This is a genomic window from Cardinium endosymbiont cBtQ1 of Bemisia tabaci (assembly GCF_000689375.1).
Lineage (GTDB): Bacteria > Bacteroidota > Bacteroidia > Cytophagales > Amoebophilaceae > Cardinium.
The window spans coordinates 1-57,671 of the sequence record NZ_CBQZ010000001.1 but is presented as its reverse complement, the minus strand read 5'-3'; the positions used below and the strand labels follow the sequence as shown (position 1 = coordinate 57,671).

The following is a 57,671-nucleotide window of genomic DNA, read 5'->3' as shown; positions in this document are numbered from 1 at the left end:
CTTGACAAAGCTAAGAGAGGAGTATGCTAAGGATACTCCTTCTAACGAATCAACTATTCATGTTAAAGGTACTATTAAAGTTGATATTTACGACGCAGAACAAGAATTTGAGTTATTAATGAAACATTTCCATATTGATTACAAATCCGTTTACGAATTTCATAAGGAAGTATTACATCTTATGCTTTATAATACAGAATTCCAATGATCTCGCTTGATTTTTCCTTACCTGTACTAGTAATTTTTTTACTATGTACTTTAATAGTTTCTTTTTGTTCTTTAACCAAAAGGGCTATCAGCTTTGGGGAGCATGCCGTTGGCTATAAACAATTTGATACAGCTACTATAGTCGCTACTATAGTAGCCTGTTATTTGTTCATCGACGTTACTAACACAAATTATCACATATGCTTCTAAAGGGGTCTGGTATATAGTTTATAGAATGGTAATTGCACTTTGTCCTTTATTGCTCTTAAGTTGGTTAGCAGGGCGTATGTCCAAGTTCATCTATCACCTATCAATGCCAGAGACCATGGATAGTGCCTATGGTCGTTATGCACGACTGATTACTGCTTTATTTGAAGTTTGTAATGCAAGTATTACTATCTCTTTACAAGTTCGGATTATGTCTGATACAGTTAGCCTTTTTCTACCTTCAGGTCGGCCATTAACCATTACTATACTGATTACGCTCGTTATGGTGATTTATGCTATATTTGGAGGTGCACGTGCTATTGCCTTTACAGATGTATGGCAATCTATCGTTTTTTCTATCTTTATAGTTGTAGTAGCTTGGTTAGTGTTCAAAAAGATAAGGACCCCAATCATTGAAATTATTGATTTTCTCAAATCGCAAAAACAATTTGGACTTTATAATATTATACCCTCTGGTAGAAAAGTAGTACCAACTATACTTAGTTACCTTACCAATTTGGTTGCTGGTGTGGGGCCCTATCTTGTGCAACATGTATACATGTGTAAGAGTCCCGCTCAAGCAAGAAAAGCATGCTTATGTGCTGCTATTTTTTCTAGTGTTATTGCAGCATGTATTATAGTAGTTGGTCTATTGGTTTTTGTCTGCTTCCCCCATGTACCCTCTAAAGCTATTTGGAATCATTTTCTTGCTAATGCTTCCTATCCTTTAAAAACAATAGTTTCTATTGTTATGTTATCTTTCGCTATGTCTACCGTTGATTCTAGGTTACATGTTGCTAGTATTATGTTGGCTTATGATATACCCAAAAGTATAGGTTGTTTCAGAAGGTTTCTCTACTTCCACCAACTTCAAGCCTTTCGTGTAGCGCTGTTTGTTGTGTCCCTATTCACTATCGTTTTAGCTTTTAATCTTCCTACATCTACCTTATACAACATCCTTATGTGGTATTTGCGTTTCTATGTTCCAGTAATAATAGCCCCATTTATTTTAGCTGTTTTAGGGCTCCGTACTTCGTCTTCTGTTGGTTTAATAGGGATGGCTACTGGCCTACTATCTATGTTGGCTTGGCAAAAATGGATGGTCTCTATAGTGGGTACGGCTACTGGACACGTACCTTGTATGTTGATAAATGGGCTGGTGATGATTGTTGTACACTATTTGTTACGCAGGACAACTAACAAACTAAACAAGCCTCTTGATATGGTTAAATCTATTCAACAAGAAAACGGGCTGTAAAAAACAAGCATAAAAATAATATCGGTTGGCCATTTTTTATTTTATAGAATAAAGCTTAACTTTGTTGAGGTCTATTATTTCTAATAATAGAAAAAATAGTATTCTTTTAGCTTATAGAAATATATGTATGCAATTGTAGAAATAGCAGGAGCCCAGTTTAAAGTTTCCAAAGAGCAGTGGCTTTATACGCCTAAATTGCAAAGTGAAGTAGGTAATTTGCTTACTTTTGATAAAGTACTACTTTTAGATGACGAGGAAGGCACAGTAGCAGTTGGTGCCCCTATACTAAATAGGGTAACCGTTAAGGCAAAAGTATTGGAACATACGAAAGGAGATAAAATTATCGTTTTTAAGAAAAAAAGACGAAATGGATATAAAGTTAAGCGCGGCCATCGTCAAGAGCATACCAAAATTGTTATTGAAGACATTATAAAGTAATACGATCCCATGGCACATAAGAAGGGGGCAGGTAGCTCCCGTAACGGAAGAGATTCAGAAAGTAAGCGGCTCGGCATAAAAAAGTATGGTGGAGAAAACGTAATCGCTGGCCACATCCTTGTTCGTCAAAGAGGTACCCGTTATTATCCTGGTAAAAATGTTGGGTTAGGCAGAGATCATACCCTATTTGCCTTAACCAATGGTGTAGTGGTCTTTAAAAAAAACAAGGGCTTGCGTTCTATTGTTTCGGTGGATAATATGTAATCCGTCGTTATATACAAGTTTTCTTAACAAGAAGAAAGTAATTTATTAACCATTTGCGAACGAAATTCGCTAGAAAGGCAATAGTATGGCTGTAAAAATAAGGTTGGCTAGATGTGGTAGAAGACATTTAGCAGAATATGATATCGTTGTAGCAGATGCAAGGTCGCCACGGGATGGTCGTTTTATAGAAAAAATTGGGAACTATAATCCCAATACAGCTCCTGCAACTATTAAACTTAATGAAGCTAGTGCATTAAAGTGGCTTTTTCAAGGTGCGCAGCCTACCGATACGGTAAAAACACTTTTGTCGAAGCAGGGTGTTATGCTTAAAAAGCATCTTCAGGTAGGTGTTATGAAAGGCGCCATCACCCAAGAACAAGCCAATGAAAAATTTACTAGTTGGCAAACAGACCGGATAGAAAAATTGCCTACTCACTTATAATGGTTGTTTAATCTTTTTATCTATTACCTTAGGTAAGTACTAGTGGTATAGTAATTTTACTAATCAAATTCATTTTCGCCAAATTACAAAATATTTAATTAAATGAATAAAAAAGATATTACGGATAAAGTAGTAGCCATTCTTGTGGATAAACTAAATATTTCAGCGCAAGAAGCGTTGCCTACTGCTCATTTTGTAAATGACCTCGGTGCCGATTCCTTAGATCAAGTAGACTTGATTATGGAACTTGAAAAAGTGTTTGATGTACAGATTAAAGATGATGAAGCAACTCACCTGCAAACAGTTGGTAGTGTTGTAGATTATTTAGAAAAAATCTTATCCAAACGTAAGGCTTAGTTTATTTTCGTATGTGCTCCACAAGAGTAGTGGTTACAGGATTGGGTGCCCTTACCCCAATTGGCAATAATATTAAGGCATATTGGGATGGCCTGGTTTCTGGTCAAAGTGGCGCAGCGCTCATCACCAGCTTTGATACAACCAAACATAAAACCAAATTTGCCTGTACTTTAAAAGAATATGATCCATATAATCATCTTGATGCAAAAGATGTAAAACGAATGGATCCATTTGCCCAGTATGCTATGGTAGCTGGAGATGAAGCCATACAAGATGCTGGATTAATTACTCCTTTGGTAGATAAAGAGCGTGTAGGGGTTGTGTGGGGTTCTGGTATAGGTGGTTTAGGTACTACAGAAGGAACCGTTTTAGGCTTTGCCGCTGGTGGTATGGACCCTAGAATCAATCCTTTTTTTATTCCTAAAATTATACCAGATATTCCCTCTGGTCATTTATCTATTAAATATGGTTTTAAGGGGCCTAACTTTGCTACAGTTGCAGCATGTGCTTCTGCAGTAAATGCTATAATAGCTGCTTTTCAGTTGATTAAACTAAAAGATGCAGATGTAGTGGTAGCAGGTGGTTCAGAAGCGCCTATTATTCAAATAGGCATCGCTGGGTTTAATGCATTACAAGCACTCTCTCAACGCAACGAAGACTACTTAACTGCTTCGCGTCCTTTTGATCAAACCAGAGATGGTTTTGTGATGGGAGAAGGAGCAGGTGCTTTAATTCTTGAATCTTATACCCATGCCAAAAAAAGAAATGCTAAAATTTACGCCGAATTAGTAGGTGTAGGGATGTCTGCAGATGCCCATCACATTACCGCACCAGATACAGGAGGCGTCATTTTGGCATTGCAGCGTGCTTTGACCAGTGCCCAAATTACACCAGATGGCATAGATTACATTAATGCCCATGGTACCAGCACCCCACTGGGCGATGTGAATGAGGTAAAGGCTATTCAACATGTATTTGGTGCGCATGCTTATAAGCTTAACATTAGTTCGACTAAGTCCATGACCGGCCACTTATTGGGTGCAGCGGGAGCGATAGAGTCTATTGCTACTGTTTTAGCCTTGTTACATCAAGTCGTTCCCCCAACGATTAATCATAAAATATTAGATGAAGCCATTGATCCACGCATCAATCTAACCTTACATAACGCAGTAAAAAGGACCATTTTATTTGCACAAAACAATGCCTTTGGTTTTGGTGGACATAACGTTTCTATAATCTTCAAAAAATGGGAAGATTCCTAAATTTATTCCAGCATATTTTTATAAAGCAAAATCCTGCTACCCAGCAGTTGGTTTCCTTTATAAGAGCAGTTACCGGAATGGTTCCTATAAATCTAGCTTTATACAAGGTAGCCCTTCAGCATAGTTCTATAGAAGAAGGACATACCTCAAATGAACGACTTGAATTTCTTGGTGATGCTGTATTATCTGCTATTGTTGCAGACTATCTTTTCAAAAAATATCCATTAAAAGAAGAAGGTTTTTTAACAGACATACGGTCAAGGTTGGTCAATAGAGATACTTTAAATGGGTTGGCACGTAAAATGCATTTAGATAAGCTATTGCATTATGATACCAATCTGATAAAACCAAGTGGCCATAAATTTATGTATGGCAATGCCTTAGAGGCTTTTATTGGTGCTGTTTATTTGGATCATGGCTATGAACGCTGCAAAAAATTTGTTATTGATTATTTGATAGTCAATTATATAAGTCTAAAAGATCTGATAGAACATGATACCAATTTTAAAAGTAAGATCATTCAATGGGCACACAAATATCACCTTCAAGTAGTTTTCAAAATTCTTGAAGAGAAACAATGTGAACACTATAAAGAATTTACCGCGCAGGTGCTTATAGGTGAAAAAGTTATGGGAGAGGGGACAGGTAGAACTAAAAAATGTGCGGAACAAATGGCTGCTCAACAGGCTCTAAAACATACGGAGCAAATAGAAACAAATTAAAAGTGCTCAGTAACCTTTTCAGTTTGCGGCTTTTTACAAGAACTATTTTTTCCTACTTGTAGGCAGCAGAGCTAGAAAGCTAAACAGATGCATAGCATCTATCTAGAACAATTATGGCAAAAGAAGATATACAAGATCTTATTCATGCATCTGAGTATCCATATGGATTTGAAAGCAATATTCCTGTAGATACAATTCCTAAAGGCTTAACGGAAGCTACTATTCGACTTATCGCTGAGAAAAAAAAAGAGCCATCTTGGTTGCTCAAACGCCGGTTAGAAGCTTTTTATCATTGGTCTAAATTAAAAGAGCCTACCTGGGCAAAAATTGTCTATCCACCTATAGATTACCAAAATATTATTTACTACGCAGCACCTAAACAAAAAGTACAGTTAAACAGTTTAGAAGAGGCTGATCCAGAACTTTTGGCTACTTTTAAGCGGTTGGGGATTTCGTTAGAGGAGCAAAAAAGACTAACGGGTGTAGCGATGGATGTGGTGTTAGATAGTGTTTCTGTGGCCACAACTTTTAAAGATACATTAAACAAGCTAGGCATTATTTTTTGTTCTTTTAGTGAAGCTGTTCAGCAATACCCTGATTTGGTTGAAAAATATTTGGGTAAAGTGGTCCCTATGACCGATAATTATTTTGCTGCTCTTAATACCGCTGTCTTTAGTGATGGTTCCTTTTGCTACATTCCAAAGGGGGTCCATTGCCCTATGGAACTTTCTACCTATTTTCGCATCAATGCTACCAATACCGGTCAATTTGAACGCACCTTGATTATCGTAGAAGAAGATGCCTATGTTAGCTATTTAGAGGGGTGTACAGCACCTATGCGGGATGAACATCAATTACATGCCGCTGTAGTAGAGATTTATGCTGCAAGGGCTGCGCATGTAAAATATTCTACCGTACAAAATTGGTATCCAGGCAATAAAGATGGGGTAGGCGGTGTCTATAATTTTGTAACCAAGCGAGGCCTTTGTGCTGGCGCCTATGCTAAAATTTCATGGACACAAGTAGAAACTGGTTCAGCCATTACTTGGAAGTATCCGAGTTGCATTTTAATGGGAGACCATTCGATAGGTGAATTTTATTCTATAGCAGTAACCAAAAACAGACAGCAAGCAGATACAGGTACGAAAATGATCCACTTGGGTAAACATACTAAGAGTCGGATTGTAGCCAAAGGTATTGCCGCTGGTCAATCCAATAATAGCTATAGAGGTTTGGTCAAGATCACCCCTGGAGCAGCCCAGGCTACTAATTTTTCTCAGTGCGATTCTTTGTTAATTGGTAATAGCTGCGGTGCCCATACTTTCCCTTATATAGTAGTAAGCCATCCAACCGGCCAAGTGGCACATGAAGCCACTACATCTAAAATTAGTGAGGATCAACTTTTTTATTGCAATCAACGTGGTATCGATCATGAAACTGCTATTGCACTTATTGTCAATGGTTATTGCAAAGAAGTACTCAATCAGTTGCCTATGGAGTTTGCGGTAGAAGCACGAAAACTATTGGCACTTACACTGGAGGGTAGTGTGGGATAATCTCTAGTGGTTTAAATTTAATCGGACAGCATAGGTGTAACAATCTCTATGAATCACACACCTAAATTTTAAAAATCTATTGCAGCAGTCTTGTGGCTTTAATACCAAACCATCTCTTGCTCAGGAGGCTAAAGGTTTATCATTCGTCTTTATAGCTATATCTGAATGAATATGTACAAAAACTCAACAACCGGTCCATAGCCTAATTTTTAGTATTGTGACTTGGTTTGTCATAAAAAGTTTCGACAGATGGTTAATTTTTTTTAGATTTGAAAGTAAAGACTGAAGCATTGCCCAAAGAAAATAGCAAAAGTCTAACGGGTATTATATAGAAAAAATGGAACAAAGTCAATTTAAAGTTGAGTTTATAGCCTCGACAATGCTTACACCTAGTGTAGCAGAGTTATCTTTTAGACGTTTGGATAAACTACCTTTCCCATTTATACCAGGCCAATTTATTACTTTTTTATTGCCACACCTGTCTGGGAAAATAGTACCACGTAGTTATAGCTTAGCCAATAGCCCTTCGCAAACCAACCGATTGGACATCGCAATAGCCCCTGTTCAGAACGGCTTTGCGACCAACATCCTCTTTAATCTAAAAAGCGGAGATCTATTAGACTGTGTTGGACCTAAAGGTAGGCTTATCCTTCAACCAGCAGAAAAACCAACCCACTACCTATTGGTAGCTACTGGAACTGGTGTAGCACCTTATCGTTCTATGCTCCCTATACTTGCTGAACGGCTAGAAGAAGATAAAAAGCTGAAGGTAACCTTGCTACTAGGTGTACGTTATGCGCATGACCTACTTTATGTAGAAGATTTTATTGCTTTTGCCCAAAAATACTCAAACTTTCACTTTCGTGGCTATTTGAGTAGAGCAGATAGAGAAACAGCTCCTTATCAATATGTAGGCTATGTACAATCCGCCTTTGAAAGCCTTGATTTAAATCCAATGACCGATTTGGTATACCTATGCGGTAATCCATATATGATTGATGAAAGTATTGAACAGTTGCAAAATATAGGTTTTAGCTTACAATCTATAAGAAGAGAAAAGTATATCTCTCGTAAAGTGTAAAATAGAATTTATTAAAAAAACAACGAATGAACACCTTAAGAAAGCAAAAAGCCTAATGCTAAGGGCGGCCTATCGTTTGGAAATGGGTTGCCTAAAGTAAATCGGATTCTATCATACTATTTTCTATTTAATTTATAGGTGAATCACCTAAAATATAGTACAGCTTTGCGTTTTAAATTTTTAAAAATTTCAGTAGCTATTGACCTAAGTTATTGGATATTCTTATTGTTGGTAATCAGTAGTATAGGTAGCGAATATATAGAAATTCTGCTATGGTCTAGTGTTTTTACCTTAAGCATATTGGTACATGAATATGGCCATGCGTTAATGGCTCGTTTTTTTCATGCAGCACCCAACATTGTATTACAAGCCTTTGGTGGCACCACTCACTTCAATGCTGCAGATTTAACAAGTAAACAAAAATTTTTAATTACCCTTTCAGGTCCCTTTTTTCAAGGATTATTGACACTGACGGCCTATCTTTTGCTTAAATTTAATATTTTTAATAGCTATCTGTTGAAATATTTGCTCTTTATAACTACGTATATAAATAGTAGATGGTTGCTGCTGAATTTAATACCCATCGCGCCACTGGATGGTGGCTGGTTGTTGCGCTATATATTAGAAAAATTTTTTGGCCATAAGGGCTATCTAGCCAGTATTATCATCGGCTTGGTCACTGCTGCCATTGCCATTCCTATTTTGTATCTTCAAGGCTATCACTGGTTCTTAATCATGCAACTCTTTATAGCTGGATGGCATTATTGTAAACTCTGGCAACAGGCAAGAAAATGGTAATAAAAAAACATATCGTGCGCTTTAACCTCTACAAGTAAACCCTATTGTATGGAATGGAAATTTGTTTTGTTGCGCCAAATACAGCTAAGGCTTAGTGTATTACCAATAGCAATCAGTATAGGTTGTAAAAGAGATGCACCTAGATATGAACCTGGACCTATTGCTCCTATAGAAAAGAGAAAACTATTCAACAGAGCGCAAAATAATATAAAAGGACCTGGGCAACTTATACCTAATGGCTATAGATTATTCCGAGATCTTTCGGATGAAATAAATGATAATGTAAAAGTTATTTTAAAGGATATCAGTTGGTCTGATCTTTTATCAGTCCAATTTCAAAATTCAAAAAAACCAACCATTTTATCTATGTCCTCACCTACTGGTTCATATGCACAAAATGATTTCAGTAGCTTTATAGAAGCCCATCTACTAGATAGGGGAAAAACAGCTAGTAGCGCCCCATTGCATGAATCAACCAGTAGATTAGTGATTGTATTTAACAACAATCAGCAGCATAATGGCTGTGATAAGCATAGATTGGCTGGAACAGAATCTATAACGCTTAGATCCAACGCCGGTAACTCGGAAAAGCATACCTATGCTTTAATAGGATTTTTGGTACCTATACCAAAGCATAGTAATGTTCCAAAAGAACATTTTATTCCATTTGTACAATCAGGAAAAAAGTGGTATTACGATAACAATGGTAGTAGGGACCTTATTGATACCCAAAAAACCATTCGGCTAGCTTCAGAAAGAGCCACTATCTTTTTTTACCAAAAAAGCACATAGACCTATTCAAATCGATTTAGACGTTTCTTTTTACCTGATAAAAACTGTGTTATAAAGGTCTTTTGATGCTTAAGTTTATTTATTGTTTTAATAGGCCATGGTTTGGCTCTTTTATACGCTTTTGACCTGGCCATAAATAGTGTACACCCAGTATTACTAAACCATTGACGACCATGCAAGGGACAACACTATCAGTGGTTCCCAATATAGGATAAATCCATTTCCGCCAAGCAAAAACAGATAATGCGCCTGCAACCATACCGATTAAAACAGTGCGCTGGGTAGTACAAAAGCCTAAAACAGCTAAAATAAATGGAGCAACGACTATAGGCACATACAAACGGCCATAGAAACGAGCAAACTGATCTGCAATAAAATAACTACTACTAAGAGCCAATGGTACGGCTAACGTAGCCAAAACCAATATAGCCATATGGGCTATTTTATAATGATAGGCAAAGGAAAGTTTCTTTCTAAGACACACGGGCAATATGTTGGGTACTATATCGTAGCTGATCATCACTGCACAAATATGTAGCCTAGAATCAGCTGTAGACATAGTCATGGCTAATACACAAGTACAAATAATTCCTTTTAATAAAGGTGAGGTATGTGCCACTATATAATCCCAAATTTCTATTCCTGATAGATTGGATGGTACCCATACAAAAATAAATAAGCCAATCAGTGAGCAACATACCATAATAATAGCACCTAAAATACCAGCATATAAGAACGTCTTTTTCGCTTGCTGGGGACTAGAAGCCATATAAATATTATGTACAAAAGCTGGTTCTATACAATAGAAAAAAGTAGATAGATAGCGCAGTGTAGCTACTAGTTTTCTATCATGAAGCAATAAATAGCTTAACCCAAATTTTTTTTGAGCAGCTGTAAAGGCAATGATTTGACCAAATGATTGGTCTGTTTGTTTAAAGATAAACCATGCTAAGAGGCAAATAAGAATAAAAAAAGTAATACATTGCCATACATCGGTCAGAACAATTGCACGAATACCACCAAATATAGCATATATAACAAGCATCAAGGTAGTCAGAATGGTAATAGATAGTGGGCTAACTGATGTGATACAGATACTTATAGCCTGGGCCATAACATGAATTTGGATAGCAACCACAACAGTAGAATAACAAATGTTCAATAGAGCGGTAATGATTCTTGGATACCTTCCATAGGCGCGACCCATTGTCTCTGGCATGGAAATATGGTAGATAAACTTAGCCATACCCATACCCAGCCAACTGAGCGTAAAACAAGCAGCCATCACACCAAAAATCCTCCAACTTACCCAGAAAATCCCATCAGAAAATTGTGTAATATAACTCATCATCGTCCCCCCTCCATAATAAGTAGCCAATACAGTAGCAGTCAAGCTAGCTGTAGAAAATGCCCTATTCCCTACAGCATAGGGTCGAAAAGAACTAATCCTTTTTCTAATAGCGTAAAAAGAGACCAAGGCAACAGATAATAAAAAAAATATTATCATACACAATGCAATATCGAATACCATGACCAAGTAGAATTAGGTAAATGTATTGATTCAAGAATTGAATTTCATAAACGCTTCTATAAAAGTGTAAAATTAGATCCCCTGTGTTTTACCACTTGAAGAACCATCCTTACATTTACGCTTTTTAGTAGAGACTAAGCTTGTATTAGGACTATATTTCCTTTTTTTACAGGTAGATGGAGGAACAGTCAGTTTTAGCCCAAACTCCCGATCAAGTTGGACATTTATATTATTTATGAATAGATCCTTATGCCTTGGTCCGTCCTTGTAAACCGTATTTATCGTCTTATAAAGACTAATGGACTGTTCCCATTTTTTATATTCAGATTGAGCGTGAACCGATTTTTTAGATATTATATCTTTACCCAAAACCTCTGCAAGCAAACGCATTGACTCCTCTTGTTTAGAATGTAAAGGTGTTACGCCATAACGTAATGTAGAGCAGCTCATAGGAATATTATAGGCTAAAAGGTCCAAAGCAGTCTTCCCTTCCTTATTGGGTGTTAAGGCATCGGCTCCATTTTCAAGAAGCACCATTAGTATATCATTCGTGTTACTTTTAATTGCTTGATGGGTAGGTGTATCACCCACATTATTTTTTATTGAATGGTCAGCACCCTGATCTAATAAATGTTTAACTATACTAGTCTGATTTGTTCTAGTCTCAGGTGACGGTGATATGGTATGTGGTAATTGGAACCTCTTATAGCCACTTGCGTAATGCAGGGGCGTGGCTCCATATTTATTTTTTTTATTGATATTAGATTTTAATGGTAGTAATTTCAATGTATCCAAATCATTATGCTTAATAGCTGCAACTATAGGGGATACACCCGATTTATTAAAACTCGTGCAATCAGCACCCAAGTTTATTAGATAACTTATTTCTTTTTTAGAGGTTCCCTCTTTACAAGACTTTTCTACTAAAAGGGATAGTAAAGTATCATGATGCTCATCTGATGAATTAACAATTTTTTTTATCGTTTCTTCATTAGATAAACAATTAGGAGGGAGGCTTTGGATTATACTTTTGAACATATCAAAACTATAATCGCATATATTCTTAAAAGCAGACATGACCTGTTTCTTTTCAAAATCATTATTCTCAAACCACAGACCAACACAGCTTAACAAATACTGGCAGATCTCTAAAGCATATTGGTTCTCGATAACAACACATTCTGCCAATGCCATAGCCACTGGGCTCTGCCCTGCCCCATTTTTTATATTTAAAATGTTTTTTAGATCCAAATAAGCTTTGTCTTGTGATGAACCTGATGCTTTTTTAATTGCAATATATTTAGTTATTAAGTATTCGAGCATTTCAAAGTTGCCGTTCGCTACTGCTTGGTGGATAATTGTGTACGCTGCAGGACCGAATTTTTGAGCAAAAATTGCATCATATTTGTCTGGGATAGCATCCCAGAAGAATTTAAATAGTATATCTACCATTTTTACATCCCCAATATTGACTGCATGTATCAAAAGAGGTTGAGTTTTACCTGAATCTTTTATACTTGGTTTATGATATCCTGATATTATTGGATAATATGTTTTTTTTGCTAATTCTTCTAATATTTTACATTTTTTTTCTTTAAAAATATTTTGTATGCATCTTACTAAACTATTTAGTTCCTCTACTAAGAGTGGTTGCGAGTTTGGATCCGAACCCATTTCAAAGTATTTTTCTGTTATTGCATCAAGTTCATCATATAAGTATGCTACTATATGATGCTCCCCTGCAATCAGACCATGGTCTTTGAGAATATCTGCTATAAATTGGTAATTGCACTTTGAATTTTCGGCAATAGAACGACCATCAGAACCAAACATAGGAGACTCACTGTTATACTTGCTACAAGCAGTAGTCGATAAATAGCCTACACAAATAAATGCTATTAGACGATATTTTTTATGGCAGCACATAACTATATTTTTTAAGGATCAAATCATCATGGACTAAACACCAAAAAACTAGGTTTCTTGGTATAAAATAGCCTAGCTTGAAGTATTTTTTATATAAACTTATTGAATCGATATCTCTTTTCAATATTTAGATTTTAGGGTGCGCTCTATTTTTCCTATACTATATATGACAAATCAGGTTTCTACTTGTCGCTGTTTTTACTTCTATCGTAATCAAAAAATAATCTAAAGGTAAAATGGATTGAATTTTTGAAGGCCATTCTATAAAACAATAGCAACCAGAAGCAAAATAACTTTCAAAATCTAGTGCAATTGCATCATTAACATTATCCAACCTGTAGCAATCAAAATGGTAAATAGGCATATAATCTACCGTTTCATATTCATTAATAATTGAAAAAGTTGGGCTGTTGACCGTATGAACCGTTTTCAGCGCCTTACAAAGTTCTTTAATTAAAGTGGTTTTACCAGAACCTATAGGCCCTTCTAGTAACCATATTCTGTGGTCAGCTCCATAAGATAACAACTGACAAGCTATGTGCGATAGCTCTTTCCAAACACTTTTTAAGATCATCTGTGGTTGCTACATCTTATCCCTTTTTATCCTTTCCTTGAAAGTATTTTAACAAAGGCCACTTTTGAGTATTTTGAACAATATCTTCTGCTTGTTTCAATAGTGCTGGATCGTATCCTTCCTGTTCAAGTATTTTCAAAGCAATGGATTGGTCTGCCTCACCTGGTACAACTTTATAAGTATAGTGTAATTTTTGATCTGGCTTTTTATCTATAAAAACCTTAAAATTTCTAATACCCCTGTCTTTAAATTTATCGGCTAGATGCATTAAAATTGGATAATGTGTAGAAACAATATGAAGCGCATTAGTATATTTGGCCATACCAGCCAATATACTATAAGCTGCAGCACTGGCTTCAACTGGGTTGGTACGGGCAAAAGGTTCATCAGAAATAGTAAAAATAAATTCATTGGGTTTGGCGTTTTCCAGCATATTCATATACCGATGCATGCGTTCTACTTCTACCATAAAGAGAGAAGCACCACAGGCTATATCGTCCTTGAGTTCTATAAAAGTGTTGATCTTATCAAAAGGAGTAATAACCGCACTTTTAGCCGCTGCAATCCCAAAAGTTTGACTGAGTAGTAAATTACTTGCTACACCAGAAATAAAAGAAGATTTTCCACCTGCATTCGGTCCACAAAGGATTATATTACGCGTCTTATAACCATCCATTTCTATAGTATTATCCACAACCGTTTCAGGATTCAACATTGGATACCACATTCCATCTAACATTATACATGGCGTAGTTTGCTCTGAACGATTTAAGAACTTAGTGAAAGTGTAAGAGTGTTTTGGAAAGGTTGTCTTGGCTTCTTTTACTAAAGTAGCCATCCCCATAAAGCCATCTAACTGACCTAATGCATACATAGCGGGTTTTAAGCAATCTTTATGTTCTATAAACAAATTGTATGTAGCGAGTAACTTACCACTGTTTCCACGAATATAGGACCAATTATTAAGTTTCATATCTAACAAGTTGCTTATTAAAATGCCTATTTCAGTCGCCTCTTTACGTTTTTCCAATAGGGCCCTTATTGCAGTTAAGGACGGACCATAATTGGTCTCTAATGCTTGATTGGCTGCTACAATATTACTGATCTGTTGGATGGTTTGCATAAAAATTTGTACATCGCGCATACGGTTGGCTAGGCTGCGAAAAACAGCACTATACTCTTTATAACTTTTTATGCCACAATAACCGCGCCATACAGCTGCTGTGTGCGTAACGGCTACACCTAAAAAAGGTAAAAGCGATGGCTGGCCATTGGTATGCTTATAATGGTTTATAACAGATCCAATGGAATAAATAGGCACAAATAAGGGGAGGGGGACATAGCTACTGCTTCTACTGCTTCTACTGCCTGGTATATAACCTCCTTTTGAAATAGAAGTCATCCAGTGGGTAGCTTCACACCAAAATAGGCCTACTATCGGAAGGGAAACAAATTCTCCATATATATCTAAAAGGTTTCTAAAAAAAATCCGGGTATTAAGCTTACGTGCTATTTTATTGGCAGCAGGATTAGATGATAGGAAGCGCTGATGCATATAATTCCTATATGCATGGGTATAAAGTGGATCTGTATGGGTCCATAAAGAAATTAAACGTTGTTCTACCCTTTGGTAGGATGCCAAAGTTTGTTTTAAATTTGCCAAAGAAATCGGATCTTCTAATAATAGGTGCAAGGTTTGTTGACGGTTGGTTAGTGTTGGAATATCACTGGTTGGCGTTACTAAAAGTGTAGCCAATACACACTCACCTAGTACAGTAGTGGTACGATTAATACGCGAAAGGAAGTGATAAGATAGATTATTAGGCTTCCCACAAAAAAGCGTTAAATCTGTCCATGCATTATTGTTCAGTATACTACCACTTTCTGTCGGAATATTGACATCAATATTAGCAAATATCGTACGTAATACAACTTTGCGTTGGGTGCTTTCAGCCAATGTTATACTATCCGTTTGTAAAGTGTTTTTTTTCTTTGTTTTTGAAAGAAATAAAGTAGAAGAGGCAGGAAGAATAGTAAAAGACCTTAGGTAATGATGTGCAATTTTTGCAGTAGTTGATCCATATGTTACCTTTGGATCAGCCCACACGCAGTCACTACGCATACAATGCAATAATAAGGTAAAAAAAAATATAAAGATGGTATTACGGTTGTTATTGTGGCTCATAATGGCTAAAAAAAATAAAAATTACTTTTGAATTTATTACAGATAAATTGCTTTTTCTTTTTTACTATACTATACGTAATTTACGTATAAAGTTTTATGAATTAAAAAATTCGGTCACTGTTTTATTCAATAAACAAGTAATAGAAATTTTTTATTTATTTTTTTGATTTTAGATTCCTTTCCATAATATTCAAACATTCTTTTAAACTAAGCGACTTAGGATCTGTAATATCTTTAGGAATACGGGTATGTTTTTTATCATTTTTAATATAAGCGCCCCATCTTCCATTTAAAATTTGTATAGTTGGATCTTCAGGAAAAGTTTTGATTAATTTTTCAGCATCTGCTTTCCGTTTGGCTTCAATAATCGCTATTGCATTTTGTTCATCCATAGTAAATGGATCATCTGTTTTTGGTATAGAATAAAAAAGCGAACCATGTTTAATGTATGGGCCAAATCGGCCTATATTTATCATCAGTGGAAGTGTTTCAAAGGTCCCTACTAGACGTGGTAGTTTAAAAAGTTTTAAGGCTTCTTCTAGGGTAATTGTTTCCATACGCTGATTGGCTTGTAGTCCTGCAAAACGAGGTGGTTCCTCACGACCATCTTCTTCAATGCCTAACTGAACCAATGGACCATATTTACCCAATCGGACTATTAACGAAGCATTGGTTGCTGGATCTTTTCCTAAAAGCCTCGTATAGTTTACCATAGTTCGGTCTATGCCCGCAGTAGCTTGCACCTTAGGATAAAAACCATTGTAAAATTCTCTTAGCATTTGATTCCAGATCTTCGTACCTTGTGCGATCTTATCCAACTCTTTTTCTACATATGCGGTAAAATTATAGTCTGTTACATCAGAAAAGTGTTTAACTAGAAAGTCATTGACCACAGCAGCCATATCCGTTGGAAAGAGCTTTTGCTTCTCAGCACGAACAACTTCAGTTAGTGTTTCTGTATGAATCAGCTTATTTTGTAGCGTCAATAACCTATAAGCACGTGGAAAACCTTCACGAGATTCCAACTTGATATACCCTCTTTTTTGAATAGTCGCAATAATAGGTGCATAAGTAGATGGACGTCCGATTTCTTTTTCTTCTAGATCTCTGACCAAAGTAGCCTCCGTATAGCGAGCGGGCGGATTACTGAACCGTTCTCTAGCCAATATTTTTTCTAGAACAAGTTCTTGATCTATATGGAGAGGTGGCAACATTGTTTTACAATCCTCTGCTTCATCAACCTCATCGCGTATATATGCCTTTAAAAAACCTTCAAATTTTAATACTTCTCCGGTTGCGATTAATGGCTGCTCTGTTGTAGAAATTTGAACCATTGCTATTGTTTTTTCTATTTGTGCATCGGCCATTTGAGAAGCGATGGCTCTACGCCAAATTAGTTCGTAGAGCCGCTGTTCGTCTTTATGGCTACTGGCTACTTTTAATGAAAAATCAGTAGGCCGTATCGCTTCATGCGCCTCTTGTGCAGTAGATGATTTAGTAGTATAGGCTCTAGCCTGAAAGTAAGTAGCCCCATAGATAGTTGAAACCGTTTCCGATATACTTTGTATAGCCTCTTTGGACAGATTAACTGAATCCGTTCGCATATAGGAAATTTTACCGGTTTCATAGAGCTGCTGAGCAAGCACCATAGTACGGTTCACAGAATAGCCAAGCTTTCTACTAGCCTCTTGTTGTAATGTAGAAGTAATAAAAGGAGGAGAAGGGGACCGTGTTAATGCTTTTGTATCCAATGCTTTAATAGAAAAAATGGCTTCTTGGCATTGTTCTAAAAATCCAAAGGCTTCTTCGGCTGTTTTAAATTTCTCTGTACCATTTGCCTTCAACAACTGTCCTGTTGGTAAAATAAAAAAAGCTGATATGGCAAAATGGGCAGTTGAAACGAAACGATCAATAGCTCTTTCTCGCTCTACGACCATCCTTACCGCAACAGATTGTACACGGCCCGCAGAAAGCCCTGGTTTGATTTTTTTCCATAATAAAGGCGATAGGTCATAGCCTACAAGTCTATCTAAAACACGTCTAGCCTGTTGCGAATCTACTAAAGCTGAGTCAATAGCACGTGGCTGTTTCAATGCATTTAAAACAGCCATTTTAGTAACTTCTCTAAAGACAATGCGTTGCACCTGATTATCTTTTAACCCAAGCGTCTCTTTTAAATGCCATGAAATAGACTCTCCTTCCCGATCATCGTCGCTAGCTAGATAGATACAATCAGAACCAGTGGCCAATTTTTTAAGATGTTGTACCACCCGTTCCTTGCCAGGACTGATTTCATAACTAGGCAAAAACCCTTGCTCAATGTTAATGGCATTATTGCCCTTAATAAGATCTCTAATATGACCATTAGAGGAGGCTACTTGATAGTTACTGCCTAAATAACGTTCTAGTGTTTTGGCTTTTGCAGGTGACTCAACAATAACTAGATTTTTTATCATAGCAATGTTTGTTGTAATAAAATCGTATGTTACAATGACATAATATAATATTATATTATAGACCTATAATATAAAACTTTACAAAAATACCAATTTGTCCAGAGCATGGTCTTTTTATGCTAACTAACGGATACTAGGTGCAAGGGTGAAATGATATTCGAAAGAACTTTTAGCATTACGTATATCTTTTACAGGATCTAACCTATAGCCAAAATCCAAGCCAAGCATTGGTATAAGAGGTATAGGCAAGATAAGGCGTATGCCACCACCTATAGATTTTCTCATATTATATAGGTTGAACTCTTTATAGTTTAACCAACTATCTCCTATTTCCACAAACCCCAATAGATAGCAACAAATAGGTGCCAACGCAACTGGGTAACGCAACTCTGAAACAAGTTTATTAAATAAAACACCCCCTTTTATCTTTCTTGTATAGTCTTCTGGTGTAAGACTCTCATCTGGATAACCACGTAACGTAACAAAATTAGTACCCAATAATTTTATCGGCGTACTTGATGTACCGCCCAAATAAAATCGCTCAAAAGGTCCTATCTCTTTCCTAGACAAGCTGTGTAAAAAGCCAACATGGCCACGAAAATGCAAGACACAATTACCAAACAAACGTTTAAAGTAATAGCCATCCATTATAAACTTTCCAAATTCTTTAAGCTGTGGTATAGCTGTTGCTGCAGAGGACGTACAACCCAACAAAGTATAGGGAGGTGTTAAGGTCAGAAAGTTAGACCAGGAAGCTCCACTAGTAGGATAGTTTGGATTATTGATACTACAATACTGCAAGGCAAAATCTAATGTAAAATCATATACGGGTCCTGATCTTTTTGTCCGATCTTGTAATAATGGATAGGATGCATACCTATGGTAGTGGTAGTCCACTCCCCAATGAATTTCCCAATATTTAGCAAACTTTTTACCTAGACCTACTCGGCTACCGATTGAGTAAATTGTAGATTTTTTATCTTGTTTTCCAACTGGGAATATATTTAATCCTACCCAATCGTCCAATGCATTATTTCCAATATACAAAGCGTTTTGAAAGGCACTATTGAAGCTTATAGAAAATATATAAGGGTGGGCTTTTAACCAAAGCCAAGGTTCTTGAAAAGAAAAGGTGAAATTTTTGTAATCTTTACCATTCATCTGAGCGGTTAAATGCAACTCCTGCGCACCACCTATGGGTATTTTACCTCTAAAGAGGTTTGTTAAAGAAACATTATTAGAACCAAGCTCAAGCCCGGCCATAATACCTTGACCACTACTGCAATTGAGTTTAATATCAAACTGGGGCTGTTCTTCTACTGAATAGATAAGATCCACTCTACTTTCTGTTTGATTTGGCTGTATATCTGGATTTAATTTTTCATGCTTAAATAATCTTAACATGGCCAAGTTACGTATGGAAGCTCGAACAAGTCCTTCATTGTATTTCTCTCCAGGTAAGGTGAGTAATTCACGGCGAATAACGTAATCATGGGTTAATGTATTACCTATAATATCTACTTGACGGATGGTAAACTGTTTACCTTCTTGAATTCTAATTTCCAGATCTACCTGATTGTCTTCTAGACTAGTTTCAACAACTTCTGCAGAGAAATTAAAATATCCATTATTGGCATATAAATCACGAATGGTTGGGGCTGTAATACCAGGGGTAAATCGGCTGGTAATATAGACCGGATCATAGATTCTTCCTTCCTGCAGATTTAACCACTTATCTAGTACTTGATCACTATAAACATAATTACCTACCCATTTGATATGACGGATGGTATATTGCTTTCCTTCATTAATTTTTAAATAAATATTTAACTTTCCACCTCTAGAAGGTTTCAAACATTCTGCTGCAATATGTACGTCTCGAAATCCTTTTGACTGATAGAAAAGGATCAAATTCTCTTTAGATTTTAAATATTTTTCTTCTGTGAAAACAGAAGGGAAAAAAGAAACATGACTAAACAAATAACGCTTCACTTCATCTATGGTCTTAGGCAACTGCAACAGTAACCCGCCTTTACGAATCGGTGCAAGGGTGATGCTTTTTTTTAAAATATCCTGGACCAGTGTAAAATGGGGTGCTTCTTTTAACGCTTTAATATTATAAAGTAAGAGATCGGTATCTAAATGGTTGTTTCCTTCAAGCGTGATTTTATGAACTGTACTTTTTTTACCTTTATGTATCTTAATTTTTAAGGTAATTTTTTGATCCATTGTTTGGGAAGGAATCAATTCTGTAGAGAGCTGCACATCCCTGAAGCCTTTTTCCAAAAAAAAATTTTTAATCTTAGCAATTGTTTTTTGAAGAAAAAGTGGAGACAATGCAACATGACGATCTATGGCAACGCTTTCAAGCAGGACTTTCCGGTCCTTTTGGGTTAACCCTTCTAACAGATAGTTGACCAATTGAGGATGCTCTTCTACACGAATAACAAAAGTTGCTAAATGATTAATCTGGTCCACTTCAGATAAATAGATCGCAACAGATTTGATACCATCATGTTTGGCGATTTTTCGAATAGAACGACGAATTTGTTGAGAAGATGAATCAATTATTGCGCCCTCTTGTAAACCAGAAAGTGCAATCAATAAGTCAGTATCTACAAAAAGATTGCCTTCTACCTGAATTTTGCGTACGGCGTAAACATTTGCATCAAGGATGGGCTGTGCCCATCCTATATGTACGTAGCACAGGATAAATAAGCCGCACAACCGCTTAATTTTTTTCATATTTGTAGCAAGCATAATAAATAAAATAAATGTTCTGTCTTCCGTTGAAGATTCAAAAAAATAGAGCTTACCAAGAAATAACTTTTTCCGAATATAGGAAATTATTAATGGTATGGCATAGAAAAATGTACTATAGTTATATAATCAACATAGAATCGCCATATAGAAAAAATCGATAAGCTTCTTTGATTGCTTCGGCATACGCATCTAAAATTAATTCTTCTCCTCCAAAAGCAGCTACACTGACCAAAGAAATAGAAGAAGAAAGATGAAAGGTAGTCAATAATGCATTGCAAACTTTAAAAGAATAAGAAGGTAAAATAAACTTATTGGTCCAGTCACTGGCCGGTTTTATTTGACAAGCAACTGAAACAGAAGACTCCATAGCTCTTAACACCGAAGTCCCCACGGCACAAACTTTTTTTTGATGCTGCAAGCTGTGGTTTACCACCGTTGCCGTTTCTGGGGTGATCGTAAAACGCTCAGAAGAGGCCCTTACCTTGGTTAAATCTTCCATATCAATAGTACTGAGTTCACCTAAACCAATGTGCAATGTAACCGGCACAACAGAAATATTCTGTAAAGCTAAATATTTCAATAGATAAGGAGTAAAATGCAATCCAGCAGCTGGCAATACGATACTACCTATATTTTGGGAAAATATAGTCTGATAATATTCCCTATCTTCTGGCTTCGAAGAACGCCCTATTTGAGGAGGTAAAGGCATATGGCCAATTTGATTGATCAGTGCATAAAATTCTTCTTCTGTACGCTCAAACAACAATTTAAGGGTGCGACCTCTTGAAGTCGTATTATCTATAATTTCAGCCACTAACTCACCATTTCCAAAATAAATTTTATTCCCTATGCGAATTTTACGTGCTGGTTCTACAATCGTATCCCACAAACCATGTTCATCATTCAATTTTCGTAATAAAAGTACTTCTACTTGTGCATTTGTTTTTTCTTTATAACCATAAAGCTTACAAGGTAACACTTTAGAATCATTGACCACCAAAGTATCCCCTTCACTAAAATAAGCAGGCAGATCTTTAAAGGTTTTATGCTCTATTTTGCCACTACTCTTGTGAACAACCATTAAACGGGCATCTTCCTTTGCCTCGATTGGATACTGTGCAATGCTATGCGCTGGCAGGTCAAATTTAAAATTTGATAGTTTCATAGTATGTATATAATTTAAAAAAGTTATATTCCTTTTGTAGGCTGCTTTGGGCAAATGCGCCTAGTTGTCCATTTACAATCATTACCTATGCTAGCTATTTAACTATACTTAGCACGTATCGTTAAAATAAAAAACAAAGATCAAGGAAAACAAAGTTATTATGAAGATAGATTGGATCATTTGAATCTTTTTTATACATCACACCAGGTACATCCCAACAATAACTTAATCCTACAACAAGGCTATTGGTCAAACTAAAATCATACTTTACGCCACCACCTAAAAGAATAAAACAGCCTAAGGGCCGTTGGATCAAAAAAGCAACTTTACCTGAATCGGATGGTACAGTGGATCTTCTAGGTAGATTTATAGAGGGTATGAGCCCTAGCTTGCAATAGATGCTGGTATCAATCATTACCTCACTGGTATAAAATCTACATAGAAAAGGTACCCACACATAACGTAAGGCATAAGCGCCATCGTCTATAGAGGATACCGATGCACTAGGCGCACGAGTCCATTCCACATGGCTTAAAACATAGGAAATACCTACACTAAGGCTAACGTACTCCTGTAGCACAAAGTGATAGGCACCACCAAATTGTAGCCCTAGATGCCCTTTAGTACAAGGGGACGGTTTCACATACATTCTATTGGTAACGTAAGAAGGAGAGCATTCAGCACTAAAACGGCCAGGTAATGCCATGGCACTACTAAGACCCATTGAAAAATACAAAGCTAAAATTACCATCCTCCTCATAGGGAACTAAATTACAGCTATTTTATGGTAAAAATAAATTTATAATTATTTAATTATATTGAGTTTTTATTTTTCACTTTTTAGTATAATCTCTCCTCCCTAGAATGGACTATTAGGAAAAAACTCCAAATGATACATAAAACACGACCAGATCATGGAATAATAAAGTCATCACTTAAAAAAGTCTTTAAGCAAACTATTTTCTATATTTATTTAGCATCCATAATGCCTGTATAAGATTAGGACCAACCAATGATTTATAGCCTATGCCGACAAAAAACATGGCACAAGCGTTTGGTCAATACGCAGAAATAGTTGCTGCAGATTACTTAGTAAAAAAAGGCTTTAAGATACTGGCGCAAAATTTTCGTTACAAACGCTTTGAAATAGATCTTATTGTTAAAAAAGACGAATTGATTGTTTTTGTCGAGGTAAAAGCACGTAAGAATAACTTATTTGGCCATCCAGAAGATTTTGTTAACCGAAAAAAAATGCGTGCCCTACGCTTAGCTGCTACACACTACTTACGTACCCAAAATAGCCAACAGGCCATACGTTTCGATATTATAGCGATACTAGGTAGTCAAGAACAAGTTAGCGAGATTGTACATTTGGAAGATGGTTTCTATTGAAACTATATTAAAACAATTATTGAAGCCAAAAACATTTTTATGCTACGTTTTATTTGTTTGTAAAATGTAACTGCCAGATAGCTGACTAGGCACTTTACAGCTTATTATTATTTTGATGACTTCATTTGTATCTTTAACGACTCAAACAGATCAAACGCCATCATCAGCTGTTGCATGGCGATCTGCTGCCCAATATGCTGCAGCCTTATTACATAGAGGAGGCGTCATTGCGTTACCCACTGATACGGTTTACGGATTGGCTTGCTTGGCCCAAAATAAGCAAGCGTTAAAAAAATTATTTCAAATCAAAGAACGTAGAAAAGATAAGCCGATTGCGCTTTGTGTAGGAGCTGTTCAAGAAATCGCTAAATATGGTAAAGTAGACCTAAAGATTATACCTATACTAAATAGTTTACTTCCTGGACCGGTTACGCTGCTTTTTGAAGCAGGACCATCTATGGATAAAGATGGAATCGCTAACAACCATTTAGTAGCCATTCGCATACCAGATCACCCGTTTACCATGCAAGTTGCCCAACTTTGTAATGGAGCAATTGCATTAACCAGTGCCAATAAAAGTAGAGAACCGAGCTGTCTAAAAGTAGAAGAATTTAAGCCACTTTGGTCCGATTTAGATGCAGTTTTTGATGGAGGTAGATTGGGTACGATAGATCCGATGAGGTTAGGTTCTACCATTGTAGACCTCTCTATTGAAGCATCCTTTAAAATTATAAGAAATGGATGTGCATTGAATAAGGTAAAAAAGATCCTAGCCATCCTTCAGCCATTTAACGATAATGGCTATCCAGTAGCCCAACGTATTCAGGCAATATTTGGCAAATAGCTTATTATATACTAAATTAGTTTGGTCTATCTGGTTACCAGATCTAGTGTACAAAACAGCTATTTTTTGCGCATGTGGTGAAATAGGTATACACGCCATCTTGAGGGGGTGGTGCTTTCGGGCATGGGGGTTCGAATCCCCCTTTGCGCACAAAAAAATTAAAATTAACCAGGTAAAGTCAGGTAAAGTCTAACCTTTCATGGGCTCGAATATGGTTTTACAGACATCATTAGGGGTGGTTAGCTCAGATGGTTTAGAGCATTCCGTTGACATCGGAAAGGTCGTTGGTTCAAATCCAATGCCACCTACAACAAGTAAAATATGCCAAGTAACTGCTATTTCGAAGACCCTTTCTAAGTGCTAAGTATTTAAATAAAGTGACCATTGCGTACCCAGAAAAGATTTCTAGATCATTTCGAAAATAGATATCAACTGATTATTCGAAATGTTGAAAATTTTGCGGAGTATATAACGCCTTCTTTCAGCTACGTAACCTTGATGACAATATTTTTATCATGGTTATGTATAAGTTTTGGTCTGAGCCTATGGCTGGCTAAAACTGTTTTAGCTAGGTGGATGAACCCCATCTATATAGAAACAGAAAATCAAAAAAAAATACTTTATTTAGCAAATACGGTAGAGGCCCTAGAGCAACAAATTAGTGCTCAAACTAAATTTATTGCAACGCTTCAAAAGATCATTCAAGGGAAATCTAAATCTTCACTCCCTTTTTCATCTCCTACTACTATTCGAAAATCAATAGAAGAAGACACTAAAGTGGCCTCTTCTGTAGCCATATCTACCAACCAAGAAAATACTATTCAGAATAGATCTCTTTTATTATTTCCCCCCATCAATGGAATGATTACAAAACCATTTCATAGCGCAGGTAACCATTACGGAGTCGATATTGTGGCAAAAGAAAAAGATCCTATTAAAGCCATATCAACTGGTATTGTAATTTTTTCCGATTGGTCCGTGGATACAGGATGGGTTATTGTCATTCAGCATTACAATAATGTTGTTTCAATCTGTAAGCATTGTGCTATTTTATTTAAAAAAGTTGGTAACTTGGTCAGAGCAGGTGATGTAGTGGCGCTTATGGGTAATTCTGGAGAAATCTCCACGGGGGCCCATCTACATTTTGAGCTTTGGAGCGAAGGTGTTGCATTAAATCCAGAAGACTATATTAATACCTAAAGGAATGTTCAATAACAAAATAAAACAGACAAACCCTGTAGCAATTAGTAACATTATAGGACAAGGTTCCCATTTAGAAGGCAATATACAGACTACAGGTAACTTGCGCATAGAGGGTAAGGTAACAGGTGGTATCAAGGCAAAAGCAAAAGTCGTTTTGAGCCATACTGCCCAGATAGAAGGCAATATTGTGGCACAAAATGCTGAAATCGGTGGGGAGGTAAAAGGAAGCATAGAAGTTATAGAATTACTTGTACTCAAGTCAACTGCAATGGTATGGGGTGATATCGTTACTAGCAAACTAGTCTTTGAAGAAGGGGCTTGTTTTGATGGAAAATGTAAAATGGGCAAGGAGCATAAGCCCCCCCCTCTAGCCGCTTCTACTAAAGCGCCTCTATCTTCTAAAACAGGTGAATCTATTAAGAACCACCCAGAAAAGTTAAAATCATCTAACCCTTCTAATCCATTTATAAAATAAATATGCATATAGAGCCAAAAATACGAGGATACATATGCACTACGGCTCATCCGGAAGGCTGTATCCAAAATGTACAGCAACAAATCCAATATGTATCCAATCAGCCTTCGATTGCATCAGGCCCTAAAAAAGTATTAATTATAGGTGCTTCTACGGGTTATGGGTTAGCCAGTAGAATAGTAGCAGCTTTTGGTGCCAAAGCGCAAACTATAGGTGTTTTTCTTGAGCGAACAGCTGATGACAAGCGTACTGCGTCTGCTGGTTGGTACCATACAGCGGCTTTTGAGCAAGCTGCAAACCAAGCAGGAATTTATGCTAAAAGTATTAATGGTGATGCTTTTTCAGATGCCATAAAACAAGAAACCATTGCTTTAATCAAAGAAGATTGGGGTGGTGAAGTAGATTTAGTAATCTACAGCCTTGCATCTCCCCGCCGTACCCATCCCCAAACGGGTATATCTTTTAAATCCTGTTTAAAACCTATTGGGGAGCCTTATCGCAACCAAACGATCGATATAATAAGCGGCCATCTCTCAGATGCTTGCATTGAGCCTGCAACCCCCAAAGAAGTGGCTGATACGGTTGCAGTAATGGGAGGTGAAGACTGGATGATGTGGATAGAAGCTTTACTGGCAGAAAAACTATTAGCTAAAAGGGTACAAACAATCGCTTACTCTTACATAGGACCTAAGCTAACCCATAGAATCTATGCAAAAGGAACAATTGGAATGGCAAAAAAAGATTTAGTAGCAACAAGCAAAATGCTACAATATCAGCTTCGTTCTATAGATGGGCAGGCATTCATTGCTGTGAGTAAAGCAGTAGTCACACAAGGTAGTATAGCTATACCAGTAGTACCGCTTTATATTGCATTGCTCTACAAGGTTATGAAAGAAAAACAATTACATGAGGGGTGTATAGAACAAATGTACAGGTTATATGCAGATCGCTTGTATAGAACAGACCAGAAAGTATTGGTAGATGCGCAAGGGCTGATTCGTATAGATGATTGGGAGATGCGGGAAGATGTGCAAGAAGCAGTTGCTGCACTTTGGTCAAAGATAGACGAAGGAAATCTAACTACTGTTACAGACTGGGTAGGATGCCGTCATGAATTTTATAAGTTATTTGGTTTTGAAGTAGAAGGGGTTGATTACAGCCTACCTCAGATGGCAGCACTTCCCATACCTTCTTTAGATTTACCTATATAAATCTTTAGGATAGTAAAGCATAGTCAGATGGGTCTACGGACGCTATCCACCTTTACTGGTACTTAAGACCAAGAAAAGCCCATTCCTTACTACATCGACAAACCCCACAACATTCTTTCTTGGCACTTAAATATTTTTAAAGTGCTTTTTAATTTTATACTACATGCAATGAATGCAACTAATGAAAAAGGCGAATTTTGGCTTACTACACCATTAGAGCAAATGACTCCAACGCAATGGGAGTCTTTATGTGATGGATGTGGTAAATGTTGCTTGCTTAAAATAAAAGAAGCAGAAACAGAAGAGGTGCGTACTACAAAGATTTGTTGTCGGCTACTTAATACCCGAACTTGTCAATGTTCCAACTACCGAGAACGATTTCGCTATGTAGATGATTGTATCAAATTAAATCCTACCAATATAAAGACCATTACTTGGCTACCCAAAAGTTGTGCCTATCGCCTTGTTAAAGAAAAAAAAGCATTACCTGATTGGCATCCTTTAATGACCAAAGATCCACAATCTACAATTAAAAGTGGTCATTCCGTTAAAAGCTTTGTGGTACATCCCGCATTGGTCAATAAGCCAATTACAAACTATTTATTAGAAGAACCCATCCACTAATATCGGTCGTTTACAAGTAGTGTGCAGTTCGTAGAGGTTGTTACACTAAAAATGAAGGTACCCTGGATACAAACAATTTATTTTATTAATTAATAAATTGGCAGGGCTATATATAAAAAAAGTGCGCTTCAGCGAATAACAACTGTAGCGCACAAAAAAAATAAAAGATGGCAACTACCTACTCTCCCGCGTATTATCGAAGTACCATCGGCGCTGCTGGGCTTAACTGCTCTGTTCGGAATGGGAAGAGGTGCACACCAGCGCTTTCGTCACCTTTATTTTTAATTTTTAGCAAAGCATTATATTCATTACTTATTTATATACCTTGACAAGGTAATTGACTACTGTAAAAGCAAAATCAAGAAGAAAAACAAGAAACATTCGGGTAATTAGTATTGCTCAGCTTTGTCATTTCTGACTTTACACCTGCAACCTATCAAGGTCATCATCTTTAACCACCCTTATTGAAGTCTCATCTTGAGGCGAGTTTCGTGCTTAGATGCTTTCAGCACTTATCTCTTATAAACGTAGCTACTCAGCAGTGCAACTGACGTCACAACTGATACACCAGAGGTTTACCCAACCCGGTCCTCTCGTACTAAGGTCAGCCCCTCTCAAACTTCTAACGCCCGCAATAGATAGAAACCGAACTGTCTCACGACGTTCTGAACCCAGCTCGCGTGCCACTTTAATGGGCGAACAGCCCAACCCTTGGAACATGCTTCAGCTCCAGGTTGTGACGAGCCGACATCGAGGTGCCAAACCTCCCCGTCGATAAGAGCTCTTGGGGGAGATCAGCCTGTTATCCCCAGAGTACCTTTTATCCTTTTAGCGATGGCCCTTCCATTCGGAACCACCGGATCACTATATCCGTCTTTCGACTCTGCTCGACTTGTTTGTCTCACAGTCAAGCACCCTTATGCTATTGCACTCTACGTACGATTACCATCCGTACTGAGGGTACCTTTGAAAGCCTCCGTTACTTTTTAGGAGGCGACCGTCCCAGTCAAACTACCCACCAAACACTGTTTTCTTTTTCAGAAGAATTAGATAACACATAAATAAAGGGTGGTATTTCAACGGCGGATACTTGCGTATCCTCCCACCTATTCTACACATTATTTACATATTATCAATGTTAAGCTATAGTAAAGGTTCATGGGGTCTTTTCGTCCCATTGCGGGTAGACGGTATCTTCACCGCCACTCCAATTTCACCGAGCTCGTGGCTGAGACAGTGCCCAGATCGTTACACCATTCGTGCAGGTCGGAACTTACCCGACAAGGAATTTCGCTACCTTAGGACCGTCAAGGTTACGGCCGCCGTTTACTGGGGCTTCTATTTAGAGCTTCAATTTTGCAACTTGACTCCTCCTATTAACCTTCCAGCACCGGGCAGGTATCAGACCTTATACTTCATCTTTCGATTTTGCAAAGTCCTGTGTTTTTGGTAAACAGTCGCCTGGGCCTTTTCACTGCGGCCTATTGTCCCCTAAAAAAAGAGAACAATGAGGCACCCTTTCTCCCGAAGTTACAGGGATATTTTGCCGAGTTCCTTGGCCACGAATCACTCGAACACCTTAGGATATTCTCCTCAACTACCTGTGTTGGTTTGCGGTACGGTTAGCTAACACTTAAAACGATTAGAGGCTTTTCTTGGAAACATGATTAGGGTCATTATCTACGCTCCCGGAGGATTGCAGTACTATCACTTTCGACAAGTATGGTGGATTTGCCTGCCACACCTATATCTACGGGCTTTAACCTTCTAAATTCGTCAGAAGGCAGACCTTTCACTTTTTCGTCCCCCCTTCTCTTGTTGCTAGCTAGTATCGGAATATTAACCGATTTTCCATTACTTACGCCTTTTGGCTTCAGCTTAGGGACCGACTAACCCATGGATGACAACCATCGCCATGGAAACCTTAGTCTTACGGTGTAATGGTTTCTCACCATTATTTTGGTTACTCATGCCTACATTTTCTTTTCTAATCAATCCACTAAGCATTACTACTTAGCTTCAGCTTTATTAGAATGCTCTCCTACCCCTTACTGCCCAAAGCAGCAAGGCCATAGCTTCGGTAATATACTTAATGCCCGTTTATCATCGACGCTTTGTCGCTCGATCAGTGAGCTGTTACGCACTCTTCAAATGAATGGCTGCTTCCAAGCCAACATCCTGACTGTCTAAGCAACTAAACCTTCTTAGTTCAACTTAGTATATATTTGGGGACCTTAGCTGATGGTCTGGGTTCTTTCCCTCTCGGACTAGGACCTTAACGCCCTAGCCCTCACTCCTAAGCAAAACTGATAGTATTCGGAGTTCGTCTGGACACGGTAGGTTACCCCCCTAGTCCTATCGGTAGCTCTACCCCTATCAGTATAAGCTTAAGGCTGTTCCTAAAAACATTTCGGAGAGTACGAGCTATCTGCCAGTTTGATTAGCCTTTCACTCCTACCCACAGCTCATCCAAGGACGTTACAATATCCACTGGTTCGGTCCTCCACGTTGCTTTACCAACGCTTCAACCTGGCCATGGGTAGATCACTGGCTTTCGCGTCTAACTCCTCTGACTTAACGCCCTATTCAGACTCGCTTTCGCTTCGGCTTTTCCTTTCAAAAGAATTTACCTTGCCAGAAAAGATTAACTCATAGGCTCATTATACAAAAGGCACGCCGTCATTAAAAAAAACTCCGACTGCTTGTAAGCGTATGGTTTCAGGAACTATTTCACTCCCTTATTCAGGGTACTTTTCACCTTTCCCTCACGGTACTTGTTCACTATCGGTCTCTTAGGAGTATTTAGCCTTACCGGATGGTGCCGGCAGATTTAGTCAGCCTTTCACCAGGACTGACCTACTCAGGATACTAACCAAACCAATATCGATTACCTTGACAGGGCTTTCACCTTCTATGGCTTACTTTTCCAAGTAATTTAAGTTGTTGATATTGAATTGCATTGCTAGTCCTACAACCCCATAACAGCAAAGACTGCTATGGTTTGGGCTAATCCACGTTCGCTCACCACTACTTATGGAATCACTATTTGTTTTCTTTTCCTCTGGATACTTAGATGTTTCAGTTCTCCAGGTTTGCTTCTTTTAATAATAAAAGATACCCTATCTAAATTATAGGGTGGGTTGCCCCATTCAGAAATTTGCGGATCAAATCGTACAACCAATCCCCGCAACTTATCGCAGTTTATCACGTCTTTCATCGCCTCTAAGAGCCAAGGCATCCTCCATACGCCCTTATTTATTTCTTACTCGCTCTTGAAATGGAGATACGCTAAATTTCTTTTTTAGAAATTTAGTCTACCTTATTTTGCTTTTACAATAAGTCAAAGAACATTTTTCAAGGAAGACGCATTTTTATTTTGTATTTCTGCACTTTTAATGCTTTTAACACTTTTAATATTTGACTGCGTCAACCCGTAATACAAAGGTATAACTTTTATTTAAATCCGCAAATATTTTTTTCAAATAAAACATATTTTTAGATAGTGTCGTCATGAAATATTTTGTATATTAGGTTTGTAGTTCGTATTAACGTCAGTTTTGGATTAGAAATTAAGAAAAGAGTATAAAAAGCTCCTTTGTGTTTTAAATTTGTGGGATTGAAAAATAATCATAAAAACCAAAGGAGCCGGATATGAATGTATCAAAATTAGTTGAAATATATGGACCACTAAGCTATTACAATAGTAAAAATTGGTCCGGCCATAAAAGCAAATGCTTTTTTTAGACAGACGCAAGAGAGCCCAATTTTATTTACAAACTTTTTCAAAGTTGAAAACTAGCTGTGGCTAAGCCATTCATGCCGTAATCTTAAGCCCTGTATTTGCAATGCAGGGTATGTTAACTTCCATTAATTCTACTTAATATTTTGAATATCGGACTTGGATAAACCAGTAACACGTATAATCTTTTCTAATGAATCTCCTTCCTGTAGCATAGATTTAGCGATTTCCATCTTCCCTTCTTGTCTCCCTTCTTGTCTAGCTTCTTGTCTAGCTTTTTTTTCATATAGTCCTCTACAGCCTGATTATCCATAATACGCTTAATCTCTTTCTCATAGGTCCTTAATTCTTCTTCTGACCAGTTAAAACGATTTAACGCTTCATACGCACGTTGGATCACTAAATCTGAATCTATTATTTTACGTACGTCTTCTTCGCTAGTAGAGGAGGCATATTTAAAAAAGTAACACCACTTCTCTACCATTGTCGATAGTTCTTCTATAGATTTAATCTTAAATTTGGGTAATTCTATAAAGGTGAAAGAAAAATCTTTTAGATAGTGTCGTCATGAAATATTTTGTATATTAGGTTTGTAGTTCGTATTAACGTCAGTTTTGGATTAGAAATTAAGAAAAGAGTATAAAAAGCTCCTTTGTGTTTTAAATTTGTGGGATTGAAAAATAATCATAAAAACCAAAGGAGCCGGATATGAATGTATCAAAATTAGTTGAAATATATTACGCTGTTGATGAATTTCTTATAAAATTTATGCCTTATATGGAATCACATTTGTTACCTACTTCAGATAGAAAACCTACTAGAACATGTTCACTGACTTTGAGCGAAATAATGACAATATTAATTGCTTTTCATGTAATTGGCTTTAGAAATTTTAAGTTGTATTATATTCATTTACAACAATTTCATTCTAATGACTTTTGCAAGTTAGTAAGCTATAGTAGATTTATATCCCTAGTTCAAAGAACAGTAGTTCCATTTTACTTTTTTTCTCAAAGTCTTTCTAAAACGAGAACAGGCTGTTATTTTATGGATTCAACCGCTATAAAGGTTTGTAATATAAAAAGAGCTTATGCTCATAAAGTATTTAAGACAATTGCTAGTAAAGGTAAAACTACTACTGGATGGTTTTACGGAATCAAATTAAACTTGATTGTCAATGATTTAGGAGAAATTATGAATTTTTCTCTTACTACAGGTAAGTCCAATGATAGATGGCCAGTAGAAAACTTATGTAAAAATTTGATCGGAAAAGTATTTGCTGATAAAGGCTACTTGAGTAAAGAATTATTTGAAAAACTTATGGGAAAAGGCATAGAACTGATTACTCAAATCAGAAAAAATATGAAAAATGCTTTCATGCCTATCTGGGATAGGCTAATGCTTCGAAAGAGATCTATCATTGAAACCATTATCGATCAGCTTAAAAATATTAGTCAGATAGAACACTCCAGGCATAGAAGTATACCTAATTTTATTGTCAATTTAATAGCTGGTATTACAGCTTATTCACTAAAAGAGAAAAAACCGGCTATAGATAATATATATACAACTGGTTTACAATAAGTCTAATCCGAAACTCACGTTATTATATTTTTAGATTAATAAGATCAATTATATTCCTAAGATGTCTAAATGGATTCACCGTCATGATATTTCAGACAAAGTATGGTCTATTTTATCACCTCTACTTCCAGGTCAACAAGGAGGTTGGGGAGCTGTTGCCAAAGATAATAGGCTGTTTATTAATGCAGTATTTTGGATTTTACGTACAGGATCTCCTTGGCGTGATCTTCCATCTAGCTATGGGGATTGGAAAAACACCCATCGTAGATTTTCTCGCTGGAGAGATAATGGTATATGGGAAAGGATCTTAGAGAGACTAATTAATAATCCTGATTTTAAATGGCTTATGATTGATTCTACTTATATAAAAGTACATATGCATGGAACGGGTGCGAAAGGAGGAAACCAATTTATGAGTCGAACAAAAGGGGGCTTAATACGAAGCTACATTTGGCCGTGGATGCGTCTGGTATGCCGGTCAGAGCTATTATCACAGAAGGTACCAGAGCTGATTGTAGCCAATCTACATATCTTATTGAAGGGATAACTCCAAAGCATTTGTTAGCAGACCGCGCCTATGATACCGATAAAATCATTAAATATGCTAGAGAAAAAGGTATTGTTCCTGTTATCCCTCCCAAAAAAAACAGAAAAATAAAGCGTGATTTTGACAAAAATCTATATAAATTCCGACATCTTGTTGAAAATATGTTTCTCAAAATTAAGCAATGGAGAGGAATCTCCACTAGGTAGTCGGCCCTGAAATACCATATAATTATTTGTTAATCAGCAAATAAATGGTTAAAATTTATATATGGTTAATAACCAGTTTTTAGGTTGTTTTGTATAAAAAGCTTGCAAAATAAGGATGAAATCTAAGAAAATAAATAATAGCCTTGAGCGTTTGTTTGAGCAACGCTTATCTAGTTTTCTCAACCCGAAACATCCATTATTCCAGTTATCTGATTCGATTCCTTTTCACTCCTTAGCATCAGATTTAGACCGCGGTTTTAGCTATGGACCTGGTCAACCTCCTTTGCCTATTCGTTTAATTATAGGTCTTCTCATTATCAGTCATATGTATAATATTTCTGATGAACAAGTAGTGGTTAGATGGGTAGAAAACCCTTATTGGCAATACTTTTGTGGATATGATTATTTTCAGTTTAAGATGCCTTGTAACCCCAGTTCATTGACCCGTTGGCGCCATAGATTAGGTCAAGAAGGTCTCAGTATTTTATCTATGACTATAGTACTTAGCGACTAAAAAAAAAGTACTGACCCGAAAAGAACTTGAAAAAGTTATAGCTGATACTACTGTAATGGAGAAAAATATCCGTTACCCAACTGACTCTTCTTTGCTTAATAAATCCAGAGAAAAATTGGTCAGTATAGCCAAGAAAACAGGTATTAAACTGCGTCAAACTTATCAGCGTTTAGGTCTATCTATCAAACGTAAAGTTGATTGCTATGCTCATGCTAAACAGTATAAACGTTTATCTAAAGGCATTAAAACATTAAAAACCTATCTTGGTAGAGTAGTCAGAGATGTAGAACGTTCTATACAATCCTCTGATGATCTAATACGGAATCAATTTACCAATCTACTATCTATAAGTAAAAAACTTATAAACCAATAAAAAAAAAGTAAAGATAAAATTTATAGCATCCATGAACCATCCGTCTACTGTGTAAGTAAAGGTAAGTCTAAACATCCTTATGAGTTTGGTTGCAAGGTACAATTTACAGTAACGCATAAAAAAGGTTTAATTGTTTCAACAGAAGCAATACATCCTAATGCTTACGATGGCCATACTTTGCAGAAGAGTTTATTACAAGCCGAGCAATTATCTGGTACCAAAGTAAAGTATGCTTTTGTAGATAAAGCCTACCGGGGTAATAATATACCTGTTAGTGAATGTAATATATTTATAAGTGGTTCTAAAAGGGGAATAACGCCTGCTCTAAAAAAAGCTATAAAAAGAAGATCTTCTATTGAACCGCATATTGGTCATATGAAATCCGATGGTAAATTATCTGTTAACTATTTGAAAGGTATTCTAGGAGATAAACTTAACGTTATTTTATGTGCTATTGCTCATAACCTACGACTGATTACAAGAAAGTTATTCTTAACACACTCACAATCACATAAATTAAAACCTATATAATTAAAATTACTTAATCCAAAACCAGTTATACCTATATCTTGGGTAGGAAAAATAGAGCGCCTGCTAAACCATAAATATTGTAAAAAAAGAATCCATTCAATAAATTTAATTCAAAAATAATATTTCAGGGCCGACTAGGTATGCAAAAAACACAGCATCATTCTTGGCAGCTGTCCAAATTAGATGTATCCATCTATGGGCTAACTTCTTATGACGACACTATATAAATCTCTTTCATATTTTTTAGAATCTAAAATAACGTGATTAGATACATAATCTTTTTTTTCAGGAAAAATAATGTAATCCGTAATAGCTATAAATATAACTGATTTGATATCTTGGTATCTAGCACCTACCTCTTGACCTGAATTGAGCTGACCGCAATAGGCTTTAGAGGCATAATACTGCGCTCTTTTTTCAAAGCCTTTTTGAGGAGCTACTTGCATTTGTACAATGATTTGCTTCCCATACTGGTCAGTGCATAATACATCTACGATACTCTCTTTTTTACATGCAATATCTGGATCTTGAATAGTAGATAAGAAGGTAACCTTTTCTATCTTTTCTGATTTTTTTAGATCCAATACATCATTGATAAAGTGAATAAGAATATCTTTATGTTTTTCACTACCAAATATTTTACGAAAGGCTACATCGTTCTTGGGATTTAGAAATTTTGAGGTCACCATAAGGATACACTAGGGCTATTAATAATAAAATTCAACATAATAACTTTTTAGATTCTGACGAACCGATATGATGATAATAGAATCCTATTTTTGCCATATCTTCTCAAGAATACTAAAAATAATGAGTTTATAGTATTTTATTTTTTAAGACAAGTAGACGCATCTAGTTTCAGAATGTGGGATCTTATTCAGGCCTAGATAATAAATCTATGGCTTAAATCGAAACCGTAATTTTATATTCATTCGCTCCCGCTAGTCCATCTATACAATTTTAACAATCGTAAGATTAAGTATCAACTAATACAACAGAAAATTACAATAAACTATCTATAGCAACGGTCTCCAAATCAAAAACACGATACTATATCTAGATTATACGGAAATAAAATTCTTGTTTTTTTATCCTAATTTTTCTGTCCACTATATTTTCTTAGGCGATATATCTTTCATTAGTTTGGACCAGTGTAGGGTACTTCTGATCATTATTGCTGGTAGATGGAACGCTATAAAGGGATTCATCTTCCGTTAGAAGACTGCACATTGATTGGGTTAATGGTGAAATCATGCTATCTGGATATACGCTCGGCCTATATTCTTTATTAATTTTACCAAAGAATAGTTGCGTTATTTCATTTGTTGCGTTTTTATTTTTTCTTGCTTCATACGCAGTTTTTCCATCTTTATTCTTAATTTTTAAAATTTTCTCCAATCGTTTGTTATGCTGCTCAAGAGGTTTTAGTAAAGAGATGGCAAAATTATCATGCCCCTTTTTAAGTGCTATATGCAAAGCCGTTTCTTGATAATTATTTTGCGTGGATATAATCTCTTTCAATGCTTTTGAATCTTCCTGAAAAGGTTTGAGTAAGGAAGTGACAAACTCTTCATCCCCTTTTTCAGCTGCTATATGCAAAATAGTTTTTTTATCGTTGTGCTGAGTTTGTATAATTTTTTTCAATTGTTCCTTATGTTGCTCAAGAGGTTTTAGTAAAGAGATGGCAAAATTATCATGCCCCTTTTTAAGTGCTATATGCAAAGCCGTTTCTTGGTTATTGTTAAGCGTTTTTATAATTTTTTTTAATTCTTTTGGATTTTTCTCAAAAGGTTTTAGTAGAGTGACTACACTGTTATAATTGTCTTCATTAGCTGCCATATGCATAGGAGTGTTTCCGTACTGGTCACCCTTTTTTATCCACTTCTTCAGTGTGCCTAGATCTTGCTCAAAAGGTTTTACCAAAGTAGCGATAATATCGCAATCGCCTTTATAAACGGCTATATGTAAAACAGTTTCTCTACAATTGTTCTGAATGCTTATGAGGTTCTTCAATTTTTCCGGATGGGGCTTAAAGAATTTTAGTAAAGAATCAATAAAAATTAAATTGCTTTTTGCAGCGGCAATATGCAAAGCCGTATATCCATTACTGTCCTTAATCTCTAGCAGTTTTCTTAGTTCTTCTGGATCGTTCTCAAAAGGTTTTAGTAAGCAACTTATAACTTTATCATTGTTTTCAGCTGCTGTATGTAAAACAGTATGACGATTTCTATACTGTATTTCCAGCAGTTTAATTAATTTTTCCGGCTCATTATCAAAATGTTTTAGTAAAGCATCTATAAAAACTGTATAACGATTCCTAATAGCAATATGTAAAGCCGTATCTCCATTATTGTTCTGTATTTCCAATAGTTTTTTTAGTTCTTCTAGATCTTTTTTTAAAGGTTCTAGTAAATAATTAAGAAAAGGTAAATCGTTATGCATAACGGCAATATGAAAAGCCGTTTCTCCATATTTATTTCGTATTTTCATTAATTTTTCCGGTTTATTATCAAAAGGTTTTAGTAAGGTATTTACACAAGCACTATCACCATTTCTAACAGCAATATGCAAAGCAGTACTTCCACTCTTATTCTGTATTTCGATTAATTTTTTTAGTTCTTCTGGATCATTATCAAAAGGTTTTAGTAAGGTATTTACACAAACACTATCACCATTTCTAACAGCAATATGCAAAGCAGTACTTCCACTCTTATTCTGTATTTCGATTAATTTTTCTAGTTCTTCTGGATCATTATCAAAAGGTTTTAGTAAGGTATTTACACAAGCACTATCACCATTTCTAACAGCAATATGCAAAGCAGTACTTCCACCCTTATTCTGTATTTCCAGAAGTTTTTTTAGTTCTTCTGGATTATTATCAAAAGGTTTTAGTAAGGTATTTACACAAGCACTATCACCATTTCTAACAGCAATATGCAAAGCAGTACTTCCATTCTTATTCTGTATTTCCAGAAGTTTTTTTAGTTCTTCTGGATCTTTATTAAAAGGCTCTAGTAAATAACAAACAAAATCGAAATGTTTATACATAACGGCAATATGCAAAGCAGTATTTTCATTGTTGTCAAGCTTGTTTATAAAGCTTACATCATTCTGAATGCTGTTCAACAAAAAATGAGCAATATGTATATTGCCTTCTTCTGCTGCTACGTGTAATGGGGTTTCTTCCTCAAATATTTTTTTATTCTTTCCTTGATTGTATTCTAAGATGTACAATTTGTTAATCATTTTGCCCGATCCTTGCAAAGTTGTTTGAGTTAGCTGTTTATTTGCTAATTTTTCATTTATAAAAGAGCGAACACTTTTATAATTTATATCTATTAAGAAAGACGTTAACAATAGTTCCCATTTAATTAGATTCGGCGTATTACTCTTTTTTATTATCAAATTTGTACACCATTCAGATAAAAAATATTCACCTAAGATTGGATGTATAAATGCTAAGCCGTTTTGATCAGATTTAACCAATCCAGTAGCTAGAACCATGTCTGGATTGTCTTTTTCTATATTTGATTGTAAAGAATGGACTAAGTTTTTAGCTAATTTCTTAGAAAATTTGTTGGCATCAGATTTGAAGTTATTTTTTTGTGTATCCTCTATAATCCCTACTTTTTTAAAATAAGTCTCATATTTGCCATCAATAAAGTTTGCATAGATCTCTAATCTATTTTTACCTATATAACTCAAATCCGGCTCACTATTCTCCCTTACCCAGTTCTTAAATGATGTTATACAATCTTTTCTTACAATATGACCTTTTGCGTTTTTTTCTTCTTTTGAACCGGTCAGCAGTACATGCAAATGAAATGGGATACTTATAAACGATTGATCACCTTGAAAGGTAGATTGTACCTTGTTTATAAAGGCCTTACTATATTTCTCGATTTTACTGTCGTCAATTTTACCATCCCCAGAAATATTTAACGCATCTTTACTGCACACTAGATTTAGACGATTTGTTAGATATTTTTTTACAAAATCTTTCTGTGCATCATCATCTAATGGCTTAAAGGTTACCGCAAATGTGCATAAAGCATCTTCTAATGTTTTTTGATACTGCAAAGAAGTTGTAACCCAAAACGTAATATACGTCTTGTTTTTTAAATGGTTTAGTAAGGCAATAACTTTATTCCTACCTGATGCATCTGTTACTTTATCAAAACCATCGAAAACAATTAACAAAGGTGTTTTATAATTTTTTGCTGCCTCTAAAGTGAATTTTAACAAATCTTGGGCAATATTATATTTCAAATCTTTATTAATTGCCGATAAAAAATCAGCAATATTGATAGCATTGGCATTAATATTTTTAATGGCTTCTAAATGGTTTTGAAGCTTTATGTTAATGACCCAATTGCAGATACCTTTTCTTGATAAGCTATTTAGACCATATTTTAATTGATATAATTTGGTTAAGGTAGTTGATTTACCCCTACCTGAATCAGCAGCAATGATTAGGACACGTCTATCTTGTATAACGTCCAAAAGTTGGCTTTCTCCATATGAGTTTTTATATTCTTTTTTATCAACGTAATCAAATAAACTGTCTAAGCTGCCCTTGGAATTACGCCAAATAATTTGCTTATTATTTTCATTGCCTTCTACTTCAAGCCAGTGTGCTGTATCAGAAAAATTATCAAAAATTTTTCTTGATTCTTGTAGATCTTGCTTGACAAAAATTTTATCTTCATTAAATATACTAGGTTCTACCCCAAGTAATTTTCCAAGTGCATCGTAATCATTATCAATTATACCACTAAATATAAATTTATCTTCTGTCCCTTGTGTGAGTGTTCTACATACACCGTATATCATTTTAGCCTTGTTATTAATTATAACTTTGTTAAAGTTTCTATCGGTGTAAAAATTAGGATTATAAATCTTTTGTAGGATCATGCATTGCGATCCATTCCACTTTATCCAATATATTTTCTTATATGTATGCTTATCACATAATTCCTTAAACGTTTTTTCTGTAAATGGACTATTTACTAACTGTATGTCTTTATTTTTAGATAATATACAGTAGGGACGGGTAACAATGGCTATGTGATTATAGATAGCTTGTCTTTCAGACTGTTCTAACGCATTGAGGAATAGATTCTTCGCATTATCTTCATTGTCGGTATCTATACCACTAATGATATAAATTGCTTTTTCTTGATTATAAAAAAGATTGGTATACAACGTTTCTGTATTCACTGCTTCAAATAGTTCAGTATATGCGCCTTCTAAATCACTAATGTTTAATGGCTTACTATTTATGTTGGTCAAACTACTGTAAGGGTAATTAATCAATTGTTGACTTATTGAACGGCAAGACTCGTTAAGTACATTAGGAAAGGGACCAATAGCTGTTAACTTTTCTAGGTTAGTTTGTGTTTGACTTAAACAAAAATTCTCTTTTAAAAGATTATTGTTGGAATGGGATTTTTTTGGCTTAGTAGTATCTTTTATATCTGATACTGGACCCAGTTGTATTTGTGCAGCGGCGCATCGGTTAGCTTCTGCCTTGTCCATTTTTCTAGAAAGGCGATTATTGTTTTTAGTTGTATCTTCTCTTAAAGTCGGTTTGTTTTTTTTAGAATCATTCATTTTTTTTTGGGTTTTTAGTAATTTTTAGCTTGGTTGCTCTTTTACTATTTTTAATACCCATTTTTATACTAGGTGTCCTTAGAAGACATTCAACCATACCACTATAACTGGTCAGCATAGCTATATAGCGTAAGGTGCTTCCATTATAACTGTTGATATATGCGCTTTCATCTGTAGCCTGTTCCACCTTATTCAATCTATCATATGTGCCTGGCTTTATCTTCAAAGATAAAGCCTTAAAAAATGTTCTCATTGACTCCATCTTATGCTCTATTTACTAACCAGAAATTAACCGCATTATGCATTTGAATACAGCGATTGGTTATTAAAAAAGTTTTACAAAGCTCCTTTGCGTTTTAAATCTGTAGCTCTATCTTTTCACCAAATCCGCCAAGGAACTTACTTTTAATCTATTAAAATTAATCGGAATATATTACCATGTAGACTACTGTATAATACCCATATCTAAAAAACAGATGAAAATCAATTTTATAAGAACATTAAATCAATATAATATTTATTATGAGTAAGATAATAATCTTATTGTTTTTAATTTTCATTTAGAAAAATTTTTATTACTAACCTGAACTCTGGATTAGGGTTATTGTAGATCAGCCACACATATATTAGTTATAAAGGCTCTGTCGCTCGCTGCTTAAATACAAAAAATTTAGACATTTTTTTCAAGAGACTTTTGAGGACGAAAAGAATAGTTTAAGGTTGTAATAAATAGGCTTTTATAAAGCCATCAATGGCACCATCTAGCACATTTTCTACATCTTTTCGTTCATATCCTGTTCGGTTGTCCCTAATAACCTTATAAGGATGTAGTACATAGCTCCTAATTTGAGCGCCAAATTCAATTTTTTTTTTGCTGCGTTCTATTTGTTGTTGTTTCGCTCTTCTTTTTTCTAGTTCTTGCTGATAGAGCTTAGATTTAAGCAGTTGCAAAGCTTTATCTCTATTTTGTAGCTGAGAGCGCTCTTGTTGGCATTCTACTATTGTTCCAGTTGGTATATGCTTTACACGAACGGCTGTTTCTACTTTATTAACATTTTGCCCACCAGCTCCACCAGATCGAAAGGTATCCCAATTTAGATCAGCAGGATTTATTTCAATTCTTATCGAATCATCAATAACAGGGGCTGCATATACGGAAGCAAAGGAGGTATGTCTTTTACCGGCCGCATCAAAGGGAGAAAGACGTACCAGTCGATGAATACCCACTTCTGCTTTGATGTACCCATAAGCATAAGAACCGATTACTTCCAACGTAACGGCCTTTATACCAGCATTATCCCCTGGCTGGTAATGAATTACTTTAACGGTATAGCCCTGTTTGGCTGCCCACATGGTGTACATACGTACCAACATATGGGCCCAATCTTGGCTTTCTGTGCCACCTGCACCTGGCTTTATATCTATGATGGCATTTAAATGATCCTCTTCTCCAGCCAACATTTTTTTTAATTCAACGGCTTCTAATAAAGTAACAAGCCCAGATGCTACAAGGGAGAGCTCTTCTTGAGCCATTGTATCTTCTTCAAATAAAGATTCTAATAAAAGCAGCTCATCCCATTGGGTCTGTAAGGTATTGAATTGATCAATGGTTTCTTTTAAAGTCTTGATTTTTTGGATAATTTGTTGCGCTTCGGATGGGTTTGACCAAAATAAAGGGGAAGCAACTGCTGCTTCTAAACACTGTAATTGCCTGTTTTTATCAGCATAGTCAAAGAAAGTCCCTTAAGGCCTCTATTCTTTCTGCTAGGTGGGCGTACTTGGTTTTCATAAAATTTACTTTAGTAAACTACTTTTTTGTAAAATGAAGCCGATTGCCTATTGCATATTCTACTTGATCGGGAGCGAAGACATGATGGGTAACGCGTATGGTTTTTTTATCTTTAGTAAGTTCACTTAGTGGATTACTATAATCCTGAATTGTATTACAGAAAGTATAGATAGTTGTATAGGTGGATTCTTTAAAAAAGAAGGCTAAATCCAAACTTTTAACTAAAGAATTATCATATTGCTGGTAAAAAAGTAGCTTCTTTGCAATACCATTTAGATCTTCTCGGATAAAAAGCACATCATCAAGAATAAAATAGGTAATCTTAGGAGGATCCAAACCTTTATTAAGCTTTCCTATCGCTTTATTAAGTGCTTGAAGTGTATTAAATTTAAACACCAACTTAAATTTGAGCATCTTTTCATTATAGGTTACATCTACGTGGCTAATACCCTCTATTTTTTCAAATTTTGCACTAGCATTACTAAATGCTTTATAACCAATAGCTTTGGTTATATCTTTATAATTTTTATTTAAGTATTTAATAACCGAAATTAAATGACTGGTCTTCGTTAAATCTACTTCAATGCTAAATTGACCAGATCCATCTTCATTAAAATGTCCTCTTTCTATAAAATCTACTCCTAAAGCAAAGCTATTAGAGATAGATTGAAAAAAAAAGAACAACACAAAAACTATAAACCTTGCTTTTTGGGGCTGGATCGGCATAAAGAATAAAAAAATAAAAATAAAAAATAGCTGGCGTTTATATCGAAAAGTTCATCTACATCGACAGTTATATATAAATATATTATTGCTATTAAACAATAGCTATTATTTTATTTACAACCTACAAACCACGAAAAGTACACACATAATACTGGATCAGTTGAAATGACTCAAATGTATGGAATTTTACAAAATTTATTTTGATCTATGACAAGGCAAGCCATCATCTAGCCTCTATTGAACTTAACGGATGGCGCATTAAGCCTATCATTTAGAGGTGTAGATTATACCAATTTTTTTTATCTATTTGAATAGAGGCCAATATTTGTCAGTTGTTTTGTATAAATTAGGAAGCTATTGACGTCACAAAGTAGATGAATGACTTCAAACAAACTATAATGTATTATTTGGATCCCGGTCAATCATTCTATACGGTTGGTTTATGGTATATAAAAAAGATACTACTAAGATAACCCAAAGCATATCATCATGAACACCTTAAAAAAAAAGGTTTTAGAAGCTTTACGTAAAGTAGATGACCCCGATTTAAAGCAGGATCTAGTTTCATTGGGTATGGTCGATCACCTTGATATAAATGGTTCTACCATTTCTTTTACGATTATACTGACTACCCCAGCTTGTCCATTACAAGAAGTAATCAGACAGGCATGTATACAAGCCATTCGTAAAGCTGTAACGAGTGATTTTGAAATCAGCATTCAGTTTACCTCAAAAGTTACTTCAGGGCGTTCCAAATGCGCTATATTACCTGGTGTCAAAAATATTATTGCCGTTGCTTCTGGTAAGGGGGGCGTTGGCAAATCTACAATTGCTACCCATTTGGCTCTGGCGTTATCCAACCATGGTGCGGATGTAGGATTGTTAGATGCAGATATATTTGGACCATCTATTCCGACGATGTGGGGTTGCCAAACCACTAAACCAACTGTAGGCAAAGAGGCGGGGAAAAACTTTATTATACCTATAAGTCGCCATAATGTGAAATTGCTTTCTATTGGGTTTTTATCCAATATGGAAGAGGCTATTGTATGGCGTGGGCCCATGGCCAGTGCTGCTTTTAAGCAATTATTACAAGATGCAAATTGGGGTGTATTAGACTATTTATTAATTGACCTACCCCCTGGTACCAGCGATATTCACCTTACTTTGGTACAAAGTGTTTCTATTACAGGGGCAGTAGTGGTTACTACACCACAAAAAATCGCATTAATAGATGCCATAAAGGCGATTGCTATGTTTAAAAAGGAACAGATCAAAGTGCCTATACTGGGATTGATAGAAAATATGTCGTACTTCTCAACAGAAAAAATAGATGGGACCCACCTCTATCATATTTTTGGAAAAAATGGAGGCACGCTACTGGCAAAACAAGCATCCATACCTTTTTTAGGCCAAATTCCATTGCTTCCTATGATCTGCCAACAGGGAGATGTAGGCGTCCTATCTGGGCAAACGATCGAGCCTTTTAACAAAATTGCGGAAAGACTAGCACAACAAGTAGCCATCCAAAATGCTACCTATCCTTGTTCAACCAATGGTGTTAACTGAATGCTATTCATTTTATGCTTCCTCTATAATTTTATACAATTACAATAGAGTCTTTACAGGAAGCTACAATAGGCTTGGTGCATTTCAATTTGTTGCTTAAATTTAAAGTAACATTGGTCTACATATTTAAATAGCCGTTTAGCTAAGCTTTAGATATTGCATTCCAAGGTTGTGAAAAATGATTATCAGCCAAGACAAGCTAACTAGCATCGCTATGCAAGCACCTACTGACCTATTTCGACAGGAATGTATTTTTTGTCAAATCATAACTGGGCAAGCACCTTGTCATAAAATATGGGAAGGGATAGATTATATGGCTTTTTTATCCATATTTCCCAATACAAAGGGGTTTACAGTGGTAATACCTAAACGCCACTTGACTAGCTATATTTTTGATCATGATCTAGAAGAGATCAATGGGTTAATGGCAGCAGCTAAACAGGTATCCAACCTATTGGTTCATAAGTTCCCAACCGTTGCTAGAACAGCTCTTATATATGAAGGATATGGTGTAAACCACTTACATGCCAAATTAATCCCTCTGCATGGCACCAAGGATGGTACGTGGAAGAAGGCTTCTTCCACGATCAAAACCAAATTTGATCAATACCCTGGTTACGTTTCTTCTCATGATGCACCGCGGGAGTCAGATGAAAAATTAGCAGAAATAGCTAATTTTTTAAAAAATTAGTATTTGTTAGAAGCAACAATGATACATTATGAAGAAAACTGCCTACCACATACTTTTAACGAACTATGTTAAAAAACAAATTTTTCGTCGCACATTCCCCATCAAATCAAAATTTTCTTCGCATGAAAAGTATTGAGTTCATTTATTTTTTCTTTTTATAATTTTTGAAATGTTTTATTGTGTTTGGTTAAGCTCTATAATAGATTAAGCACTTCATCCATTATTTGTAAACCAATATTTTTTATCTTTTTCCCAAAAAGGACAATCCGGCCCTCTAAAAAACCATACATTTGTTTTTAAGCCATAAATAGTCGGCCCTGAAATACCATATAATTATTTGTTAATCAGCAAATAAATGGTTAAATTTATATATGGTTAATAACCAGTTTTTAGGTTGTTTTGTATAAAAAGCTTGCAAAATAAGGATGAAATCTAAGAAAATAAATAATAGCCTTGAGCGTTTGTTTGAGCAACGCTTATCTAGTTTTCTCAACCCGAAACATCCATTATTCCAGTTATCTGATTCGATTCCTTTTCACTCCTTAGCATCAGATTTAGACCGCGGTTTTAGCTATGGACCTGGTCAACCTCCTTTGCCTATTCGTTTAATTATAGGTCTTCTCATTATCAGTCATATGTATAATATTTCTGATGAACAAGTAGTGGTTAGATGGGTAGAAAACCCTTATTGGCAATACTTTTGTGGATATGATTATTTTCAGTTTAAGATGCCTTGTAACCCCAGTTCATTGACCCGTTGGCGCCATAGATTAGGTCAAGAAGGTCTCAATAAGTATTTTATCTATGACTATAGACTTAGCGACTAAAAAAAAAGTAGTGACCCGAAAAGAACTTGAAAAAGTTATAGCTGATACTACTGTAATGGAGAAAAATATCTGTTACCCAACTGACTCTTCTTTGCTTAATAAATCCAGAGAAAAATTGGTCAGTATAGCCAAGAAAACAGGTATTAAACTGCGTCAAACTTATCAGCGTTTAGGTCTATCTATCAAACGTAAAGTTGATTGCTATGCTCATGCTAAACAGTATAAACGTTTATCTAAAGGCATTAAAACATTAAAAACCTATCTTGGTAGAGTAGTCAGAGATGTAGAACGTTCTATACAATCCTCTGATGATCTAATACGGAATCAATTTACCAATCTACTATCTATAAGTAAAAAACTTATAAACCAATCAAAAAAAGTAAAGATAAAATTTATAGCATCCATGAACCATCCGTCTACTGTGTAAGTAAAGGTAAGTCTAAACATCCTTATGAGTTTGGTTGCAAGGTACAATTTACAGTAACGACATAAAAAAGGTTTAAATTGTTTCTAACAGAAGCAATACATCCTAATGCTTACGATGGCCATACTTTGCAGAAGAGTTTATTACAAGCCGAGCAATTATCTGGTACCAAAGTAAAGTATGCTTTTGTAGATAAAGCCTACCGGGGTAATAATATACCTGTTAACGTGAGTTTCGGATTAGACTTATTGTAAACCAGTTGTATATATATTATCTATAGCCGGTTTTTTCTCTTTTAGTGAATAAGCTGTAATACCAGCTATTAAATTGACAATAAAATTAGGTATACTTCTATGCCTGGAGTGTTCTATCTGACTAATATTTTTAAGTCTGATCGATAATGGTTTCAATGATAGATCTCTTTCGAAGCATTAGCCTATCCCAGATAGGCATGAAAGCATTTTTCTATATTTTTTCTTGATTTGAGTAATCAGTTCTATGCCTTTTCCCATAAGTTTTTCAAATAATTCTTTACTCAAGTAGCCTTTATCAGCAAATACTTTTCCGATCAAATTTTTACATAAGTTTTCTACTGGCCATCTATCATTGGACTTACCTGTAGTAAGAGAAAAATTCATAATTTCTCCTAAATCATTGACAATCAAGTTTAATTTGATTCCGTAAAACCATCCAGTAGTAGTTTTACCTTTACTAGCAATTGTCTTAAATACTTTATGAGCATAAGCTCTTTTTATATTACAAACCTTTATAGCGGTTGAATCCATAAAATAACAGCCTGTTCTCGTTTTAGAAAGACTTTGAGAAAAAAAGTAAAATGGAACTACTGTTCTTTGAACTAGGGATATAAATCTACTATAGCTTACTAACTTGCAAAAGTCATTAGAATGAAATTAGTTGTAAATGAATATAATACAACTTAAAATTACTTAAAGCCAATTACATGAAAAGCAATTAATATTGTCTATTATTTCGCTCAAAGTCAGTGAACATGTTCTAGTAGGTTTTCTATCTGAAGTAGGTAACAAATGTGATTCCATATAAGGCATAAATTTTATAAGAAATTCATCAACAGCGTAATATATTTCAACTAATTTTGATACATTCATATCCGGCTCCTTTGGTTTTTATGATTATTTTTCAATCCCACAAATTTAAAACACAAAGGAGCTTTTTATACTCTTTTCTTAATTTCTAATCCAAAACTGACGTATATAAATTCCGACATCTTGTTGAAAATATGTTTCTCAAAATTAAGCAATGGAGAGGAATCTCCACTAGGTATGCAAAAAACACAGCATCATTCTTGGCAGCTGTCCAAATTAGATGTATCCATCTATGGGCTAACTTCTTATGACGACACTATATAGGGCTATAAATCTAGTATAACTTACTAAATTTCTAAACTCACTTGCATGAAATTGCTGTAAATGAAGATAATACATCTTAAAATTTCTAAACCCAATTACATGAAAAGCAATTAATATGGTCATTATTTCGCTCAAAGTCAGTGAGCATATTCTAGTGGGTTTCCTCTCAGAGGTAGTTAGAAACTTTTTTCCATATAAGGCATAAATTTTATAAGAAATTCATCAACAACGTAATATATTTCAACTAATTTTGATACATTCATAAGTGGCTCCTTTGGTTTTTATGGTTATTTTTCAATCCCTCAAATTTAAAACACAAAGGAGCTTTTTTAAATCCTTTTTTTACTGTCTAATCCAGAACTCACGTTATAAAACATTATGAATCAGTAGAAAATAATTAAATAAGCAAATATTTTCTGGTGCGGAATATGAGTTATATGTAATCATTTATAAATTTAAAACCATAGGTTCATCAAAAAAGTATGTTTTTATAATATTGATTATCAGACTTTTGTTTCATACCCATGGAGTGATGTATAGTCACATAGTTTATGATAAAAATTAAAAGTCCGTTGGAATGGTCTCAGATTGTATGGAGCCTTTTGTATTCATTATATTTTTAACGCAGATGGTGTCTTATACAGTTGAAAAAAAGCCAACAATGGCCTAAATTAGGGGGAAAATGGTTTCGTAGTTCAACGGATAGAATAGAAGTTTCCTAAACTTTTGATGCAGGTTCGATTCCTGCCGAGACCACCCTATATAGTGGCCTGAAAAAGAAAGTCGTATAGAAGCTTTGATGATCGTTATGACGCTATGTCTAATGGTCTATAGCTTTAGTGAGCTTTGGTTACATCAATCTTTGATACAGCATAAGGCTACTGTTCCTAATAAACTCAAAAAACCAACAAAAAAGTCAGCTGTGATATGAATATCTCGTCTATTTTGTGATATTCATGAACTGCACCTAAAACATGAAGGATATATAAAAAGTATCTGATTAATACAAAGGATGTAGCTAAACAGCTTATAGGCTTTTTTTGGGGGGAGAAGAAGCGATGGCTATTTAGTCGGCCCTGAAATATTATTTTTGAATAAATTTATTGAATGGATCTTTTTTTACAATATTTATGGTTTAGCAGGCGCTCTATTTTTCCTACCCAAGATATAGGTATAACTGGTTTTGGATTAAGAATTTTAATTATATAGGTTTTAATTTATGTGATTGTGAGTGTGTTAAGAATAACTTTCTTGTAATCAGTCGTAGGTTATGAGCAATAGCACATAAAATAACGTTAAGTTTATCTCCTAGAATACCTTTCAAATAGTTAACAGATAATTTACCATCGGATTTCATATGACCAATATGCGGTTCAATAGAAGATCTTCTTTTTATTAGCTTTTTTTAGTAGCAGGCGTTATTCCCCTTTTTAGTAACCACTTATAAATATATTACTATTCACTAACAGGTATATTATTACCCCGGTAGGCTTTATCTACAAAAGCATACTTTACTTTGGTACCAGATAATTGCTCGGCTTGTAATAAACTCTTCTGCAAAGTATGGCCATCGTAAGCATTAGGATGTATTGCTTCTGTTGAAACAATTAAACCTTTTTTATGCGTTACTGTAAATTGTACCTTGCAACCAAACTCATAAGGATGTTTAGACTTACCTTTACTTACACAGTAGACGGATGGTTCATGGATGCTATAAATTTTATCTTTACTTTTTTTGATTGGTTTATAAGTTTTTTACTTATAGATAGTAGATTGGTAAATTGATTCCGTATTAGATCATCAGAGGATTGTATAGAACGTTCTACATCTCTGACTACTCTACCAAGATAGGTTTTTAATGTTTTAATGCCTTTAGATAAACGTTTATACTGTTTAGCATGAGCATAGCAATCAACTTTACGTTTGATAGATAGACCTAAACGCTGATAAGTTTGACGCAGTTTAATACCTGTTTTCTTGGCTATACTGACCAATTTTTCTCTGGATTTATTAAGCAAAGAAGAGTCAGTTGGGTAACGGATATTTTTCTCCATTACAGTAGTATCAGCTATAACTTTTTCTAAGTTCTTTTCGGGTCTACTACTTTTTTTTTTAGCGCTAAGTCTATAGTCATAGATAAAATCTTATTGAGACCTTCTTGACCTAATCTATGGCGCCAACGGGTCAATGAACTGGGGTTACAAGGCATCTTAAACTGAAAATAATCATATCCACAAAAGTATTGCCAATAAGGGTTTTCTACCCATCTAACCACTACTTGTTCATCAGAAATATTATACATATGACTGATAATGAGAAGACCTATAATTAAACGAATAGGCAAAGGAGGTTGACCAGGTCCATAGCTAAAACCGCGGTCTAAATCTGATGATAAGGAGTGAAAAGGAATCGAATCAGATAACTGGAATAATGGATGTTTCGGGTTGAGAAAACTAGATAAGCGTTGCTCAAACAAACGCTCAAGGCTATTATTTATTTTCTTAGATTTCATCCTTATTTTGCAAGCTTTTTATACAAAACAACCTAAAAACTGGTTATTAACCATATATAAATTTAACCATTTATTTGCTGATTAACAAATAATTATATGGTATTTCAGGGCCGACTAGATAGGTTGCAGTAATAATTTAACCACTTCTACATGACCTTCACGTGAGGCCAAATGAAGGGGAGTATTATCGTCAATAATATCTCTTTGATTGACGTCAATGTCTTTAGCTTCCAGTAATAATCTAACTACTTCTAAATAACCCTCACGTGAGGCCAAATGAAGAGGGGTGCTACCAAAGCAATCTTTTTGATTAATATCAATATCCTTAGCTTGTAATAACATTTTAACCACTTCTAGGTGACCTTCATCTGAGGCCAAATGAAGAGGGGTACTATCATACTTATCACTCTTGGAATTTACTTCAATGCTTTCTTTTTTTAGCAACGTTTTTACTAAATCTATATCACCATTTTTAGACGCTATATGTAGATCATTACTAATTTTTTTTCTAAAAAACGAATTTAAAGAGCTTATAAACTTTATTATGTTTTTATACATTTATTCCTTATTTAGATAGTCTCATAATATTGTAGCTTTACTGGCTTTGTCCCGTCTGTATTTGATTTTATATAGATTCCTCCTCCCTTTCCGTTGCCTTAAATTTCTTCTGGTTTTTTCAGTGCATTATAGTTTAAGCCATATATACTGTTTCCTTAATATCCTTGACCATAAGTTGTAAAGATTTATGACCTAAATAATAATTGTATCCTATGGTATAGGCTATAGCAAATGGCTTCCCAGTTGCAACAAGTGGAAAGTAGCTACCTAAGCCAAATCCTATGGCTTCATAGGACACTGAACAATCTGTTTGGTACAGTTCTAACTTAAGATGTTTTTCTTTTATTAAATAAAATTTACGCGCATAAACTTTCTCACTAGCAAATATGGGCGTAGCATTCCCTGGACCAAAAGGAGCCATTTGCATCAATATGTTTACAAATTTCTCAGTAATGGCCTGAAAAGGGATTAGGGCGTCAATGGGTTGTTGAGGGATTAACAAATCATCGGTTATGGTCTCTGATACTACTTTTTCAAATTGTTTCTGAAATTTAGCTACATGGGCTAGTGGCATGGTAAGACCTGCCGCAAAAGCATGTCCACCATATTGATCTAAAAGCCCACTACAGGCTGAAATGGCTTCATAGATATTATACCCAGATATGGAACGAGCAGAACCAGTAGCTTTACCATCAGAAAGTGTTAAAACCACGGTAGGCCTATAACATTGTTCAATGCAGCGGGAAGCTACAATACCAACAATACCTTTATGCCAATCTGGCTTAAAAAGCACATTACTCTTGCTTAGATGGGTTTTATTTTCTATCATGGCCAGGGCTTCTTGTGTAATGGTATGGTCAAGCGATTGGCGCAAGAGGTTTTGTTGATCAATAGACTGCGCTAAATGATAGGCTTTTACTAGATCCTGTTCGATAAGTAGCTGAACCGCCAAAGAAGCATGGCTCATACGTCCAGCTGCATTAATCCGCGGGCCTATTTTAAAAACAATATCTGAAATGGTAATGGTAGTAGTTAACCCTCCCAACTCTATTAATGCTTGTAGACCTGGACGAGGCTGAGTAGCCAATTGTTTGAGGCCAAAATAGGCTAAAATCCTATTTTCATCTACCAATGGGACTATGTCGCAAGCGGTACTAACTGCTACAAGGTCTAAGTAACCATAAAGGGTTGCAGATTTTAAGCCACAGTAGCTACAAAAGGCTTGTAATAGTTTAAAACCTATACCACAACCTGATAATTCTTTAAAAGGATAACAACAACCTGGTTGCTTGGGATTTAAAATTTCATACGCTAGTGGCAAAACATCTCCCACTTCATGGTGGTCACAAACGATCACATCCATGCCCCGTTCAACTGCTAGCGCAATCGGTCGATGGGCTTTTATACCACAGTCTAAGGTAACGATAAGTTTGATGCCATCTTGATGGGCTTTTTCTATCGCTTGCATGGAAACTCCATAGCCTTCCACTATACGATCTGGGACATAATAACTTACTGCTGCACCAGGCAATGTCTGAAGGAAACCATAGACCATAGCCACAGCTGTCGTACCATCTACATCATAGTCACCATAAATTAATATTTTTTCTTTTTTGGTTAAGGCTTGATGCAAACGGGCTACAGCACGTTCCATGCCTTGCATTAAAAAAGGATCATACAACTGTTCTAAAGCAGGACGAAAAAAATGCCTAGCTGCTTCAAAAGTTTCTATCTCTCTGTCTACTAAAACAGTTGAAATAGCAGAGGGCGTACCGAGTATTTTGTCCAAAGCTGCCACCTTATCATATGGCTTAAAAGACTGAATCACCCAACGTTTCTGCATACATGCAATAGCAATTAATCCATTTACAAAAAGGCTGATAAACGACTGGCTTCTTTAATAGCCAAACCACTACCATACAAAGAGGTTGAATATTTTTCTGCAATCTCTTGGTAGCAACGATAGCCATTTTCATATTGCTCATCTGCCTCAAAAGCAATGGCTGCTTTAACCAAATAACCAGGTGTATATACAGTGTTTGGCCTATAACGAGCGGCCTTTATATAATAGGCAGCTGCTTGTTTATAATTTTTTTGTTCACTGTAGCTATCACCGATTACAGACCAAGAACGGGCTTGTAAAATATAATCTTTGACCTTAAATCTACTTAAAAAAGAGCGGGCTTTTTCATATTCCTTTTGGTGCATGTAGGCAATTCCCGCATAAAAACAAGCTATATTGGCCGTTTTAGTATAAGGATATTGTTCAATGACTTCTAAAAAACCTTTATGACTTTCTTTACCTTTAAGCGCTTTATCAAAATCACCGGCTTCAAAATGATAGATTGCTTGAAAAATATCATCTTGTGCCTTTACATTGTTTCTTTCTCTTAGATAAAAAAATCCGAGCAAAGCGACAATAGAAAGAAAGGTCATGCAAAAGCCAATGACATACCATTTTCGTTTGTTACGCTTTAAAGATAGTGGGTTAGCCTTTGCTTTGTCATCTTCTAAGGGATTTCTAGGAATACTATTTATGTCTATTATTTTCATAGCATTTAATACTGAAGAAATGGATAGTCAATTTGTTTGTAAACGTAATGATAGGCAGTTGCTGGATCTGGAAAAGGAGATGTCTCAGCAAAAGCGACTGCTTGTGCAATCTGATCTTTGACCTTGCACTCAATCGCCTCTAATGTGGTTGTATCTGCCACTTTCTTTCCTAAGATCAATGCTTTAAGCTTAAGAATAGGATCTTGTTCTTTATAGGCTTCTACCTCTTTTTTAGTACGATAGCCAGCAGGATCAGACATAGAGTGGCCTTTATAACGATAGGTTACCAACTCCAGCAAGCTTGGTATACCGTTTCTAGCTTTTATAGCTGATTCTTCCACAGCACAGTGTACGGCTTCTACAGATAACCCATCTACGCGGGCTGCATCCATACCATAGCTGCTACCCAATCGATAGAGTTCCGTAACATTAGAACTTCGTTCTACTGAAGTACCCATTGCATATCCATTGTTTTCAATTACAAAAATAATGGGTAAACGATAGAGCATGGCCAAGTTAAAAGCTTCATGGATAGCACCTTGACGTACTGCACCATCACCCATATAGGTTATACAAAGATAACCTGTTTTTTTATATTGCTCAGCAAACGCAATACCAACTCCTAACGGCACTTGCCCACCAACAATACCGTGTCCACCTAAAAAGTGACAGGATTTATCGAAGATATGCATGGAGCCGCCATATCCTTTAGAAACACCAGTAGCTTTACCATAAAGTTCCGCCATTACATGGTCTGGACAACTCCCCAATGCAAGGGGATGGGCATGGTCACGGTAAGCCGTAATGTATTTATCTCCCTGGCGTAGTGCTGTAACCGCACCAGCTATGCAGGCCTCCTGTCCTGTATACAGGTGGCAAAATCCTCGAATTTTTTGCTGCCCATAAAGTTGGGCTGCCTTATCTTCAAATTTACGAATCAGCCACATGATCTTATACCATTTCTTGTAAAAATGGCAAAGATCTGCTGTGTCAATAGGGGATACTGTAGATGATGCTTTATCTATAGTTGATGAGACCATGGTCATACTTGATTGTAATCATTTGATATATTTTTGTGCTTTAGCAAACCGCTGTTGGTTTAACTTTGCTAAAAATTTAGAAGGATTGGTACTATAGTGGACCGAAAAACCCGGACAAGAAATCGTAGACTTTTTTCCGTGTTATTGCTCCTCTCTATTAAAAGTATCCTCTATACTAGATTTATAATATAGAAAAGAACGGTTAATGGATAATAACTTACACTGTCTTGCCTTAGGTAGATGAACAAGCTTGGATTCGACAAGACCCTTTTTACTTAATAAGTCCAAGCTCTTTAGCCTTCCCACCGCCCAATCTCTCTTAACTGTAGTTTTACCTAATGCCTTGGCTAAAGCATCATTTTCATCCTTAAGATGACTTATTTCATCTTTGTATACACTAACAACTTTGGATGGGTCAAAAGCCAAAGAGGCATTTTCCATAAACTGATGTTTCCAATTTTGAAGTGCTTTGGTTGTTACTCCATATTTGGATGATAACTCTACTAACGTTAATTCTTCTTTCAAGAAATCTAAGACTATTTTAGTCTTCTCTACTGAACTAAATTTTCTGACCTTTTTTCTTCCCATTTGATAAAATCCATCTTGAAACAGTAAAACTACTAAAATAGGAAACATTTTAACTCATTTCTTGTCCAGTTTTTTCGGTCCACTATAGAATCGAATCAGACAACTGGAATAAAGAATGTTTGGAGTTAAGAAAACTAGATAAGCGCTGCTCAAACAGACGAGCAAGACTATTATTTATTTTCTTAGATTTCATCCTTATTTTGCAAGTTTTTTATACAAAACAACTCTAAAACTGGTGATTAAATAATACAAATTTAGCAACTTATTTGCTGATTAACAAATAGTTATATAGTATTTCAGGGACGACTAATTCCTTGAGCAAGCCTCCTTGATCAAAAAGAGTAGATAAATCTACCCCTGAGGATAGAAGTACTTCTATAGCCTTGCTTATTCCGTCTTTTGGTGTCTTTTTCATTTCAATATTTATAAGTTTAAAGTTTAATATCTATACAAGATAGAAAGTCTTAAAAATATTTACACGTACGACACTTAAAGCAAAAGACTCTTATTTCTGTATAATCTAGATATGTTATTATTTTTATTTTGATAATCAGTATTAAATATATATATTATAGTTTATGTTAGATAATTCTAAATGAATTACTAGTAAAATTCCTAAAAATTTGTCTTAAAAATCAGTCCACTACTTTTTTTAACTAACATTTCTTAAAATCTAATCCTGAGCTCACGTTAATACAATTAATTTATTTACATTGATTACATAAACTACTTATAGAGCCGTTTTTGGTTGGTTCGTAGTTGAACGATCACTAGATGGTCTAAGCTAAGGCTTGGTTTAGGAAAATAGGTACCCCCCCTAAAAATGACTATAGTATAAATTAATAACTTATATGAAACCTATCACTTACTCAAAAAAAATTGTTTTAATTTTAGCATGGTATGGAATAATGGTTTTAAATGGAACCGCCTGTTTTAAATCAGTCGAAAAAAAATATTGGTCAGTCAATAGTAAAGCAGATCCTATTACGAAAGAGGCAAATGGTATCTCTGAAAAAGAGATAACTCCTAACAATTTCCTAGCTGATGCAATAGAAAAAGATAATCCCATCTACCCATATTCAGATGATAAAATCGTGGATCAAACTAGTGAAGAAGAAAATGTTATAGATCAATGTGAAAACAGTACCTATTGTAAACTACAACCATCTAATCTACCAATGGAAAATGATCCTATAGTTTCTATAATAGTTACAGATGATATTGTAAGGACAGACTCCACTGATAAAGAGGAATGGGCTGAGCAGATGGAAGATTTGATTAAAGAGAAAAGTCAAAAACAAACTTTACAGAACGAACAAATTCAACAAGATTAAGACGGAGAAAAGTTTATAAAAACTCTGATTTAGAGTATAAAAATACTCACTCTATATCTAATATATATAACTGGTTTACATTAACTCTAATCCAGAATTGACGTTAATAACGTGAGTTTCGGATTAGACTTATTGTAAACCAGTTGTATATATATTAGCTATAGCCGGTTTTTTCTCTTTTAGTGAATAAGCTGTAATACCAGCTATTAAATTGACAATAAAATTAGGTATACTTCTATGCCTGGAGTGTTCTATCTGACTAATATTTTTAAGCTGATCGATAATGGTTTCAATGATAGATCTCTTTCGAAGCATTAGCCTATCCCAGATAGGCATGAAAGCATTTTTCATATTTTTTCTGATTTGAGTAATCAGTTCTATGCCTTTTCCCATAAGTTTTTCAAATAATTCTTTACTCAAGTAGCCTTTATCAGCAAATACTTTTCCGATCAAATTTTTACATAGTCGGCCCTGAAATACCATATAATTATTTGTTAATCAGCAAATAAATAGGTTAAATTTATATATGGTTAATAACCAGTTTTTAGGTTGTTTTGTATAAAAAAGCTTGCAAAATAAGGATGAAATCTAAGAAAATAAATAATAGCCTTGAGCGTTTGTTTGAGCAACGCTTATCTAGTTTTCTCAACCCGAAACATCCATTATTCCAGTTATCTGATTCGATTCCTTTTCACTCCTTATCATCAGATTTAGACCGCGGTTTTAGCTATGGACCTGGTCAACCTCCTTTGCCTATTCGTTTAATTATAGGTCTTCTCATTATCAGTCATATGTATAATATTTCTGATGAACAAGTAGTGGTTAGATGGGT

The 57,671-nt window shown here is 35.5% G+C and carries 43 protein-coding genes, 3 tRNA genes, 2 rRNA genes and 10 pseudogenes (1 of these 58 running past the window's edge); 32 read left to right on the top strand and 26 right to left on the bottom strand.

Translation table 11 applies throughout. The annotated features are described in order from the left end of the window. From CHV_RS00270 to CHV_RS00215, 12 genes are all read left to right on the top strand, one after another. On the top strand, nt 1-208 hold the 3' portion of the coding sequence (locus CHV_RS00270; RefSeq protein ID WP_130721355.1) for an ankyrin repeat domain-containing protein. It extends 1,145 nt beyond the left edge of the window; the window shows 208 of its 1,353 coding nt (coding positions 1,146-1,353); its start codon lies off the left edge, out of view; the stop codon is at nt 206-208. A 234-nt stretch (nt 209-442) separates the two neighbouring features. After that, a complete protein-coding gene (locus CHV_RS00265; protein ID WP_034576296.1) occupies nt 443-1,672 on the top strand; it encodes a sodium:solute symporter family protein in 1,230 nt (409 codons plus the stop codon). A 123-nt stretch (nt 1,673-1,795) separates the two neighbouring features. Further along, a complete protein-coding gene (gene rplU / locus CHV_RS00260; protein WP_034576293.1) occupies nt 1,796-2,110 on the top strand; it encodes a 50S ribosomal protein L21 in 315 nt (104 codons plus the stop codon). A 9-nt stretch (nt 2,111-2,119) separates the two neighbouring features. Beyond that, nucleotides 2,120-2,374 carry a 50S ribosomal protein L27 gene (gene rpmA, locus CHV_RS00255; RefSeq protein ID WP_034576291.1) on the top strand — a complete coding sequence of 85 codons (255 nt, stop codon included), beginning with the start codon at nt 2,120-2,122 and terminating at the stop codon, nt 2,372-2,374. A gap of 85 nt (nt 2,375-2,459) precedes the next feature. Then, nucleotides 2,460-2,816, top strand: coding sequence for a 30S ribosomal protein S16 (rpsP, locus tag CHV_RS00250; RefSeq protein ID WP_034576288.1), 357 nt, complete (start codon nt 2,460-2,462; stop codon nt 2,814-2,816). A 102-nt stretch (nt 2,817-2,918) separates the two neighbouring features. Next, on the top strand, nt 2,919-3,173 hold the full coding sequence (gene acpP, locus CHV_RS00245; protein ID WP_034576286.1) for an acyl carrier protein: 255 nt from the start codon (nt 2,919-2,921) through the stop codon (nt 3,171-3,173). A gap of 11 nt (nt 3,174-3,184) precedes the next feature. Continuing rightward, entirely contained in the window at nt 3,185-4,435 is a 1,251-nt protein-coding gene (fabF, locus tag CHV_RS00240) for a beta-ketoacyl-ACP synthase II (RefSeq protein ID WP_034576284.1), read from the top strand. Beyond that, nucleotides 4,420-5,157, top strand: a complete 738-nt coding sequence (gene rnc / locus CHV_RS00235) for a ribonuclease III (protein ID WP_034576283.1) — start codon at nt 4,420-4,422, stop codon at nt 5,155-5,157. The genes fabF and rnc overlap by 16 nt, the downstream gene beginning before the upstream one ends. Nucleotides 5,158-5,270: 113 nt before the next feature. Continuing rightward, nucleotides 5,271-6,713, top strand: a complete 1,443-nt coding sequence (gene sufB, locus CHV_RS00230; protein WP_034576282.1) for a Fe-S cluster assembly protein SufB — start codon at nt 5,271-5,273, stop codon at nt 6,711-6,713. 337 nt (nt 6,714-7,050) lie between these two features. Continuing rightward, nucleotides 7,051-7,794 (top strand): FAD-binding oxidoreductase, encoded by a 744-nt coding sequence (locus tag CHV_RS00225; RefSeq protein ID WP_034576281.1) that lies wholly within the window; start codon nt 7,051-7,053, stop codon nt 7,792-7,794. A 165-nt stretch (nt 7,795-7,959) separates the two neighbouring features. Next, nucleotides 7,960-8,592, top strand: a complete 633-nt coding sequence (locus CHV_RS00220; RefSeq protein WP_130721354.1) for a site-2 protease family protein — start codon at nt 7,960-7,962, stop codon at nt 8,590-8,592. A 48-nt stretch (nt 8,593-8,640) separates the two neighbouring features. Then, a complete protein-coding gene (locus tag CHV_RS00215; protein ID WP_034576277.1) occupies nt 8,641-9,384 on the top strand; it encodes a hypothetical protein in 744 nt (247 codons plus the stop codon). Between the two features lie 79 nt (nt 9,385-9,463). Here the strand turns inward: CHV_RS00215 and CHV_RS00210 are convergent, their stop codons facing one another. The 8 genes from CHV_RS00210 to CHV_RS00175 all read right to left on the bottom strand — a co-directional run bounded on the left by CHV_RS00210 (nt 9,464) and on the right by CHV_RS00175 (nt 22,690). After that, the gene (locus tag CHV_RS00210; RefSeq protein WP_130721353.1) at nt 9,464-10,915 is read right to left on the bottom strand and encodes a sodium:solute symporter family protein; all 1,452 of its coding nucleotides are present in this window, start codon (nt 10,913-10,915) and stop codon (nt 9,464-9,466) included. Nucleotides 10,916-10,987: 72 nt separating this feature from the next. Continuing rightward, complete coding sequence (locus tag CHV_RS00205; protein WP_034576273.1) at nt 10,988-12,748, bottom strand: ankyrin repeat domain-containing protein; 1,761 nt, start codon at nt 12,746-12,748, stop codon at nt 10,988-10,990. Between the two features lie 253 nt (nt 12,749-13,001). Continuing rightward, entirely contained in the window at nt 13,002-13,415 is a 414-nt protein-coding gene (gene tsaE / locus CHV_RS00200) for a tRNA (adenosine(37)-N6)-threonylcarbamoyltransferase complex ATPase subunit type 1 TsaE (RefSeq protein ID WP_034576271.1), read from the bottom strand. Between the two features lie 16 nt (nt 13,416-13,431). After that, on the bottom strand, nt 13,432-15,537 hold the full coding sequence (locus CHV_RS00195) for a MutS-related protein (RefSeq protein ID WP_165393830.1): 2,106 nt from the start codon (nt 15,535-15,537) through the stop codon (nt 13,432-13,434). Nucleotides 15,538-15,755: 218 nt separating this feature from the next. Next, nucleotides 15,756-18,056, bottom strand: coding sequence for a type I DNA topoisomerase (gene topA, locus CHV_RS00190; RefSeq protein WP_034576267.1), 2,301 nt, complete (start codon nt 18,054-18,056; stop codon nt 15,756-15,758). A 123-nt stretch (nt 18,057-18,179) separates the two neighbouring features. Next, entirely contained in the window at nt 18,180-20,801 is a 2,622-nt protein-coding gene (locus CHV_RS00185; protein WP_034576266.1) for a BamA/OMP85 family outer membrane protein, read from the bottom strand. Nucleotides 20,802-20,937: 136 nt separating this feature from the next. After that, on the bottom strand, nt 20,938-21,984 hold the full coding sequence (gene queA / locus CHV_RS00180) for a tRNA preQ1(34) S-adenosylmethionine ribosyltransferase-isomerase QueA (RefSeq protein ID WP_034577009.1): 1,047 nt from the start codon (nt 21,982-21,984) through the stop codon (nt 20,938-20,940). 121 nt (nt 21,985-22,105) lie between these two features. Continuing rightward, nucleotides 22,106-22,690, bottom strand: coding sequence for a hypothetical protein (locus tag CHV_RS00175; protein WP_130721352.1), 585 nt, complete (start codon nt 22,688-22,690; stop codon nt 22,106-22,108). 320 nt (nt 22,691-23,010) lie between these two features. Here CHV_RS00175 and CHV_RS00170 point away from each other — a divergent pair, with 320 nt between their 5' ends. The 8 genes from CHV_RS00170 (at nt 23,011) to CHV_RS00135 (ending at nt 27,733) form a co-directional block, all read left to right on the top strand. Further along, nucleotides 23,011-23,376, top strand: coding sequence for a YraN family protein (locus CHV_RS00170; protein WP_084303065.1), 366 nt, complete (start codon nt 23,011-23,013; stop codon nt 23,374-23,376). A gap of 115 nt (nt 23,377-23,491) precedes the next feature. Continuing rightward, entirely contained in the window at nt 23,492-24,220 is a 729-nt protein-coding gene (locus CHV_RS00165) for an L-threonylcarbamoyladenylate synthase (protein WP_034576262.1), read from the top strand. A gap of 68 nt (nt 24,221-24,288) precedes the next feature. Then, nucleotides 24,289-24,370, top strand: a tRNA-Leu gene (locus tag CHV_RS00160). 83 nt (nt 24,371-24,453) lie between these two features. Next, nucleotides 24,454-24,528 (top strand) — tRNA-Val (locus tag CHV_RS00155). Between the two features lie 268 nt (nt 24,529-24,796). Further along, the gene (locus tag CHV_RS04610) at nt 24,797-25,420 is read left to right on the top strand and encodes a M23 family metallopeptidase (RefSeq protein ID WP_165393829.1); all 624 of its coding nucleotides are present in this window, start codon (nt 24,797-24,799) and stop codon (nt 25,418-25,420) included. Nucleotides 25,421-25,424: 4 nt separating this feature from the next. Beyond that, nucleotides 25,425-25,898 carry a bactofilin family protein gene (locus tag CHV_RS00145; RefSeq protein WP_084303064.1) on the top strand — a complete coding sequence of 158 codons (474 nt, stop codon included), beginning with the start codon at nt 25,425-25,427 and terminating at the stop codon, nt 25,896-25,898. Nucleotides 25,899-25,900: 2 nt separating this feature from the next. Continuing rightward, nucleotides 25,901-27,109 (top strand): enoyl-ACP reductase FabV, encoded by a 1,209-nt coding sequence (gene fabV / locus CHV_RS00140; RefSeq protein ID WP_034576260.1) that lies wholly within the window; start codon nt 25,901-25,903, stop codon nt 27,107-27,109. A gap of 168 nt (nt 27,110-27,277) precedes the next feature. After that, complete coding sequence (locus CHV_RS00135) at nt 27,278-27,733, top strand: YcgN family cysteine cluster protein (protein WP_034576259.1); 456 nt, start codon at nt 27,278-27,280, stop codon at nt 27,731-27,733. A gap of 165 nt (nt 27,734-27,898) precedes the next feature. Here CHV_RS00135 and rrf read toward each other — a convergent pair. The 3 genes from rrf to CHV_RS00120 all read right to left on the bottom strand — a co-directional run bounded on the left by rrf (nt 27,899) and on the right by CHV_RS00120 (nt 31,974). After that, a 5S ribosomal RNA gene (rrf, locus tag CHV_RS00130) occupies nt 27,899-28,010 on the bottom strand. A gap of 92 nt (nt 28,011-28,102) precedes the next feature. Further along, nucleotides 28,103-30,998, bottom strand: a 23S ribosomal RNA gene (locus tag CHV_RS00125). A gap of 664 nt (nt 30,999-31,662) precedes the next feature. After that, nucleotides 31,663-31,974 carry an Rpn family recombination-promoting nuclease/putative transposase gene (locus CHV_RS00120; protein ID WP_255346407.1) on the bottom strand — a complete coding sequence of 104 codons (312 nt, stop codon included), beginning with the start codon at nt 31,972-31,974 and terminating at the stop codon, nt 31,663-31,665. A 206-nt stretch (nt 31,975-32,180) separates the two neighbouring features. Here CHV_RS00120 and CHV_RS00115 point away from each other — a divergent pair, with 206 nt between their 5' ends. The 4 genes and pseudogenes from CHV_RS00115 to CHV_RS05810 form a co-directional block, all read left to right on the top strand. Further along, on the top strand, nt 32,181-33,056 hold the full coding sequence (locus CHV_RS00115; RefSeq protein WP_034576256.1) for an IS982-like element ISCca4 family transposase: 876 nt from the start codon (nt 32,181-32,183) through the stop codon (nt 33,054-33,056). 61 nt (nt 33,057-33,117) lie between these two features. Next, a pseudogene (locus CHV_RS00110) lies at nt 33,118-33,806 on the top strand (IS5 family transposase); the annotation flags it as partial. 118 nt (nt 33,807-33,924) lie between these two features. Further along, nucleotides 33,925-35,347: pseudogene (locus CHV_RS05075) on the top strand (IS5 family transposase). Between the two features lie 13 nt (nt 35,348-35,360). Then, nucleotides 35,361-35,441, top strand: a pseudogene (locus tag CHV_RS05810) (IS5/IS1182 family transposase); the annotation flags it as partial. Here the strand turns inward: CHV_RS05810 and CHV_RS00095 are convergent. The 5 genes from CHV_RS00095 to CHV_RS00075 form a co-directional block, all read right to left on the bottom strand. Further along, nucleotides 35,428-35,916: an Rpn family recombination-promoting nuclease/putative transposase gene (locus CHV_RS00095; RefSeq protein WP_223245650.1), complete on the bottom strand. Its 489-nt coding sequence runs from the start codon at nt 35,914-35,916 to the stop codon at nt 35,428-35,430. The pseudogene CHV_RS05810 and the gene CHV_RS00095 overlap by 14 nt on opposite strands. A gap of 430 nt (nt 35,917-36,346) precedes the next feature. Further along, nucleotides 36,347-40,840 (bottom strand): ankyrin repeat domain-containing protein, encoded by a 4,494-nt coding sequence (locus tag CHV_RS00090; protein WP_034576254.1) that lies wholly within the window; start codon nt 40,838-40,840, stop codon nt 36,347-36,349. Then, nucleotides 40,833-41,093 (bottom strand): hypothetical protein, encoded by a 261-nt coding sequence (locus CHV_RS00085; protein ID WP_034576251.1) that lies wholly within the window; start codon nt 41,091-41,093, stop codon nt 40,833-40,835. The genes CHV_RS00090 and CHV_RS00085 overlap by 8 nt, the downstream gene beginning before the upstream one ends. A 461-nt stretch (nt 41,094-41,554) precedes the next feature. After that, nucleotides 41,555-42,629 (bottom strand): peptide chain release factor 2 gene (prfB, locus tag CHV_RS00080; protein WP_223245649.1). Its coding sequence is split into 2 segments (ribosomal slippage): nt 41,555-42,571 and nt 42,573-42,629, totalling 1,074 coding nucleotides; the frame shifts between segments, so codons are not numbered across the junction. 18 nt (nt 42,630-42,647) lie between these two features. After that, nucleotides 42,648-43,316 (bottom strand): hypothetical protein, encoded by a 669-nt coding sequence (locus CHV_RS00075; RefSeq protein ID WP_191321613.1) that lies wholly within the window; start codon nt 43,314-43,316, stop codon nt 42,648-42,650. A 528-nt stretch (nt 43,317-43,844) separates the two neighbouring features. Here CHV_RS00075 and CHV_RS00070 point away from each other — a divergent pair. The 3 genes and pseudogenes from CHV_RS00070 to CHV_RS05805 form a co-directional block, all read left to right on the top strand. After that, the gene (locus CHV_RS00070) at nt 43,845-44,924 is read left to right on the top strand and encodes an Mrp/NBP35 family ATP-binding protein (protein ID WP_034576247.1); all 1,080 of its coding nucleotides are present in this window, start codon (nt 43,845-43,847) and stop codon (nt 44,922-44,924) included. A gap of 178 nt (nt 44,925-45,102) precedes the next feature. Next, the gene (locus CHV_RS00065) at nt 45,103-45,615 is read left to right on the top strand and encodes an HIT family protein (protein WP_223245648.1); all 513 of its coding nucleotides are present in this window, start codon (nt 45,103-45,105) and stop codon (nt 45,613-45,615) included. Between the two features lie 425 nt (nt 45,616-46,040). Beyond that, nucleotides 46,041-47,093: pseudogene (locus CHV_RS05805) on the top strand (IS5 family transposase); the annotation flags it as partial. 18 nt (nt 47,094-47,111) lie between these two features. Here CHV_RS05805 and CHV_RS05065 read toward each other — a convergent pair. Then, nucleotides 47,112-47,993: pseudogene (locus CHV_RS05065) on the bottom strand (IS982 family transposase). Between the two features lie 101 nt (nt 47,994-48,094). On the opposite strand from CHV_RS05065, the pseudogene CHV_RS05500 reads away from it, so the two are divergent. Then, a pseudogene (locus CHV_RS05500) lies at nt 48,095-48,241 on the top strand (IS5/IS1182 family transposase); the annotation flags it as partial. A 10-nt stretch (nt 48,242-48,251) separates the two neighbouring features. On the opposite strand, the pseudogene CHV_RS05495 reads toward CHV_RS05500, so the two are convergent. Next, a pseudogene (locus tag CHV_RS05495) lies at nt 48,252-48,517 on the bottom strand (IS982 family transposase); the annotation flags it as partial. 421 nt (nt 48,518-48,938) lie between these two features. Here CHV_RS05495 and CHV_RS00050 point away from each other — a divergent pair. Continuing rightward, a tRNA-Arg gene (locus tag CHV_RS00050) sits at nt 48,939-49,010 on the top strand. Between the two features lie 16 nt (nt 49,011-49,026). Next, nucleotides 49,027-49,334, top strand: a pseudogene (locus CHV_RS05490) (hypothetical protein); the annotation flags it as partial. A 20-nt stretch (nt 49,335-49,354) separates the two neighbouring features. Here CHV_RS05490 and CHV_RS05060 read toward each other — a convergent pair. The 7 genes and pseudogenes from CHV_RS05060 to CHV_RS05485 form a co-directional block, all read right to left on the bottom strand. Beyond that, nucleotides 49,355-50,766: pseudogene (locus tag CHV_RS05060) on the bottom strand (IS5 family transposase). 114 nt (nt 50,767-50,880) lie between these two features. Further along, nucleotides 50,881-51,324, bottom strand: a complete 444-nt coding sequence (locus tag CHV_RS00040; RefSeq protein ID WP_051602093.1) for an ankyrin repeat domain-containing protein — start codon at nt 51,322-51,324, stop codon at nt 50,881-50,883. A gap of 133 nt (nt 51,325-51,457) precedes the next feature. Then, the gene (gene recJ, locus CHV_RS00035; protein WP_034576246.1) at nt 51,458-53,167 is read right to left on the bottom strand and encodes a single-stranded-DNA-specific exonuclease RecJ; all 1,710 of its coding nucleotides are present in this window, start codon (nt 53,165-53,167) and stop codon (nt 51,458-51,460) included. A 23-nt stretch (nt 53,168-53,190) separates the two neighbouring features. Further along, nucleotides 53,191-53,877, bottom strand: coding sequence for a tetratricopeptide repeat protein (locus CHV_RS00030; RefSeq protein WP_051602092.1), 687 nt, complete (start codon nt 53,875-53,877; stop codon nt 53,191-53,193). A 5-nt stretch (nt 53,878-53,882) separates the two neighbouring features. Beyond that, nucleotides 53,883-54,917: a pyruvate dehydrogenase (acetyl-transferring) E1 component subunit alpha gene (pdhA, locus tag CHV_RS00025; protein WP_034576992.1), complete on the bottom strand. Its 1,035-nt coding sequence runs from the start codon at nt 54,915-54,917 to the stop codon at nt 53,883-53,885. Between the two features lie 141 nt (nt 54,918-55,058). Then, a complete protein-coding gene (locus CHV_RS00020; RefSeq protein WP_223245647.1) occupies nt 55,059-55,553 on the bottom strand; it encodes a transposase in 495 nt (164 codons plus the stop codon). 214 nt (nt 55,554-55,767) lie between these two features. Beyond that, nucleotides 55,768-55,920 (bottom strand): hypothetical protein, encoded by a 153-nt coding sequence (locus CHV_RS05485; protein WP_156933577.1) that lies wholly within the window; start codon nt 55,918-55,920, stop codon nt 55,768-55,770. Nucleotides 55,921-56,356: 436 nt separating this feature from the next. Between CHV_RS05485 and CHV_RS00015 the strand changes: the two genes are divergently transcribed. Then, a complete protein-coding gene (locus tag CHV_RS00015) occupies nt 56,357-56,839 on the top strand; it encodes a hypothetical protein (RefSeq protein ID WP_034576245.1) in 483 nt (160 codons plus the stop codon). Nucleotides 56,840-56,968: 129 nt separating this feature from the next. Here CHV_RS00015 and CHV_RS00010 read toward each other — a convergent pair. Continuing rightward, nucleotides 56,969-57,304 (bottom strand): annotated as a pseudogene (locus CHV_RS00010) (transposase); the annotation flags it as partial. Between the two features lie 116 nt (nt 57,305-57,420). Between CHV_RS00010 and CHV_RS00005 the strand changes: the two are divergent. Then, on the top strand, nt 57,421-57,671 hold a 251-nt coding region (locus CHV_RS00005), incomplete at its 3' end, for a transposase (RefSeq protein WP_191321612.1).

Bases quoted from the DNA above. Each gene is read 5' to 3' on its own strand.
- CHV_RS00265 (WP_034576296.1), top strand. From the start codon at position 443: ATGGTAATTGCACTTTGTCCTTTATTGCTCTTAAGTTGGTTAGCAGGG.
- rplU (WP_034576293.1), top strand. From the start codon at position 1,796: ATGTATGCAATTGTAGAAATAGCAGGAGCCCAGTTTAAAGTTTCCAAA.
- rpmA (WP_034576291.1), top strand. From the start codon at position 2,120: ATGGCACATAAGAAGGGGGCAGGTAGCTCCCGTAACGGAAGAGATTCA.
- rpsP (WP_034576288.1), top strand. From the start codon at position 2,460: ATGGCTGTAAAAATAAGGTTGGCTAGATGTGGTAGAAGACATTTAGCA.
- acpP (WP_034576286.1), top strand. From the start codon at position 2,919: ATGAATAAAAAAGATATTACGGATAAAGTAGTAGCCATTCTTGTGGAT.
- fabF (WP_034576284.1), top strand. From the start codon at position 3,185: ATGTGCTCCACAAGAGTAGTGGTTACAGGATTGGGTGCCCTTACCCCA.
- rnc (WP_034576283.1), top strand. From the start codon at position 4,420: ATGGGAAGATTCCTAAATTTATTCCAGCATATTTTTATAAAGCAAAAT.
- sufB (WP_034576282.1), top strand. From the start codon at position 5,271: ATGGCAAAAGAAGATATACAAGATCTTATTCATGCATCTGAGTATCCA.
- CHV_RS00225 (WP_034576281.1), top strand. From the start codon at position 7,051: ATGGAACAAAGTCAATTTAAAGTTGAGTTTATAGCCTCGACAATGCTT.
- CHV_RS00215 (WP_034576277.1), top strand. From the start codon at position 8,641: ATGGAATGGAAATTTGTTTTGTTGCGCCAAATACAGCTAAGGCTTAGT.
- CHV_RS00210 (WP_130721353.1), bottom strand. From the start codon at position 10,915: ATGGTATTCGATATTGCATTGTGTATGATAATATTTTTTTTATTATCT.
- CHV_RS00205 (WP_034576273.1), bottom strand. From the start codon at position 12,748: ATGTTTGGTTCTGATGGTCGTTCTATTGCCGAAAATTCAAAGTGCAAT.
- tsaE (WP_034576271.1), bottom strand. From the start codon at position 13,415: ATGATCTTAAAAAGTGTTTGGAAAGAGCTATCGCACATAGCTTGTCAG.
- CHV_RS00195 (WP_165393830.1), bottom strand. From the start codon at position 15,537: ATGCGTAGTGACTGCGTGTGGGCTGATCCAAAGGTAACATATGGATCA.
- topA (WP_034576267.1), bottom strand. From the start codon at position 18,056: ATGATAAAAAATCTAGTTATTGTTGAGTCACCTGCAAAAGCCAAAACA.
- CHV_RS00185 (WP_034576266.1), bottom strand. From the start codon at position 20,801: ATGAAAAAAATTAAGCGGTTGTGCGGCTTATTTATCCTGTGCTACGTA.
- queA (WP_034577009.1), bottom strand. From the start codon at position 21,984: ATGAAACTATCAAATTTTAAATTTGACCTGCCAGCGCATAGCATTGCA.
- CHV_RS00175 (WP_130721352.1), bottom strand. From the start codon at position 22,690: ATGGCATTACCTGGCCGTTTTAGTGCTGAATGCTCTCCTTCTTACGTT.
- CHV_RS00170 (WP_084303065.1), top strand. From the start codon at position 23,011: ATGCCGACAAAAAACATGGCACAAGCGTTTGGTCAATACGCAGAAATA.
- CHV_RS00165 (WP_034576262.1), top strand. From the start codon at position 23,492: ATGACTTCATTTGTATCTTTAACGACTCAAACAGATCAAACGCCATCA.
- CHV_RS04610 (WP_165393829.1), top strand. From the start codon at position 24,797: ATGAACCCCATCTATATAGAAACAGAAAATCAAAAAAAAATACTTTAT.
- CHV_RS00145 (WP_084303064.1), top strand. From the start codon at position 25,425: ATGTTCAATAACAAAATAAAACAGACAAACCCTGTAGCAATTAGTAAC.
- fabV (WP_034576260.1), top strand. From the start codon at position 25,901: ATGCATATAGAGCCAAAAATACGAGGATACATATGCACTACGGCTCAT.
- CHV_RS00135 (WP_034576259.1), top strand. From the start codon at position 27,278: ATGAATGCAACTAATGAAAAAGGCGAATTTTGGCTTACTACACCATTA.
- CHV_RS00115 (WP_034576256.1), top strand. From the start codon at position 32,181: ATGAATGTATCAAAATTAGTTGAAATATATTACGCTGTTGATGAATTT.
- CHV_RS00095 (WP_223245650.1), bottom strand. From the start codon at position 35,916: ATGGTGACCTCAAAATTTCTAAATCCCAAGAACGATGTAGCCTTTCGT.
- CHV_RS00090 (WP_034576254.1), bottom strand. From the start codon at position 40,840: ATGAATGATTCTAAAAAAAACAAACCGACTTTAAGAGAAGATACAACT.
- CHV_RS00085 (WP_034576251.1), bottom strand. From the start codon at position 41,093: ATGAGAACATTTTTTAAGGCTTTATCTTTGAAGATAAAGCCAGGCACA.
- CHV_RS00070 (WP_034576247.1), top strand. From the start codon at position 43,845: ATGAACACCTTAAAAAAAAAGGTTTTAGAAGCTTTACGTAAAGTAGAT.
- CHV_RS00065 (WP_223245648.1), top strand. From the start codon at position 45,103: ATGATTATCAGCCAAGACAAGCTAACTAGCATCGCTATGCAAGCACCT.
- CHV_RS00040 (WP_051602093.1), bottom strand. From the start codon at position 51,324: ATGTATAAAAACATAATAAAGTTTATAAGCTCTTTAAATTCGTTTTTT.
- recJ (WP_034576246.1), bottom strand. From the start codon at position 53,167: ATGCAGAAACGTTGGGTGATTCAGTCTTTTAAGCCATATGATAAGGTG.
- CHV_RS00030 (WP_051602092.1), bottom strand. From the start codon at position 53,877: ATGAAAATAATAGACATAAATAGTATTCCTAGAAATCCCTTAGAAGAT.
- pdhA (WP_034576992.1), bottom strand. From the start codon at position 54,917: ATGGTCTCATCAACTATAGATAAAGCATCATCTACAGTATCCCCTATT.
- CHV_RS00020 (WP_223245647.1), bottom strand. From the start codon at position 55,553: ATGTTTCCTATTTTAGTAGTTTTACTGTTTCAAGATGGATTTTATCAA.
- CHV_RS05485 (WP_156933577.1), bottom strand. From the start codon at position 55,920: ATGAAAAAGACACCAAAAGACGGAATAAGCAAGGCTATAGAAGTACTT.
- CHV_RS00015 (WP_034576245.1), top strand. From the start codon at position 56,357: ATGAAACCTATCACTTACTCAAAAAAAATTGTTTTAATTTTAGCATGG.